The organism is Brachybacterium sp. B718/18, from assembly GCF_055454375.1.
Window position 1 is genome coordinate 1 of the sequence record NZ_JBVDDO010000013.1, and the last position, 57671, is coordinate 57671.

Below are 57671 nucleotides of genomic sequence, written 5' to 3' on the forward strand. Positions count from 1 at the left end.
AGCGCAGCAATGCGTGGAGCTGACTGGTACTAATGGCCGATGACTTATTCAACACTTCTTTTGCTGTGAGTGTTCGCGTCCACTGTGTGGTTCTGGGGAAGCAATCCCTGCCACTGCTGCCCTGTGTGGGTGGTGGTGTGTGGGCTGGTTGTGTCTCATAGTGTTACGGCGGTCATAGCGTCGAGGAAACGCCCGGTTCCATTCCGAACCCGGAAGCTAAGCTCGATTGCGCCGATGGTACTGCACTCGGGAGGGTGTGGGAGAGTAGGTCGCCGCCGGACATCTTTGTGGGAGTGGGAGTGAGCTGGAGGCCCTTTCGGGGTTTCGCTCCTCCCACTCCCTTTTTTTATGCCCGAGCGCGGATTTCTTCGCGTGGTCGGGTTTCGGCGTCCTGGGGCGGAGCCGGCTGATTCGCATTGCTCCACCGCGCGATGTGTCCTCGGTGACCTCGAGACCTCCGCACTCGGCTGGAGCCCACGCGACGGTAGACTGGTACGTCGTAGCCGGGTCGCATCCACCATGCATCCGAGCCGTTCCGTCCGGCGGTCACGGCAGCGCTCCCGAGCAGGGAGCGGGCTTGTCCGCACACATCCACCCAGGAGCGTCATGCCGTCCACGCTGCCGGTCATCCCCGACATCGATGACCAGCTCGCCTCGGCCATCCTCGAGCAGCTCGAGGCGATCGAGGAGCGCCTGCGCGACTCCGTGGCCACCTCCGACGACATGGTGCGGTGGACTGCACGCCACCTGATGGATGCCGGCGGCAAACGAGTGCGCCCGATGCTGGTCCTCCTGGCCGCCTCGTTCGGCGACATCAGCCGCGACGAGGTCCTCGACTCGGCGGTCCTGGTCGAGCTGACCCACCTGGCGAGCCTGTACCACGACGACGTCATGGACTCCGCTGCCACACGTCGCGGCGCCGAGAGCGCTCATGCGCTGTGGGGCAACAACGTCGCGATCCTGACCGGGGACTTCCTCTTCGCCCGGGCGAGCGGTTTGAGCGCGCGCATCGGCCCGGAGGCGGTGCGCCTGCACTCCGAGACCTTCGAACGGCTGTGCCTCGGCCAGCTGCACGAGACCGTCGGCCCCCAGGAGGAGGACGATCCGTTCGCGCACTACATCTCCGTGCTCGCCGACAAGACGGCCTCCCTGCTCTCCCTCGCGGGACGACTGGGCTGTCTCCTGTCCGGAGCGCCCGCCGGCACGGACGAGATCATGGCCCGGTACGGGGAGAAGGTCGGGGTGGCCTTCCAGCTCGCGGACGACGTCCTGGACCTCACCAGCGACAGCGCGACGAGCGGGAAGACTCCCGGGATCGACCTGCGCGAAGGCGTGCCCACCATGCCGACCCTCCTGGTGCGTCGCCGCGCTGGGGAGACCGGCGATCCGGCCGCCCAGGTGATCGTCGACCGGCTGAGCGCGGACCTGTCGAGCGACGAGGATCTCGCGGAGCTCGTCGAGCTGCTGCGGCAGGACCCTGCCCTGGAGGAGACTCGTCGCCTCGCGGCGCGGACGGCGGACGAGGCGGTGGAGATCCTGCTCGAGCTCCCCGCCGGTCCCGCGCGTGACGCTCTCGTGGAGTTCACCCGCAGCCTCGTCGACCGCAGCCGCTGATCCGCTGCAGCGGAGCGTGTGACAGCTCCTGCGGATTCCCCGACCCGGAGCTCCGGGTGCCAGCCTGTGAATCGACGATGACCTGGCCCGGCTCGTCGACGTGACCACCCCCGCGTGGCGTCGACAGGTGTTCACGAGTACCCTGTGGACGTCGTGTGGCACGCAGAGTCGGCCTCCGGGACGCCTCGCAGGGGAGCAGTGGGGGTCACTGCTGGTCCACGACAGCATGTCGTTCATGTCACTGGGGGTACCTCTATGTCCGTCGCCGCGGGACCGCAGCGCAGACGTCGCCGCACCACTGTCGTCACCACTGCGGTGCTGGCGGTCGCCGCGCTCGTCCTGACGGGCTTCGCGATCAACTACCAGGGACTGACCTCCTCCCTGGTCGACGTCTCCAACGGCGGCGTCTGGGTGATGAGCGAGCAGGACGCCCGCATGGGCCGGCTCAACGTCGACGCCGGCGAGTTGGATGCCCGCCTTAACCAGAGCGGCGACGATCTGGATCTGCTGCAGTCGGGGAACATCGTCTTCGAGACCGGCGCTCGCGGTCTCACGCCCATCAACACCGCCTCCGTGCAGCGCGGCGGTCTCGTCGAGCTCCCGCTCGGCAGCACCGTGGCGCTCGGGGGCGACCGCGTGGCGATCACCGCGGCCGACGGGCGTGTCTGGATCCTCTCGCCCGAGGAGGCTGCCGCTTTCTCTCCCTCCGGCGCCGAGCCCGCGTACACCGCTGAGGGCTCCGTCCCGCTCGTCACCGTGAGCACGAAGGGCACCGTCTTCGTGCTCGACGGGACTACGCTGCTGCGCTTCGAGCGCACCACCGACACCCGCGACGCCAAGGCGGCGAAGCCGATCGAGGTGGGCAACCTCTCCGGCTCGCAGGAGCTGCTCGAGCTGACCGCCGTCGGCGAGCAGCCGGTGATCCTCGACCGGGAGAACCGACTCCTCCGCGTCGGCACGAAGGTCGCGCGCTACAGCCTCGCCGACTACGGCGTCACCAACTACGAGCCCGAGGCGATCAGGCTGCAGCAGCCGAGTGCGGCCTCGGACCACTTCGTGCTCGCGACCGAGGACTCCCTGTTCACGATCCCCTTCGACGGCGGCGAGGCCCGGGTCGAGCCCGCCGGCGGCACCGGCACCCCCGTCCAGCCTGCCCAGGCGCAGGGCTGTGCCTACGGGGCGTGGAACGGGTCGAACCGTTACGTCCGGGCCTGCGAGGGTCTCGAGGCGGCGGCGGACACCATCCCCGGCGTCGACAGCGAGGCGGACCTCTCCCTCCGGGTCAACAACGAGCTGGTGATCCTCAACGACCAGCGCTTCGGCCTGTCCTGGGAGATCATGGATGCGATGGCGATCGTGGACAACTGGGAGATCACCCAGGAGATCCAGACCTCCTCCTCCGAGCAGAAGGAGAAGGAGACCCTCAGCACCACCATCACGAACATCGCCGCCGAGCGGGACGAGGAGAACCGCGCCCCCACGGCGAACAATGACGAGTTCGGGGTGCGGCCGGGCAAGAACGTGGTCCTCCCGGTGGCCCGCAACGACACCGACCCGGACGGCGACATCCTCACCGCCCGGGTTGAGGGAGCACAGCCGGGCATCGGGACCGTGACCCCGATCCGCGGGGGGACGCAGCTGCAGATCGCGGTCAATGAGGACGCGACGGGCTCTGCGAGCTTCACCTATCTGGTGGACGACGGCCGCGGCGGGACCGACACTGCGACGGTCACCCTCGACGTCCGCGAGGACACCGAGAACAGTGCACCGCAGCCCGTCACGGAAGGCATCACCAAGGTGCAGGTGCGATCCGGCCAGGACGTCAGTGTCAACGTCCTCCCCTACTGGGAGGACCCCGACGGGGACGCCTTCTACCTCACCAACGCGACGACCCAGCCCGAGGACGTCGTCACCTTCCAGCCCGATGGGCTCATCACCTTCAACGATGCGGGCCTGGTGACCGGTACCAAGCAGGTCCAGCTCACCTTCCGCGACGAGAAGGGGATGGTCGGCGAGGCGCACATCGACGTCGAGGCGGTCACCGACACCGATCTCGCCCCGATCACCACGGGCGACCACATGAGCGTCGTCGCCGGTCGCACCACGACCATCAAGCCGCTCGTCAACGACCTCAACCCCAACGGCGGCGAGCTCGAGCTGACCAACGTCTCGGAGACCGACGGGCTCGAGGTCGACGCCGCCCTCGAGGCGGGCACGGTGAACGTCACCGGCTCGGCCCCTGGCACCTACTACCTCGAGTACACGGTCGCCGGCGCCGGATCGAGCACCGCCTCGCTCGGCATCATCCGCGTAGACGTGGTCGAACCGTCCAGCGAGGACCTCGCTCCCGTCGCCGTGGACGACACGGGAACCGTGACCACGGGCGCGGACACGCTCGTCGACCCGCTCGAGAACGACGTCGACCCCACGGGCGGAGTGCTCGTGGTCAACTCGATCTCGGTGCCGGAGGACAGCGGGCTCAAGGCCACGATCATCGGCCACCACCTGGTGAAGGTCGAGGCCGAGCCCGGTGCCGTCGTCGCCGAGGAGCCGCAGCCGATCACCTACGAGGTCGCGAATTCCGCGGGCAGCACGACCGGCACGCTCCGTGTCATGGTCGCCAAGACCGACACCCAGTTCGCGAACCCGATCGCCGTCGCGGACCGGTCCGTGGTCCGCGCCGGGGACATGGTGAACATCGACGTGCTCGCCAACGACGTCTCCCCGACGTCCTCGGAGCTGCATCTGGGCCGGCTGCTGGACGTCGAGTCCGCCAATGCGAAGGGCAATGTCGAACCGCACCAGGACCGCGTCCGCTACAGCGCCGACGCCGATGCCTCCGGCGAGGTCGTGCTGACCTACCAGGTGGTCGACGAGACCGGCCGCACGGGATCCGCCCGCACCACGATCGACATCATCCCCGCGGATGCCCCGAACACGCCGCCGCGGCCGGAGAACCTCACCGCGCGCACGGTCGCCGGCACCCCCGTGCGGATCCCGATCGCCACCACCGGTATCGACCCCGACGGTGACTCGGTCCTGCTCACCGGCATCACCAGCCCGATGCCGCAGCTGGGCGAGATCACCGAGGCCAACGGCGAGTGGATCGAGTACACCCCGGATGCCGACGCCTCCGGCACGGACCGCTTCCGGTACCAGGTGATGGATCGCTTCGGCGCGATCGGCACCGCGGAGGTGCTCGTCGGCGTCGCCCAGCCGAATGAGCTGAACCAGCCGCCGTACGCCGTGGACGACACCGTGGAGGTGCGTCCCGAGCGCGAGGTGCAGATACCCGTGCTCGACAACGACACGGACCCCGAGGGGGCACCGCTGTCGGTGGTCCGCGAGGATGTCGAGGCGATGACGGACATCGAGCTGATCCCCGCCGACGAGGAGCGCAACGAGGGCGCCGTCAGCGTCGTCACCCCGGCCGAGCCCGGCACCCACACCGTGCTCTACAGCGCGAGCGACGGGCAGCTGAGCAGCTCGGCGACGATCACCGTGAAGGTCGATCCCAACGCCCCGCTGCGCGCCCCCACCGCTCGCGACGACTTCGTCGAGGCGGCCGATGTGCTCGACCCCGAGACGGAGTTCGTCGATGTCGACGTGCTCGCGAACGACTCCGACCCCGACGGGTCCGCGGGCGACCTCGAGGTCCGTCTGGAGGGGGCGGGGGAGTCCGCGACCCTCCGCGAGGACGGGATCGTCCGGATCACCCCGACCGAGGAGCAGCAGCGGCTGCGCTACGTCATCACCGACGTCGACGGTCTCGAGTCGGCCGGCTACATCTGGGTTCCCGGCACGGCGAAGCAGGCGCCCGTGTGGGTGGGGGAGCCCGTCGAGGTGCAGGCCGGTGCGACGGCCCCGATCGACCTGGGCGATCCCGCGAACGTCCGCGTCCGTCCCGGCGGGCAGCCCGCGACTATCACCGACCCCTCCCTCGTGGTCGCGGAGCACGGTGACGGCTCGCAGCTGGTCACGGGAGACCGCACCCTCGAGTACCGATCGGCCGAGGGTTACTCGGGCAACGACACGATCACCGTCGAGGTGACCGATGGCGAGCTGGGCGATCCGACGGCCGCGACGGCGACCCTGGCCATCCCGGTCCGCGTGATCGCCGAGGAGACCAACCTCCCGCCGACCTTCCAGGGGACGCTCCTCGAGGTCGAGCTCGGCGGTCCGGCGTCCACGGTCGACGTCGCCCCGGGAGCCTCCGATCCGGAGGGCGATGAGCTCACCTATTCCCTCGGGGAGCCGGAGGGCTCGACGGCGGAGGTGACCGTGTCGATGGAGGGATCGGTCGTCACCGCGAAGGCCACGTCGAAGGCGCCCAAGGGCACCACCGTCGAGGTCCCCGTCACCGTCACCGACGGCACCAACGATCCGGTGTCCGCGACGGTGCAGGTCGTCGTCGGCGGATCGAAGCAGCCGCTGCTCGCCGCGGTCGATGACACGGTGGACATCGACGCGGGTCGCACGGACACGATCGACGTGCTCCGCAACGACTCCAACCCGTTCCCCGGCGGGGAGCGCACCGTCACCGAGGCGACACTGGTCAACGGCACCGGCGAGGTGGTGCTCGACGGGAACCAGGTGACGATCACGCCCGACGCGGATTTCCACGGGGTGCTCACCGCCCAGTACAAGGTGCTCGACGACACCGAGGACCCCGATCGGATGGCGACCGGCACGATCACGGTGAACGTGCGCGGCCGGCCCGAGCCGCCCTCGGCGCCACGCATCGGCGACGTCAGCGACCAGCAGGTCGAGCTGAACTTCACCGCAGGCGCCGACAACAGCGCCCCGATCACCGGCTACCGGGTCACCTCGGCGAGCGGACCGTCCGTCTCCCAGGACTGCGCCTCGACCTCCTGCACCATCACCGGACTGCAGAACGACGTCGAGTACTCCTTCCAGGTCATCGCGATCAACGACGTGGGGGAGTCCGACGCCTCCACGGCGTCCGCGGTCGCCCGCCCGGATGTCCGGCCCGAGAAGCCCACCCCGCCCCGCGCGACCCGCGGGGACATGGAGCTCGGCGTGGCCTGGACGGCTCCGGAGAACCGCGGCTCCGCCATCCAGCGCTACGAGCTGCAGATGCAGAACACCGCGACCGGCGACCTGCAGACCCGGGAGGTCGAGGCGGGGTCGACCCAGATCACGTGGGGCGAGCTCACCAACGGCACCGACTACCGGTTCCGGGTCCGTGCGCACAACCTGGCCGAGGAGCCCTCGGACTGGTCCGACTGGTCGCGTGCGGAGCATCCGGCAGGCCGTCCTGCCGCACCCTCCGGCACCCCGACCGCCGAGCGGATCAACGACCCCAAGGGCGGCGGCATCACCGTCACCTGGCCCGAGATGACCACGGCCGAGGCGAACGGCGAGCCGATCACCCAGTACGTCGTCACCGCGTCGTCCGGCTCCTCGCAGACCGTCGACGCGAGCTCCACGAAGGCGACCTTCTACGGGCTGGACGCGAACTCCGACCACTCCTTCACGTACCTCGGCGTGAACTCGGTGGGCAACGGCGTCGGCTCCTCGAAGACCTCCAATGCGGTCACCCCCTGGGCCGTCCCGTCGGCCCCGGGCGGTGTGCGTGCCTCGATGCCTGACGAGGGCACCGGCTCCGGACCGGACCGACGGATCGACGTCGCGTGGGACGCGGCGGCCGGTAACGGCACCTCGGTCGAGGAGTACGTGGTCACCTGGAGCGGCGGCTCGAAGACCGTCCCCGCCTCGAGCACCTCGGTGCGCCTGACGGGTGCCGACGGGATCAAGAACGGCACCGCCTACTCCTTCAAGGTCCAGGCGAAGAACCGCTTCCAGGGCGGCGAGAGCAAGCTCTCGGCCGGCTCCAACTCGGTGACCCCCTACACGACGCCGGCCAAGCCGACCGTCAACGCGTCCCCGGGGAGCTGCGATGGCAGCTCGTGCAGCGTCACCTTCTCGTACTCGAAGAACGGCAGCGGCGGCATCGACCCGGTCACCCTTAGCTGCAGTATCGACGGCGGGGCCTTCGGAGACTGCAAGAAGTCCGTCTCCGGATCGAGCGGCCAGAAGCACACCATCACCGTGCGCGCGACGAACGGCGCGGGCCTCACCTCCGAGGCGAGCGCCTCCGCGACGGCACCGCAGGCCAAGCCCACCCCCACGCTCAGCAACGCGCGGACCGTCGGCGATGCGAGCAACCAGCCGAACTGCACTACGGGGTACGGCTGCTACTTCATCGACTTCACCGTCTCCGGGCTCGAGCCCAACACCACCTACACCTACTGCGTGAAGGGCGGCGGCCAGGTGGGCGGTAACTGCTGGTACCCGACGACCGACGGCAGCACCGCGACCACCGGCACCTTCACGACCGACAGCCAGGGCCGGTGGCAGCTCGCCGGCGGCGGCCGCCAGCCCTTCTGGGGCAACTCCGGCGTGCCGGTCTGGCTGTGGGTCTCGAAGGATGGCCAGTCCGCGGACTCCAACAAGGTCTATCCCGTCTGACCCCGACCCTCCTCGCCGAAGGCGTCCTCCTCCCTCCCCACGAAAGCTGAGCACCACCCGATGAGCATGACCCCCGAACAGGCCCGCTGGTTCGCCGAGACCTTCGACAAGCTCGTCCAGAGCGTCGGGCAGGCGGTGCTCGGCAAGAACGAGGTGGTCCGCCTGGTGCTGACCGCGATGATGGCCCCCGGCCACGTGCTCCTCGAGGACGCCCCCGGCACCGGCAAGACCTCCCTGGCCCGCTCCATCGCGGCGACCGTTCAGGGCACCAGCACCCGTATCCAGTTCACCCCGGACCTGCTCCCCTCGGACGTCACCGGCGTGACCATCTACGACCAGAACACGAAGTCCTTCGAGTTCCACAAGGGCCCGGTCTTCGCGAACATCGTCCTGGCCGACGAGATCAACCGCGCCTCGCCGAAGACCCAGTCGGCGATGCTCGAGGTGATGGAGGAGGGCCGGGTGACCGTCGACGGCGTCACCCACGAGGTCGGCAACCCGTTCATGGTCATCGCGACCCAGAACCCGATCGAGCAGGCCGGCACCTACCGGCTCCCCGAGGCGCAGCTGGACCGCTTCCTCATGAAGACCTCGCTCGGCTACCCGGACCACGCCTCGAGCGTGCAGATCCTGCAGGGCTCCGCGCTGCGCGACCGCTCCCAGCAGCTGACCCCGCGCATCTCCCTGCAGGCCGTCAACGACATGACCCAGCTCGCCTCGACCGTCCACGTCGATCCGGCGGTGCTCGAGTACGTCTCGCGGCTCATGGAGGAGACCCGTCTCGCGCCCGAGGTGCGCGTCGGCGTCTCGATCCGCGGTGCGCTCGCGCTGATGCGTGCCGTGAAGGTGTGGGCCGCGGTCAACGGTCGCCACTACGTCATCCCCGACGACGTCAAGCACCTCGTCGGCCCCGTGTGGCTGCACCGCTTCGTGCTCGACCCCGAGGCGGAGTTCGCCGGCACCACCGCTCAGACCGTCATGACCAAGATCCTCAGCGAGGTGGCGCCTCCCCAGGCGCGCCAGCAGTCCGCATGAGCCAGAGCACCGTCCCCAGCGACACCGCCGACGCGAAGAGCGCCAAGGCGGAGGCGAAGCGACGCCGCCGCACGGCGAAGGCCGAGGAGCGGGCCGCCGCCCGTCGGCAGCGCCGTCGGGAGAAGTCGGCCGCCCGCACCGGGGCCCCGGTGGAGGCCACCGCTCCCGGGGCGGAGCAGCCCGCGCCGACGGGCCTGCGGGCGCTCCGTGACCGGATCGGCGAGCTCTGGAGCACGCGGGTGCATCCGGTGCTCGACGTCATCTCGCCCGTCGGCTGGGCGGTCCTGGGGGCGGCGGCCTTCTGCTGGATCGCGGGACTGTGGCTGCACGTCACCGAGCTGAACGTGATCGCGCTCGTGCTCACGGTGCCGCTGGTGATCGCGGCGCTGTTCGTGCTCGGCCGGGCGAACTACCGGGTGGTGCTGGACCTGCAGACCCACCGCGTGGTCGTCGGGACCCGGGCCGTGGGCCGGGTGGAGGTCGCGAACCCGTCGACGCGCGACATCCTGCCCTCCCGCATCGAGCTGGCCGTCGGATCCGCGACCGCCCAGTTCATGGTGCCGCGCCTGGCGCCGGAGGCGACCCACGAGGAGCTCTTCACCGTTCCCACCAAGCGCCGTGCCGTGCTCGTCGTGGGTCCGGTGCGCTCCGTGCGCGACGACCCGCTCTCGCTCATGCGCCGCCAGGTCACCTGGGCGGAGGAGCAGGAACTGTACGTCCACCCCCGGACCGTGCGCCTCGACGAGGCCGCGAGCGGGTTCCTGCGCGATCTCGAGGGCACTCCCTCCTCGGACCTCTCCAGCTCCGACATCGCCTTCCACGCCCTGCGCGACTACTCGCCGGGCGATGACCGCCGGCATGTGCACTGGCGGACCACCGCTCGCACCGGCAAGCTCATGGTCCGCCAGTTCGAGGAGACTCGCCGCTCCCACGTCGTGGTCGCCCTGGACAACCTCGCGGAGCACTACGCGAGCGAGGACGAGTTCGAGCTGGCGGTCTCCGCCGCCGCTTCGATCTCGGCGCAGACCATGCGGGAGGAGAAGGAGCTGACCCCCTTCACCTTCGACGAGCGCCAGCGCACCGGCACCCCGCGCCAGCTGATGGACGACTACACGGTGATCGAGCAGCTCTCCGAGCAGATCGGTTTCCACGAGCTCGGGCAGAAGGCGGCGGATCTCGCCCCGAACGCCTCGGCGGTGATGATGATCGTCGGCTCCCACACCACGGCGCGTGAGCTGAACGCCGCCGCCAACCAGCTTCCGATCGGAGTGATGGCCGTGGCGATCCGCTGCGTGGACGACGCGGAGGTGCGACGCTCCGCGATCGGCTCCCTCGACGTGGTCACCCTGGGCGACCTCGAGACCCTCGCCCGCGCCCTGAGGTCGGTGGGTCGATGACCGCCGCGACCTCCCGCCGCCGCGCCGCCGCCGCGCCGCCGCCCTCCGTCGGCCGCCGGGCGACGGACCTCGGCGTGCTCGGTCTGCTGTTCGTCCTCGCCCTGGTCGGCTTCCAGACCGCCTACGGCGGCGTGCAGTTCGCGATCACGGGCGTCATGGCCCTCGTGCTCGGCATGCTCATCGCCCTGCTCACCGCGCATCTGCGCTGGGGGCCTCTGCGCACCCTGCCGATCCTGCTGGGCGTCTACTTCCTGTTCGGCCCGATGCTCGCCGCGCCGACGCGGGCGCTGTGGGGGATCCTGCCGACGCCGGGCTCCCTGTGGGAGCTGCTCAAGGCGCCGGTGACGACCTGGAAGTCCGCCCTGACGGTCGCGCCGCCGGTCGGCAGCGCCCAGGGCGTGCTGGTGGTGGTGTGGCTCAGCGTTCTGCTGCTGTCCCTGGCCTCGGCGACCATCGTCTTGCGCACCCGGCGCTACGTGCTCGCGTGGCTGTTCCCGCTCCTGCTGCTGATGGTGACGGTCGTCTTCGGCACGACCGACGCCGTCCAGCCCGTCATCCGCGGCGTTCTCTTCGCGGTGGTGTCGGTGGCCTGGCTGACCTGGCGCTTCGAGAGCGCGCGCCTGGACAACGCGCAGTCCACGATCATCTCCGACTCGGTGCGGCCCGGCTCCTGGAAGAACCCGGTGCTGCGCCGGCGCATCATCGGCGGCGGCGTGATCATGGCGATCGCCGTCGGGGCGGCCTTCGGGGCGAGCTCGCTGCTGGACCCGCCGGAGGGCGCCGGACGGTTCGCCCTGCGCGATCGGATCTCCCCGCCCTTCGACCCGGATCTGTTCGTCTCGCCGCTGTCCGAGTTCCGCGGGTACCGCAAGGACCAGCGCGATGCGGTGCTGTTCACGGTGACGGGGGTCGAGGCGGGCGATTACGTGCGCCTGGCCACCATGGACCAGTACGACCTCCACGTGTACAACGTCGCCGGGAACCGCGACCGCACGAGCACCTCCGGGGCGTTCATGAGGACGGCCTCCGGGGTGAACCTCCACGAGCCCGGCGAGCAGCAGCGCACCGCGAGCGTCACCATCGGCGATTACCGCGGCGTGTGGTTGCCGACGCTGGGGGAGCGGACCGATCGCATCGACCTCTCCTCGCTCCCGCAGGAGCGGGCGGGCGTCACCGCCGAGAACCTGTTCCTCAACGAGAAGTCGCAGACCGCCGTGAATGCTGCGGGAGTCGCCGAGGGGGACATCTACGAGTTCCTCTACGAGCCGTACACCGAGCCCGCCGCCGAGCAGCTCGAGAGCGCGAGCTTCGCCAACATCGCCATGCCCGAGAACTCGCGGGTCGACCAGATCGCCGTCGTCGCGGAGGAATGGGCGGGCGACTCGGACTCCGACTACAAGCGCTTCGCCAATCTCTCCCGCGCCCTGAAGTACGAGGCGTTCTACTCCAACGGACTCGCGGAGGACACCGCCTCGCTCTCGGGCCACGGGGTGAGTCGCCTGCTGGCGATGCTCGATCCGATCGGATTCGACAAGGAGCAGCCCGACGCCCAGCCGACCGGCAAGATCGGCGACGAGGAGCAGTACGCCGCGCTCCTGGCCGTCATGGCCCGCTCGCTCGACATGCCCGCGCGCGTGGTGATGGGCTTCGAGGTGCCCGAGGGCCAGGAGGGCACGGTCTCGATCACCGGGGACAACGTCACCGCCTGGGTCGAGGTGGCCTTCGACGGCGTCGGTTGGGTGCGCTTCGATCCCGCGCCCGACGAGGACCAGGATCCGACGCAGCCCGAGCCCAAGGAGGTGGAGAAGCCGCTTCCGCAGGTGGCGCAGCCTCCGCCGCCGCCGGCCGAGCCGCCGAGCCCGCCGCCGGGTGCGATGAGCGAGGAGACCGACCCGCCCGAGCCTCCGGAGGACCCGACCCGCTCGTGGGTCGTGTACCTCGGGATCGGGGCGATCCCGGTCGTGCTCGCCCTGTTGGCCGCGCTCGCGATCGTGGTCGCGAAGTCCGTGCGCCGCGGCCGACGGCGCACCCGCGGCGATCTCGCGACCCGCGTCGACGGCGGGTGGCAGGAGATCCTCGACCAGCTCACCGATCTGGGACGCGCCCCCGACCGGCTGAGCACGCGCGCAGAGATCGCCGCTCGCCTCGAGGGCGAGGTCCCCGAGATGGGGGCGACGCTCCTGGCGAGCCGGGCCGATCGAGCCGTGTTCGGACCCGACGACCTTCCCGCGCACGCCGCCGACGAGTACTGGACGCAAGTGCAGGAAGCTCGGCGCGGCCTCGCCGCGTCGGTGCCCTGGCACCGCCGGCTGCGTGGGGCGCTCTCGCTGCGCTCCTTCCGCCGCCGAGCAGCGGAGCGGCGCGCCCAGCGCCGCCTCGACCGGGCGAACCGTCGGGCACGCGCCAAGGCCGACCGACGCGCCGCATCCCTGCGGCAGCGCCGCTCCTCTCGGCGCGGCACCTCCCCGCGCACCGCGACGCGATCCACGAAGGGAACCCCCTGATGACCACCACGCGCTACTGCAGCACCTGCGGGACGCTTTTGCCCGAGAACGCGGCCGTCTGCGGGGAATGCGGAGCCCGCTACCAGGCCTCTCCCTACGAGCGCCGGGCGACCGACGCCCCGGGCGCCTGGTCGGCCGCGCCGCGCGCCCGTGCCCGTGACCTCGGCCCGCGGGCGGCCGAGAGCGAAGAGGACGGCGGCATCGAACTGATCTCGCGGGAGGATCTCGCCCCCAAGGAGCCGGGCGCGACGACGCTCCGCCCGCCGGGCCAGTACGATCGAGCAATGGTCACGCAGCCACCGCAGAACCCGACCACCGGATCCGCCTCCTTCGGCTCGCCCAGCTGGCCCGGATCGGCCGCTCCCGCCCCCTCTCAGGGCGTTCCCGTCTCCCAGGGGCCGGGCTTCGAGCCGCCGTTGGACGGCTGCGCGCCGAGCACCCCGGTGAAGCGCCTGCTCGCAGCGGTGATCGACGGTGTCGTCGCCGGTCTCGTGACCGTGCCGATGACGATCGGCGTCATCCTCCTGCTCACCCAGGAGTCGGCCTCGCTGCTCGCCCAGATCCTGATGGGCGTGGGCGCCGCGCTGCCGGTCGCCTATGCGCTGGTGATGGTGTGGCTGACGGGATCCAAGGGCTTCACCATCGGCAAGCTCGTCATGGGGCTGAGGATCGTGCGGGAGAGCACGGGCGGTCCGCTCGGCTTCGTGCGCGCCCTCGGGCGCTGGGTCGTGTACGGCGTGATCTCACTGGTCATGGCCCTGTCGATCTTCCTCGACCCGCGGAAGCTGCTGCGCGGTTTCCATGATCGGGTCGTCGGCTCGGTGGTGGTGGACGTCAAGTCCGGCCGCAACCCGCTGACCGCGCGCGCGGACGACTTCGAGCGCGCCCCGGCGGAGCAGTACCTCGGGGCACCGTCCGTCGCCGTCTCCGCTCACCAGAACCTGCTCTCCGAGCCGGGCTCCGCCTGGCAGGGCGGCGACCAGTCCCAGCAGGCAGGCTCGGCGGGCGGTGCCCCGCAGTCCGGTGGCTGGGACCCCCAGCCCGCGCCGTCCCCGTATGCGCCTCCGTCGGCCTCGTCGGCGACGGATGCCCCCGCACAGGACGGCTGGGGCTCCCCGGCGCCGGCGGCCCCGGTGCAGGACTCCGGCTCCTGGGCTCCGCCGCCCGTCGAGCCCGTCGCGCAGTCGGGCTGGGAGCAGGCACCGGCACCGCAGCAGTCGGGCTGGGGTGCTGCGCCCGAGCCCGCGCCGGCGTCGCAGCCCGCTCCCGAGCAGCAGTGGGGTCCGCCCGCTCCGGCCGAGGCCGCCGCGCAGACCTGGGACGCCCCCTCGCAGCCCTCGGTCCCGCAGCCCCCGGCCGAGCCGGCTCCCGCTGGGGAGCCGCAGTCCGCCCCGGGCGCCCAGCCGTGGGATCGTCCGGCCGCACCGGCACAGCCCGCAGCGCCCGCCGTGCCTGCTTCGGGTGGTGCCTGGGGAGCGCCCGCGCCGTCGGCCCCCGCGCAGCAGCCCGCAGCGCCCGCACAGGATGCGCCGCAGGAGCTGACCGGGAGCGCCTGGGACGGCGGCGCCGACGAGGTCGACGAGGCGACGCGCATGTCCCAGCCCGAGGACGACTCGCTGGGTGACCTCGAGGCGACCCGCATCTCGCCGGTGAAGCTGCCGCCGAAGCGCACTCTCCGACTGGTCACCGACGCCGGGACCGAGCGCGTCGTGGAGCGCGCCGTGGTCATCGGCCGCAACCCCACGGCTCCGGCCGGGGAGCTGCTTTTCGTGCTCCAGGACGACACCCGGTCGGTCTCCAAGACCCACCTGCTCCTCGACGGGACCGGCGACGAGACCCTGGTGACCGATCTCGGGTCCACCAACGGATCGGCGATCGTCCGTGAGGACGGTTCCCGGGAGGCCCTCGTCCCGCACAGCCCGACCGTGCTTCCCACCGGAGCGCAGGTCGCCCTCGGGGACCGGACCCTGTCCGTGGAGCGGGAGCAGTGATCGACCGCTCCCTGTCGGACCCCGATTCCACCGGCACCGTTCGCGTCGTCTCCGCCTCGGCGACCCATGTCGGCCACGTCCGCGCGACCAATGAGGACAGCCTCCTCGAGACGACCCCGATCTATCTCGTCGCGGACGGGATGGGCGGCCACAACGCCGGCGAGGTCGCGAGCGCGATCGCCGTCGAGGAGTTCGAGAAGCTCACGATCCAGCAGAACGTGTCCGTGGAGCAGCTCGGCGAGGCGCTCCGCAGCGCGGCCGACAGGATCGGCGAGCTGACGGGCGAGGCGACCGTCGGCGCGGGCACCACGGTCGCCGTGGTCGCCACGATGGTGCTGGACGGCATCGGCTACTGGGTCGTGATGAATCTGGGCGACTCGCGCGTGTACCGGCTGTCGGGGGAGATCTTCGAGCAGGTCAGCGTCGACCATTCGGTCGTCCAGGAGCTGATTGACCGCGGAGACCTGACGCCCGATGAGGCCCGCGTCCACCCGTACCGGCACATGGTCACCCGCGCCCTCGGCGCCGGGCCCGACTCCGATCCCGACTACTGGCTGATCCCGGCCGAGGTCGGCGATCGCATGCTGATCTGCTCGGACGGTCTGACCGGCGAGGTGTCCGATCAGGCGATCGAGCGCCTGCTGCGTGGCCCGAACGATGCGCGCACGATCTGCCAGGACCTCGTCCAGCTCGCCCTCGACGGCGGTGGCCACGACAACGTCACCGTGGTGATCGTCGAGGCGGTCGAGGTGCTCGGCCTCGACCTGGCCAGCGAGGACACCGCCGGGGGCGTCGCGAGCGGCGACTCCGCGAACGATGAGGTGGACGAGGACACGCTGCCGCGCGGGCTGCCGCCGGTCGGGAGCGGACGGTCATGAGCGAGGAGGCGGCTGCGTCCGGCCCCGCCCCTCTCCTCGGGATCGGCACCTTCACCCAGCAGGGGCCGGCGACCCTGGTCGTCCGGGAAGCCGGCTGGGTGGTGCTCGTCCCGGGACTGCGCAAGGAGGTCGCAGAGGCGGCCTGGACGATCCTCGGTGAGGGGCCGACGGGGGAGGAGTTCCTGGACCGTCTGGTCGCCGAGGCGGGCCTCGAGATCGCCGACAAGATCCCCGCCATCCTCTTCGCGCTGGTCGACGGCACGACCGTGACCTACGGGATCAAGGGGAAAACGCCGCTGCAGGTGTACACCCCGAGCGGCTCCGAGCAGATCTCCGGGACGGAGGACGAGCCGTTCCTGCTGCGCACCATCAAGGAGGTTCGCCGCACGTCCTTCGGTGACCTGCCGGCGGAGGAGCCCGTCGGTTCGCCCCGCGTCGTCGCCGGCATCGTGCGCGTGCGCGGCTTCGTGCACGTGACTGTCGACCCTGCGACCCTCGAGGAGGCGGATCGCGCCGCGCTCGCCGAGCAGGTGGAGGCGGACACCCGCCACATCGAGGACGACGCGGCGAAGAAGCGCCGGGCGGAGAAGCCCGCCCCGACGCCTTCGAGCGAGATCAAGAAGCCGACGCTCGCCACGCGCAAGCCGGGGGAGATGCCGCCGAGCCTGCAGCGCGGGGCGCGCTCGTCCTCGTCCGCGCGCCGCGCCGAGCCCGCTCCGGAACCCTCGGGCCCGAACATGTTCGACGACCTCTTCGGCGGCGCGAAGCCTGCCGCTGCGGCAGCACCGGTCCCGACGGCGGAGAACCCTGCGGCGTCGGCCGCCCCGGCAGCCCCCGCCCCGGCGGCCCCTGCACCGGCTGATGACACGCCGTCGCCAACGGCTGCGGCCTCCACCACGTCCCCGGCACCCGAGCCGGTGGTCGACGCGGCGACACCCATCGTCTCCGCGGCATCGGCCGACGACGTCCCTCCTGCCGCCGCTCCGTCAGCAGGGTCGTCACCCGGCGCACCGCGGCGCCGCCTCGTGCGCACCTCGCTGTTCGACCGCGCCCGGCCCGCCGCGGAGACCCCCCGGGCCGAGGCACCCCACCCGCCTGCAGCCCCGGCTCCCGCCCCCGCCCCGGAGCCCGCTCCCGCGCCGGCTGCTGCCGCCCCCGCCCCGGAGCCCGCTCCCGCGCCGGCTGCTGCCGCTCCCGCAGCGCCCGCCGTGCCCCCCGCGGCGCCGCGCCCCGAATCGGTCCCCACCCCGGAGCCGCCCGACGAGGACGAGAGCAGCTCGCCGGTCACCCTGGTCGCACCGATCGACGACGAGGACGACCAGGCGGCCGCACCGATGCCCAGGCCCCGCCCGGCCGCTCCCGCACCGGCGATCGCCGCCCCCGCTGCGCCGGCATCCCTCGCCCCGACGGCCGCCCCCGACGTCGAGAACACCGGGGCGTACGACGACCTGTTCGGCAAGACCGTCTTCCGCCGCGTCGAGGACGCCGCCGTGCGCCGCGCGGAGGAGGACGAGCACGACGAGGACGCGCCCGCCTCCGCGGAGGAATCACAGGTCGCGGAGGTCACCCAGGCCGAGGCCCCGCCGGTCGAGGCGGCGTCGAGCCCCGTCGCGCCGGCGGCCCCCGAGCCCGAGAGCGTCGGGGATTTCATCGACTGGGTCCCCGGCGTCGGCCGCACCGCCCCCGAGATCGCCCAGGCCGCCGCTCGTCGAGCGGCCGCGCCTCCGCGGGTCGACCCCGCCTATCCGCAGGTCCACCTCGCCGAGCGGCCCCCCGCTCCGCGCAGCGGCCCCGCGCCGGCTCCGTCCCCGTCCTATGCCCCGGGACCCTCGCCGTACTACACGCCCCGCGACCCGCAGGCGCAGGGGATCCACCCGGGAGCGCCCGGCCCCGGTCCCCAGCAACCGGGTCCGCGGCAGCAGCCGGCCCCGCAGCACCCCGGGTACGGCCAGCCCGCCCCGCAGGGTTACCACGGCCAGCAGCTCGGGTACCCCGGCCGCCCCGAGGCGCCGCAGGGCTATCCGGCGGCCCCGGTGAACCCCGTCGTGGCCGGGCAGCAGGTCGGCTATCCGGCTCCGGACGGCACTCCGGCACCCTACGGCAGCCCTGCCGGCCCCCCTGCACAGCGCGGACTCCCTCCACAGCACGGCAGCCCCGCACCGTACGGCGCTCCCGCACAGCACGGCACGCCTGCACAGCACAGCGCCCCGGCCCCGCACGGTGCTCCTCCCGGGGGCGGCCTGCCCGGCGGGCACGGGGCTCCGCGCCAGGCCGGGGCACCGCACCCGGCAGCCCCCGGCGCCGGCCCCGCGCGTCCGACCCAGCCCGCCGGCCCCTCCCTCGCCGCCGCGGCCCCCGGGCCCGGCGGTCCGGGAGGAGCCCCGCAGCAGGGCGTGCTGCTGCCCGCGCTGCTCTGCCCGAACGGGCATCCGAATCCGCCGGATCTGTCCACCTGCCGGCTGTGCCGGGGACCGCTCCAGGGCCCCACGCAGACCGTCGCCCGCCCGCCGCTCGGCGTCGTCGACATCTCCACCGGGGAACGCTTCGTCCTCGACCGCACCGCGATCATCGGGCGTCGGCCCCGCGCCTCGCGCGTCAGCGCCCAGGAGATGCCGCAGCTGATCACGGTGCCGAGCCCGCAGCAGGACATCTCCCGCTCCCACCTCGAGCTGCGGCTCGAGGGATGGCACGTCGTGGCCCTCGACCTCGGCACCACCAACGGCACCACCCTGCATCGCGAGGGCACCGACCCGCTGCGGCTGCGTCCTCGGGAGGGCGTGGTCCTCCGCGACGGCGACCACCTGGACCTCGGCGACGACGTCCACCTGCGCATGAGGGAGAGGCCATGAGCACCAGACCGCCCTCGGCCCCGCCCCGGCTGCCGGGCTACGAGTACGAGAAGCCGCTCGGCTCCGGCGGCTTCGCCGACGTCTTCCTGTACCGCCAGTTCCGGCCCCAGCGCCGCGTGGCGATCAAGGTGCTCCTCTCGAACGTCCTCGACGAGAGCGTGCGCCGCCAGTTCGACGCCGAGGCCAACGTCATGGCCCAGATGTCGACCCACCCGTCGATCGTGACGATCCACCAGGCGGAGGTCTCCGACGACCATCGGCCCTACATCGTCATGGAGTACTGCCCGCGCCCCAACTACGGTCAGCGCTTCCGCAAGGAGCGGATCTCCGTCGCCGAGGCGCTGCGCGTGGGCGTGCAGATCGCGGGCGCCGTCGAGACCGCGCATCGCGCCGGGATCCTGCATCGCGACATCAAGCCTGCGAACATCCTGGTCACGGACTACAACCGGCCCGCGCTCACTGACTTCGGCATCTCCATCGCGACGGGTCAGGGACAGGACGTCGAGGACTCCCAGGGCATGTCGATCCCGTGGTCGCCCCCCGAGTTCTTCGCCGATCCGCCCCGGGCCGACGTGCGCAGCGACGTGTTCTCCCTCGCCGCGACGGTCTACTCCCTGCTGGCCTCCCAGACGCCCTTCGAGCGTCGCGGCCAGCGCAACGGCGCCTCGGACCTGATCCACCGCATCTCCTCCGAGCCACTCCCGCCCCTGACCCGCCCCGACATCCCGCCCGAGCTCAACCGGGTGCTGTCCGTCGCGATGGCGAAGGACCCCGCGGGGCGCTACGACACGGCCCTGGCGCTCGGGCGCGCCTTGCAGCAGGTCGAGCTCGCGCTCTCGCTGCCGGTCACGCAGATGGACGTGCTCGATGACCGCGGCACCGGCTCGGCGACCTCCGGGGAGGACGACGAGCTCGACGCGCACACCCGCATCCGGAAGGTCGCGACCGTCGACCCCGACTCGGTGAGCCCCTCGCGTCGGCCGATGGACCGTTTCGCGGGCGTCGCCCCCGCGATCGGCAGCCCGGCTTCTTCGTCGTCGGCCTCGACGCACTCCGCTGCGGAGGCGGAGGAGTCCACGATGCTGCGGCCAGCCGGAGCCCGGCTGAACCCGCCGCGCGAGGCGACCCCCTACGCCTCTCCCGCCGAGACCGAGCAGGAGAGGCCCTCGGCACCGGTCTGGCCCTTCGTGACCTTGGCCGCGGTCCTCGTGATCGTCCTCGGCGTGGGCACCACCCTCGGCGTCCGCTATCTCACCCATGAGCCCGAGGACGAGCTCGCTACCACGGACATCAACGTCGCCCAGACCACCAGGGAGCCCCCGGGGATGCCGGGCGACGTCTCGATCGCCCTCGTCGCCCCGGAGGAACCGGGCGGGGTCACCGCCCGGGCGCGCGTGCAGTGGTCGGCCCCGGCGAACTTGACCGAGGAGGACTACTTCCAGGTGAGGTGGAAGGACATGGAGTCCAACTACGAGCGCTTCGCCACACCGAACCCGGTCTACGGCCGCACCTCGACCGTCGTGGAGGTGCCTCCGGGTCTGACCGCACCGTGCCTCGAGGTGCAGACGGTCAACGACGCCGGCGGCGCGAGCGGCTGGGTCGAAGTCTGCCTGGACGAGGGCTGAGGGAATGAGGAACGTGATGAGCGAACGCAGCACAGAAGGGAAGGGATGACGATGGCGTCGACGATCTCCGTCGAGTTCTGCGGCGAGTGGTACCGGGTCGCCGAGGGGGAGGAGCTGACCATCGGCCGCGAGGCCGACCTCAACGTCGATGACGACAACCCCTTCCTGCACCGCCGCTTCCTGACGATCGTGCAGGTCGAGTCGATGTGGTGGCTGGTGAACATCGGGTCGCGGCTGTCCGCGACGATCACCGACGGCACCGGCAGCATGCAGGCCTGGCTCGCGCCGGGAGCGCGGATCCCGCTCGTCTTCGACGAGACCAAGGTGGTGTTCACCGCCGGGCCGACGACCTACGACCTCTCCGTCCACGCCGAGTCGCCCGAGTTCGAGCGGGTCACCCATCCCGACGACCCAGTGGGGGAGACCACCGTCGGGTCCGTGCAGCTCACCGCGAGCCAGAAGCTGCTCATCCTCGCCCTCGCCGAGCCGATGCTGGTCCGTGAGGGCTCCGGCATGAGCTCCGTCCCGACCTCGGCGCAGGCCGCTCAGCGTCTCGGGTGGCCGCTGACCAAGTTCAACCGCAAGCTGGACAACGTCTGCGACAAGCTGGACCGCCTCGGGGTGCGCGGACTGCGCGGCGGCCCCGGGAAGCTCGCGAGCAACCGACGGGCCCGCCTCGTCGAGCACGCGGTCTTCTCGCGTCTGGTCTCGAGCGAGGACCTGCCGCTGCTGGACCAGTCCCAGGACGAGGACGACGAGTAGGACCGAGCCGATCCCCGCCGCGGGGATCCGGACGGGCGGGCGAGGGGCCCGCCAGGGGGAGGAGACCAGATGCGCATCAAGCTCACGCTGCGCAGGCCCGAGGACCGGCTGACGGACCTCGAGGTCACGGCCGACGCGACGGCGACCGTGGCCGATGTGGCGAACGCGCTGTACCTCGCGGACCCGCTGCGCAGCGAGGTCGAGCCCCCCGAGGGTCTGACCCTGCAGGTGCAGGACGCGGGCGCCGGACCCGGGGCGAACGGGGTGCGCTCCCTGGATCGCGAGATCGACCTGATCCAGGCGGGGCTGCGCTCGGGCAGCGTGGTCTCCATCGCCCGCTCCTCCACCGAGTACGCCACGCGCTCGGAGTCCCGCGGCGCGGCGGTCGCCCTGATGCGGGTGCTCTCCGGCCCGGAGGCGGGCCGCGAGTTCCCGCTGCCCAGCGGCTCCAGCGTCATCGGACGCGAGGGCGACCTCGACATCCGCATCGCCGACCCGATGCTCTCCAAGCGGCACGCCCGCATCAACGTCGGCGACACCATCGAGATCGTCGACCTGCACTCCAGCAACGGCGTGGTGATCGGCGGCGAGCAGGTCCAGCGCGCCGTCATCGGTCCCGCGGACACCGTCCTCATCGGCCAGACCACCTTCTCGGTGATCGCCCTGCACCGCCTGGGCGGGACCGCGCCCAGCTCGCCCGTCGTCGAGTTCAACCGCTCCCCGCGCGTCGTGCCCCGCTTCCCCTACCGGCCGCTCAAGGCGCCCACCCCGCCCAAGGAACCGGGCCCGCAGTTCTTCCCGATCTTCATGTTGTTCGCCCCGGTGCTCATGGGCGGCTTCATGTTCTCGCTGACGCGCAGCCCCTTCTCCCTCATGTTCGTGTTCATGATGCCGCTCATGGCCACGGCCGGTTACCTCAACCGCAAGTGGCAGGCGAAAAAGCAGCTCGAACGGCAGATCGAGAACTTCGAGGAGGGGCTCGCCTCGCTCAAGCGCCGCGTGACCGCCGCCCAGGACCTCGAACGCGCGGTCCGCCTCGTCGAGGCGCCGTCGGCCGCGGACACCGTCGACGCCGCCTTCCGCCTGGGCCGCCTGCTGTGGACCCACCGTCCCGAGCACAACGCCTTCGGCACGCTCCGCCTCGGGCTCGGCATCGCCGAGTCCCGGGTGGGCATCGACATGCCGTCGGAGAACGACGCCATCCCGAAGTACTGGGACATGCTCGACGACATGCACGAGGAGTACAAGATGATCGCGGGGGTCCCGATCGTCTCGGAGCTCCGCTACGCCGGGAATCTCGGCGTCGCCGGCGGCGGTGCGGAGGCCGACGGGGTGGCCCGCGGGATCGTCACCCAGCTCTTCGCCCTGCACTCGCCGGCCGAGATGGCGATCGCGGCGATCACCTCCCGCTCCAGCCGGGAGATGTGGCAGTGGCTGAAGTGGCTCCCGCACACCTCGAGCCCCCATTCGCCGCTCCCCGGCGACCACCTCGCGGACGCCCCCGGCCGCGGCACCTCCCTGCTCTCCCGCATCGAGGAGCTCATCGAGCAGCGCACCGGGGACGCCCCGGCCACTCTGCGCACCCCGATGACCAGCGACGTCACCTCGGAGCCGCCGATCCCGCCGGAGCCGGTCACGCCGAGCCTGGTGGTGATCATCGAGGACGACGCCCCCGTCGACCGTGCCCGCCTGGTGCGCATCGCCGAGCGCGGCCCCGATGCCGGGGTGCACGTCATCTGGTGCGCCCCGAACGTCGCGGCGCTCCCCGCGGCCTGCCGCACCTATGTCTCGGTGGAGGAGGCGATCGAGGGGGCGAGCGCCGGCCACGTGCGGCTGGGCGAGCGTTTCTACCCCGTTACCGTGGAGACCGTCTCCGTCGAGGTGGCCGCGGGCGTCGCCCGTCACCTCTCGCCGGTGGTCGATGCGGGCGTGCCGATCGACGACGACTCCGACCTGCCCCGCGCCATCTCGTACCTCAAGCTCGGTGGCAAGGCGCTCGCCGAGGAGCCGGACCACATCATCGAGCGGTGGAAGGAGAACAACTCCCTCACCCCGCGCGACGGGTCCGAGCCGCAACGCCGCAAGCACGATGCGAACCTGCGCGGCCTCATCGGCCACAACGGCCAGGACGCCTTCCACCTCGACCTGCGCACGAACGGCCCGCACGCCCTCGTGGGCGGCACCACCGGCGCCGGCAAGTCCGAGTTCCTCCAGGCCTGGGTGATGGGCATGGCCACCGCCCACAGCCCCGACCGGGTCACCTTCCTGTTCGTGGACTACAAGGGCGGTGCCGCCTTCGCCGACGCGATCGAGCTGCCCCACGCCGTGGGTCTGGTCACCGACCTGTCCCAGCACCTGGTGCGTCGCGCCCTCACCTCGCTGCGGGCGGAGCTGCACTACCGCGAGCACCTGCTGAACCGGAAGAAGGCGAAGGATCTCGTCTCGCTCGAGCGCACCGGGGATCCCGAGGCGCCGCCGAGCCTGATCATCATCGTCGACGAGTTCGCGGCCCTGGCGAAGGAGATCCCCGAGTTCGTGGACGGCGTCGTGGACGTCGCCGCGCGCGGCCGCTCCCTCGGCCTGCACCTCATCCTGGCGACGCAACGTCCGGCAGGCGTCATCAAGGACAACCTGCGGGCCAACACCAACCTCCGCATCGCCCTGCGCATGGCGGACGAGGCCGACTCCAAGGACATCCTGGGCGACAAGATGGCCGCCCACTTCGACCCGGGCATCCCGGGGCGCGGCGCCGCGAAGACCGGTCCGGGTCGTATCGCCACCTTCCAGACCGGCTACGCCGGCGGCTGGACCACCGATGAGCCCGAGCGGGCGCGGATCGACATCGTCGAGAAGGACTTCGGCACCGGCGAGCAGTGGGACATCCCGAGCCCGCCCGCCAAGGAGGTCAAGGATCCGGGCCCGAACGACATCACCCGCATGGTGACCACGATCCGGGCCGCGGCCGATAAGGCCGGCGTGCCCGCGCCGCGCAAGCCGTGGCTCTCCGAGCTCGCCGACGCCTACGACCTGTCCCGGCTGCCCACCCGACGCACCGACGAGGAGCTGCTCCTCGGCGTCATGGACATGCCCGAGGACCAGGCACAGCCGACGATCTCTTACTACCCGGACCGCGACGGCAACATGGCCATCTACGGCACCGGCGGATCCGGCAAGTCGACGACCCTGCGGACCCTCGCGATCTCCGCCGCCTCCACGGTGCGCGGCGGCCCCGTGCACGTGTACGGCCTCGACTTCGGCGCCTCGGGTCTGACCATGCTCGAGGAGCTGCCGCACGTCGGCTCGATCGTGCCGGGCGACGACGAGGAGCGGGTCATCCGCCTGCTCCGCACGCTGCGCGAGATGATCGACGAGCGCGCCCGCGACTTCGCCCGGGTGCGGGCCGGCTCGGTCGCGGAGTACCGCGAGCTCGCGAACGCTCCCGACACCCCGCGCGTGCTGCTGCTGGTGGACGGCATGGCCGCGTTCCGCGAGGCCTACGACTTCTCCAACCTCTCGAAGTGGTTCACCACCTTCGTGCAGATCGCCACCGACGGACGTCAGGTGGGCGTGCACGTGATCGTGACCGGCGACCGCCCCAACGCCATCCCCACCTCGCTCGGCTCCTCGATCCAGCGGCGGCTGATCCACCGCATGGCGAGCGTGGACGACTATTCGGGCTTCGGCGAGCCCAAGGACGTCCTCGACGGGGCCTCGCCCCCCGGCCGGGCGATCCTCGAGGGGCACGAGGTGCAGATCGCCGTGCACGGCGGCGACTCGAATGTGGCGATCCAGTCGCGGGAGGTGGCCAAGCTCGCCAAGGCGATGCGCCGCGCCGGCGTGCCGGAGGCGCCGGGGATCCGGCGTCTTCCCGAGCGGGTGGAGTTCTCGGAGCTGCGCCCGGTCGTCGGGGGCCAGCCGGTGCTCGGCCTGGCCGACGAGACACTCTCCGAGATCACCTTCGAGCCGCGTGGTGCGTTCATGGTCACCGGCCCGATGGGCTCGGGCCGCACCACCGCGATGCTGACCATCGCGACCGGTCTGAAGGCGCTCGAGAACCCGATGCGCCTGGTCCGCTTCTCCTCGCGACGCACACCGCTCACCGGTCTGCCGATCTGGGACGTGGAGGGCTCGGATCCGGAGACGGTGCGGGAGCTGGCCGCCCAGCTGCGGCAGACCATCGAGTCGGGAGCGGTCGAGGAGGGCCGGCTGGCGCTGTTCATCGACGGCATCGCCGACTTCACCGGCTCCGGCATCGAGAACGACCTCGACAAGCTGATCCGGGCGTCCACCCGGGAGGGCCAGTTCGTGGTGGGCGAGAATGAGTCCGCGTCGTGGTCGCAGGCGTACGTCCTCGCCCAGCCGTTCAAGGCCGGACGTCGCGGTCTGCTCCTGCAGCCCGGCGAGATGGACGGCGACACTCTGCTCGGAACGTCATTGGGGAGGATCCGTCGCGCGGACTTCCCGACCGGCCGCGGCTTCCTCGTCTACAGCGGTCGAGCGATGAAGCTGCAGGTCGCGCAGATCACCCGCTGATCCGGGGCGCTCGCCGGAGCGGCGCTCGCCTCTCCCGGCGACGTCGCGGCGCGCCCGCGGGACGGCGTCCGTCCCCATGGGGACTCCTCCCCATGGTGACGCAGGCCCCCGCGACCTAGAGTGAGGCCATCGAACACCACGGCACGAGCCGGTGCACCTGCGCAGGGGCGCGGATGCCACGAACTGGGAAGGGGAACCCCGCAGTGAACGCCACCAAGGGAATGAACGTCGAAGAGGTCCGCCGGATGGCGACCCAGCTGCGCGAGGCGGCCGAGGAGATCACCCGCATCGAGCAGGAGCTCACCTCCGGACTCGAGGGCGTGGACTGGACGGGGCCGGACGCCGATCGCTTCCGCGGGCAGTGGTCGGGGGAGATGGTGCCCGCGCTGCAGCAGATCATGACCGCCGTCGACGAGCTCGGGGACACCGCGGATCGCAACGCCGCGGAGCAGGAGTCGACCTCGTCGAACTGAGCCTTCGGCACCGCTCGAGGCAGTCAGCGGGGCCCGGGCGGTGACGCCGTCCGGGCCCCGTTCCCTGCTGGTAGGTTGAGTGCCGTCACCGGTGGGAGGAACGGAGCACATCCATGGCCAAGAGCATCACCTATCCGAGCGCGGACTTCCCGGGACCTCCGCGGATCACCCTCGAGGTCCCGGACGACTGGGCGACGCTGACCGTCCCCGGCGTCCAGCTCGCCGTCGCGCAGCCCCGGGTGGAAGGGCGCTTCCGCGCGAACGTCGTCGTCACCGTCCAGCGCTTCGGCCCGGACTTCACCCTCGAGGCCGCCCGGTCCGGTCTCGAGCAGCGCAAGGCGGCGCTGCCGGAGCTGGAGGAGCTCGGCACGGGCGAGCTCGAGGTGTCGGGGGACACCTGGATCGCGAGCGAGTACGGCTACACGCAGCCCGGCCGGCCGACGGTCGTGCAGGCCGCGCGCTACGCCGTCCTGGACCGCGGGGGAGTGGCGACCGATGTACTCGAGATCGTCGGCAGCTGCGGGGCGGAGAGCGCCGAGGACGAGATCGAGACGATCCGCGCCATCCAGGACTCGGTGGGCGTGGACCTCAGCTGAGGGGATCGAGGACAGCGCACCCGGAGAGGCCCCCGACCGCCACGGCGGTCCGGGGCTCTCTGCCGTGCGCAGGGCGACGGGCGTCGAGGTAATCCGATGGGAATCACGGTCTCGCCGACGGGTGCGTCGGGGGCACGGCGATCGTGATGCCGGAGGTGGTGCCGGCGGACATGCCGACGGTCATGTCGGAGCTGCTGCCGACAGGCTGCTCCCGCGGGCCGACGACGGGGCCCGGCAGGGGGATCTGCTCTCCTCGTACCGTCAGCTGATCTCGGGAGAGGGTCTGTGACCTGCAGCGATACCTCTCGGTCGGGGTGGGGAGGGGAATGGGGAGTTGTCCCCATTCCCTCCCGGTGGAGGTCCGCTCTAGGGTAGAGCCATCACCTGGAGCACAGGGACCGAGCAAGCGACCGGGGGTCGCAGGGAACCTGCCGAGGGTGGCGACAGAATCCAGAATCGACGTTTGGGGAAGATCATGAAGAAGGGTATGAACCCGGAGGCCGTCGAGGCCATCGCCGGCGACATCGACGAGCTGATCGAGAGCATGAACTCGATCTACGAGGGCCGTCTCGGCTACGTGACCGATCTCGACTGGACCGGTGAGGACCGTGACAAGTACCTCTCAGAATTCGAGAGCACCGTCGGAACCGCGAACCAGGCCGTCGTGCAGCGGCTGACGGACTTCGCCGAGCGCCTCCGCACCAACGCCCAGGCACAGCGCGAGACCTCGGGCAACTGACGCCCGACCGCGACCACCACCACGACAGAACACAAGGGGAGACATCATGGCTTTCAAGGGAATGAACCCGGACGAGGGTCGCGAGACCGCTGGCCTCGTCACCGAAGCGGCGAGCACCGTCAACGACAACACCGACATCCGCACCTCCAAGATCATGAGCGTGGAGTGGGTCGGTCCGGACTACGACAGCTTCACCTCGGACTGGAACTCCTTCCTCTCCGGTCAGCTGTCGCAGCTCTCGGAGGCGTACCGCACCAAGGGTGACGAGCTCACCAAGCACGCCGACGAGCAGGACGACACCTCGAACGCCGGCTGAGTCCTCTCCGGCGCCCGCCGCCCATCCAGCGCCCCGCCCCCGATCCGTCGGGGGCGGGGCGCTGTGCGTCGTGGGCCGGGATGGGGCGGGGGAGGGAGAGTGCAGCCGCGAGGCGCGGAATGGGTGACGGTTCCTTGGGGAGGAACCGTTCATCCACAGCCCGTGGTGTTGCAGATATCGCTGTGGCCAGCACCGACGCTGCCACAACGGGCATCGGGGGAGGTTGGGGAGTAGTCCCCATCGCGGAAGTCCGCCGGCGCTCCTAGGCTGAGTCCATCACCTCGAGGAGGGATCGAGGAGGCGGCCGCGGGTCGCGGAGATCCCCTCGGGCAGGTGCGACCGGAACGACCACGAGTATCGGAGGGCACGATGAAGAAGGGCATGGACCCCACCGCGGTTCAGAAGATGGGGCAGCAGACCGAGGAGGCCGGGCAGACCGTCCAGGAGCTCTTCTCCCGGGCGAGCTCGCGGGTGAGCGAGCTCGACTGGACCGGCGAGGACCGCGACGCTTTCGTCCAGGAGTTCGAGAGCACGATCGGTCAGCTGGTGCAGGCCGTCGTCCAGCAGACGAGCGAGTTCGCCAGCCGCGCCGCCGAGAACGCGGCGCAGCAGATCGACGCGTCCTCCTGATCCCACGGGCCCGGGCGACGGGCCCGCTCCCAGCACGAACTTTTCGACATCCGGCCCCATAGGGGCAGAAGGGGTAGGTCATGGCTTTCAAGGGAATGAACCCGGACGAGGGACGCGAGGTCGCGCAGTCCCTCGTGGAGACGGGCGAGACCATGCTCGAGGCGATCGAGGCCGTCACCAGCATCGTGAACTCGGTCGAGTGGATCGGCCCGGACTACGACGCGTACCAGGAGGAGTGGAACTCCTTCGTGGGCGGTCAGGTGAACAACCTGCTCGAGGGGCTCAAGGCCAAGGGCGACGAGCTCACCCAGCACGCCGACCAGCAGGACGACACCTCGAACGCCGGTTGATCAGCCGGTCCGACCCGAGAGGGTCCCACCCCCGTGCGGGGTGGGACCCTCTCGTCGTGCATCGGTCGTGTGCGGCGCTCAGCGGTAGTTGATGAACTGGAGCGCCACGTCGAGGTCCTTGCCCTTGAGCAGCGCGATGATCCCCTGCAGGTCATCGCGGCTCTTGGAGGAGACCCGCAGCTCATCGCCCTGGATCTGGGCCTTCACGCCCTTGGGGCCCTCGTCGCGGATGATCTTGGAGATCTTCTTGGCGTCCTCGGTGCTGATGCCCTCCTTGAGGTCCGCCACGAGGCGCATCTCCTTGCCGGACTGCTTCGGCTCGCCGACCTCGAGGGCCTTGAGGGAGATGCCTCGCCGGATCAGCTTGGACTGGAGCACGTCGAGCACGGCCAGCACCCGCTCCTCGGCGTTCGCGGTCATGACGATCTGGTCGCCGCTGAGGGACACCGACGCCCCCGTGTTCCGGAAGTCGTAGCGCTGCCCGACCTCCTTCACGGCCTGGTTGACCGCGTTGTCGACCTCCTGGCGGTCGAGCTTGCTCACGATGTCGAACGACGAGTCAGCCATGACGGGGCTCCTTCACTGGGGCGGTGGGTGGATGCTGCTGGCACTCTTGCACACCGGCCGCGGGTGCGCAGCGCCGACGCGAGCCGGCATGGTCCGGAGCTCGTCCCGGCGCGCCGTGTTCCTGCAGGTCGGACCGGCTGTGACCATGGTCATGCGGTCCAGGGGCTCTCTCGGTTCGCACCCCCGCTCGGACCCCGCTATGCTGTTCCGAGTCCGCTTCCGGCGGCCCGCGAACCTGGTCCTCCAGGCGCGAGGGGCGACGGGAGAGGTCATCCCGGCAGGTTACCCGAGTGGCCAAAGGGGGCTGACTGTAAATCAGCTGGCTATGCCTACGGGGGTTCGAATCCCTCACCTGCCACCGCGGAGGATCCTTGTGATCCGACGCACGGGGAGCGCCCCACGAATTGCCTCGCGGCAAGGAGATTGGGTAGTGTTCACCGGGTTGCCCTGATAGCTCAGTCGGCAGAGCATCTCCATGGTAAGGAGAAGGTCAAGGGTTCGATTCCCTTTCAGGGCTCTGATGGTTGCGGCGGCCCGATCTCGAGAGAGATGCGGGCCGCTCGACCGTCACGCCGGGGTAGCTCAGACGGTTAGAGCGCACGACTCATAATCGTGAGGTCGCGGGTTCGATCCCCGCCCTCGGTACCACGCCGGTCTCGACCGGAGTGCAGGATCCACATCCCCCGAGTACGGGGACCCACGAGGCGCGCCGCCGGGTGCGCCACCCGGACGAAAGAGGCGAACCGTGGCGAGCAAGAGCTCTGACGTGCGTCCCAAGATCACCATGGCCTGTGTTGATTGCAAGGCGCGCAACTACATCACCAAGAAGAACCGTCGCAACACCCCGGATCGGCTCGAGCTCTCGAAGTTCTGCCCGACCTGCGGCAAGCAGACGGCGCACCGCGAGACCCGCTGAGTCCTCGCGAGCTCACCAAAGGCCATTCGGGCTCGTCCCGGGTGGCCTTTCGTGCATCCCGGTCCGCGTGCGCAGCGCGTCGAGCGCGCCGCAGCTCCCGTGACGCGGACGGACCTGAGATCATCGCGGGGTCCGCACCGTCGGCCCCGCGCCGCGCCCCCTTCCCGGAGATGACATGACCACCGCTCCCGATCCGTCCTTCGCGGGCCGCACGTACCCGGCCGGCCCCGCGCATACCGTCTCGGCAGCGAAGATCGCCGAGTTCGCCCGCGCGACCGGCGCGAGCTCGCCGCTGCACACCGATGTCGAGGCCGCCCGCGCCGCCGGCCACGCCGACCTCGTCGCCCCGCCGACCTTCCTCGTCTCCCTCGCCCAGGAGACCGAGGCCCAGTACATCGAGGACCCGGCGGCGGGCATCGACTTCACCCGCGTCGTGCACGGCGAGGAGTCCTTCACTCTGCAGCGCCCCATCGTCGCCGGGGACCAGCTGGTCCCCACGCTCACCGTCGAGTCGGTGCGCGCCGCCGGCGGTCACGCGATGGTCACCACCCGCGTCGATCTCGCCGACGAGGCGGGCGCCGAGGTCGCCAGTGTGCGCAGCATGCTCGTCGTCCGCGGCGACTGACAGTCCGCCGGCCTCTCCGCCACCGCCCACTCCGCCCGTCTGTCCCGACCAGGAGCAGCCATGACCGCCCCCGCCCTCCGCCTCGCCGACCTCGCCGTCGGCCAGGAGCTCTCCCGCACCTCCCACGAGATCACGCGCGATGCCCTCGTCCGCTACGCCGGGGCCTCCGGCGACTTCAACCCGATCCACTACAACGATGCCGTCGCCGCCGAGGCCGGGCTCCCTGGCGTGATCGCCCACGGCATGCTCACGATGGGCACCGCGATCACCGGCCTGCTCGACGTCCTCGGCGATCCGACTCTCGTGCGCTCCTACTCGACCCGCTTCACCAGCCCGATCCCCGTCCCCGCGACCGGCTCCGCCCTCCTCGAGGTCGTCGCCGTCGTCGGCGCGATCGACGAGGCGGCCGGGACCGCCCGGATCGACCTGACCGCGCAGGTCGACGGCACCAAAGTGCTCGGCCGCGCCCGGGCGACCGTGGCCCTGCCCGCCGGCGGACCGGCCGCGGCATGAGGCTCTCCGCGCTGACCACGCTGCGGATCGGCGGAGAGATCCGGCATCTCGTCGAGGCCCGCACCGCCGACGAGGTCATCGCCGCGGTCTCCGCCGCCGACGAGGCGGGCGAACCGCTGCTGGTGCTCGGCGGAGGGTCCAACCTCGTCGCCTCCGACGAGCCCTTCGCGGGCACCGTCGTGCTCCTGCGCGACCCCGAAGAACCGCCGCTGCTCGACGCGACCTGCGAGGTCGGCGCCTCCGGGGAACCCGACGGCATCCCCGTGGATCCCGCGGATCTCACCCCGCTCGATCCCACCTGCGGCGGGGCCATCGCCGAGCACTTCGCGGGGGTCAGCTGGGACCGCGCGGTCCGCTACGCCGTCGCTCGCGAGATGGTGGGCCTCGAGGCGCTCTCCGGCATCCCCGGCACCGTCGGGGCGACCCCGATCCAGAACGTCGGCGCCTACGGGCAGGAGGTCGCCGAGACCATCTCCCGCGTGCGCACCTGGGACCGTCACGAGAGTCGGGTTCGCACCTTCTTCGCCGCCGACTGCGACTTCAGCTACCGCGACAGCGTCTTCAAGCGCGCCCGCTACGAGGGGCCCGTTGCCTCGGCGACCGGCCGCTACGTGGTGCTCTCGGTGACCTTCCAGCACACCCTCGGCCGTCTCTCCGCGCCCATCCGCTACGCGCAGCTCGCCGAGGCCCTCGGCGTCGCCGTCGGGCAGCGGGCGCCGATGACCGAGGTGCGCGAGGCGGTGCTCGCGCTCCGCGCCGGCAAGGGCATGGTGCTGGACCCCACCGATCACGACACCTGGAGCGCGGGCTCCTTCTTCACCAACCCGGTGCTCCCCGCGGCCGTCGCCGAGCGTCTCCCCGACGGTGCTCCGCGGTATCCCGCGGGGGAGGGGCTGGTGAAGACCTCCGCGGCCTGGTTGATCAGCCATGCGGGCGTGGAGCGCGGCCACAGTCTCTCGCCGCGCGCCGCCGTCTCCACCAAGCACTCCCTGGCGCTGACCAACCGCGGCGGCGCCTCGAGCGAGGAGATCGTGGCCCTTGCCCACGACGTGCAGGCCCGGGTGCAGGAGAGCTTCGGCATCGCGCTCGAGCCCGAGCCGGTCCGCCTCGGCGTCGACCTCTGAGGGGGCCGGGTGTCATCTCCCGGAACACGACAGGGCGCCCCGGGCGGCTCGGCCTAGGATGGGACCGGCGCCCGACGCCGTCCCACCGTCCCCGCAGGAGGCCCCGTGAACGTCCTCGATCAGTCCCTCTCCGAGCTCGACCCGGAGATCGCCGGCGTCCTCGAGCGCGAGCTCGCCCGTCAGCAGCGCACCCTGGAGATGATCGCCAGCGAGAACTTCGTCCCGCGCGCGGTGCTGCAGGCGCAGGGATCGGTGCTGACGAACAAGTACGCCGAGGGCTACCCGGGTCGCCGCTACTACGGCGGCTGCGAGGAGGTCGACGTCGCCGAGCAGATCGCGATCGACCGCGCCAAGGCACTGTTCGGCGCGGAGCACGCGAACGTCCAGCCGCACTCGGGAGCGACCGCCAACGCGGCCGTGATGCACGCCCTCGCCCGCCCCGGCGACAAGCTGATGGGCCTCTCCCTCGCCCACGGCGGCCATCTCACCCACGGCATGAAGATCAACTTCTCCGGACGTCTCTACGACATCGTCGCCTACGAGACCGAGCCCGGCACCGGCCTGATCGACATGGACAAGGTCCGCGAGCTCGCCGTCGCCGAGCAGCCCAAGGTCATCGTCGCCGGCTGGTCCGCCTACACCCGTCAGCTCGACTTCCCCCGCTTCCGCGAGATCGCCGACGAGGTCGGCGCCGCCCTGTGGGTCGACATGGCGCACTTCGCCGGTCTCGTCGCCGCGGGCCTCCACCCGAGCCCCGTCCCCTACGCGGACGTCGTCTCCACCACGATCCACAAGACCATCGGCGGCCCCCGCTCCGGCATGATCCTGTGCACGGAGCAGTGGGCCAAGAAGATCGACTCCGCCGTGTTCCCCGGCCAGCAGGGCGGCCCGCTCATGCACGTGATCGCCGCGAAGGCCGTCGCGCTCAAGGTCGCCGCCTCAGAGGGCTTCAAGGACCGCCAGGTCCGCACCCTCGAGGGCGCCCGCCTCATCGCCGAGCGCCTCCAGGCCGAGGACGCGAAGGCCGCGGGCGTGAAGGTCATCTCGGGCGGCACCGACGTGCACCTGGTCCTGGTCGACCTCGTGGACAGCGAGCTCGACGGCCAGCAGGCCGAGGACCGCCTCCACGAGGTCGGCATCACCGTGAACCGCAACGCCGTCCCCAACGACCCGCGCCCCCCGCGCATCACCTCGGGCCTGCGCATCGGCACCCCGGCGCTCGCCACCCGCGGCTTCGGTGCCGAGGAGTTCGCCGAGGTCGCCGATGTCATCGCCCTCGCCCTCACCGGCGGCGCGGACCTCGAGAGCCTCCGCGCCCGCACCGCGGCGCTCGCGGACAAGAAGCCGCTGTACCCCGAGCTGCAGCAGTACTGATCGACCGTCGCGGGGCCCGGCGCTCGTTCCCGACCGTTCCCAGCGCTCCCCGGAAGGAGCCCCATGACCGCCCAGATCCTCGACGGCAAGGCCACCGCGAAGGCCATCAAGGCGGAGCTCGCCGAGCGCGTCGCCGCCCTCGTCGCCGCCGGTCACCCGCAGCCCGGCCTCGCCACCGTCCTCGTCGGCGAGGACCCGGGCAGCGCGGCCTATGTGCGCGGCAAGCACCGTGACAGCGCCCAGATCGGCCTGAACTCGATCCAGCGCCACCTGCCCGCGGAGACCACGCAGGAGGAGCTCGAGGCCGTCATCGACGAGCTCAACGCGGATCCCGCCTGCACCGGCTACATCGTCCAGCTGCCGCTGCCGAAGCACCTCGACACCGATGCGATCCTCGAACGGATCGACCCGGCCAAGGACGCCGACGGCCTGCACCCGATGAACCTCGGCCGTCTCGTGCTGAACGCCTACGGCCCGATCGCGACGCCGCTGCCCTGCACGCCGCGCGCCGTCGTCGAGCTGCTGCTCCGCCACGAACTGGACCTCAAGGGCAAGGACGTCGTGGTGATCGGTCGAGGCGTGACCGTGGGCCGCTCCATCGGCGCGCTGCTGACCCGCCGCGAGATCAACGCGACCGTGACGCTCACCCACACCGGCACCGCCGACCTCTCCGACCACCTCAAGCGGGCGGACGTCATCGTCGCCGCGGCGGGTGTCGCCCACCTGGTACGGCCCGAGGACGTCAAGCCCGGCGCGATCGTGCTCGACGTCGGCGTCTCCCGCCAGGAGGACCCGGACGGCGGGAAGGCCACCCTGGTGGGCGATGTCGACCCGGCCGTCGCCGAGGTCGCCTCGTGGATCTCCCCGAACCCGGGCGGCGTCGGCCCCATGACCCGCGCGCTGCTGGTTCAGAACGTGGTGGAGATGGCGGAGCTCGCCGCCGGACTCGACCGCATCGCCTGAGCGGGGCCTCCCGGGGCGTCGGCCGGCGCTGACATACTGGCGACCATGACTCTCACCCTCGCCACCGTCAACGTCAACGGCCTGCGCGCCGCCGCCCGCAAGGGGATGGCCGACTGGCTCGCCGCCACCGCCGCGGACGTGATCACCCTGCAGGAGGTGCGGGCGCCCGACGAGCTGCTCGCTGATCTGATGGGGGAGGGGTGGTCCATCGTCGGCGAGGCCTCCGAGCTCAAGGGCCGTGCCGGTGTCGCGATCGCCGCCCGCACCTCCCTCGAGCGCATCGACCTCGAGGGGGTGCGCCGCGGTCTGCCGGGCCTCACCGAGCCCACCCACACCGGCCGCTGGCTCGAAGCGGACCTCCAGGACCCGCTCGGCGACGGGACGGACCTGACGGTCATCTCCTGCTACATGCACTCGGGCAGCGTCGACAAGCCGCAGACCATGACCGACAAGTACGAGTTCCTCGACGTGATGTTGCAGCGGCTCGAGGAGCTGCGCGCCGACGGCCGCCACGTGGTGCTCACCGGCGACCTCAACATCGCCCACGCCAACAACGACATCAAGAACTGGAAGGGCAACCTGAAGTCCGCCGGGTTCCTGCCCGAGGAGCGGGCCTACCTCGACCGGCTCCTCGTCGAGGGGGACTGGGTCGACGTGCAGCGCCGCCTCGCCGGGGACGTCCCCGGCCCGTACACCTGGTGGTCCCAGCGCGGCCAGGCCTTCGACAACGACTCCGGCTGGCGCATCGACTACCAGCTCACCACCCCGGCGCTCGGCGATCGAGTCACCGCGGTCCAGGTCGACCGCGCCCCCAGCTACGACACCCGCTGGTCCGATCACGCACCTCTCGTGGCCGAATACGCCTGAGCCGGGGCACCGGCGGGGTCGCGATCGGAGGCCGTGGGCCCCGCCCTTCTTGTGCGCCCGCTCTTCTCGGACCGGCGGGGCGGGGCCTAGCCTGTGCCCTTGGAGACCCGCACCCTGTCCCTGCCCGACGCCGAGATGGTCCACGATGTGCACGGCCCGCTTCCTCCGGCCGACGGTGGGGAGGTGCTGCTGCTCATCGGCCAGCCCATGACCGCCGACGGCTTCACCGATCTCATCGCGGAGCTGGGCGACCGCACCGTCGTCGCCTACGACCCGCGCGGGCTCGGCCGCAGCACCCGCAGTGACGGCAGCGCGCTGAACGATCCGCGGCGGCGGGCCGAGGACCTGCACGCCCTGACCGCGGAACTCGGCGGTCCCGTCGAGCCCGATCCACCCGCGCGCTCGCCGCCCGGCTCGGCCTCGAGCCGGTTACTTTCCCCGGGGACCACGGCGGCTTCGCCATCGGCAACCCCGCCGAGCCCGGTGATCCCGCCGCCTTCGCGGCCCGCCTCCGCGAGGTGCTCGCCACCGGCCGGGACTGAGCGCGACCGACACGACGAGGCCCCTCCGCCAGGGCGGAGGGGCCTCGTCGGCTCGCGGGGGAGCCTGATCGTTCAGGCGCTCAGATGCGACCGCGGATCACGGCCTGCTTCACCTCGGCGATGGCCTGGGTCACCTGGATGCCGCGAGGGCACGCCTCCGAGCAGTTGAAGGTCGTGCGGCAGCGCCACACGCCGTCCTTCGAGTTGAGGATCTCCAGGCGCTGCTCGCCGGCGTCGTCGCGCGAGTCGAAGATGAAGCGGTGCGCGTTGACGATCGCGGCGGGGCCGAAGTACTGCCCGTTGGTCCAGAACACGGGGCACGAGGAGGTGCACGCCGCGCACAGGATGCACTTGGTGGTGTCGTCGAAGCGCTCGCGCTCCTCGGCGGACTGCAGCCGCTCGCGGCTGGGCTCCTGCCCCTTCGCCACGAGGAACGGCATGATCTCCTTGTAGGAGTCGAAGAACGGCTCCATGTCGACGATCAGGTCCTTCTCGACGGGCAGGCCCTTGATCGGCTCGACCGTGATCGGCTTGGTGACGTCGAGGTCCTTGAGCAGGGTCTTGCAGGCGAGGCGGTTGCGGCCGTTGATCCGCATCGCGTCCGAGCCGCACACGCCGTGGGCGCAGGAGCGGCGGAAGGACACCGAGCCGTCCTGGTGCCACTTGATGTCGTGGAGGGCGTCGAGCACACGGTCGGTGCCGTGGGCGGTGACCGTGAACTCCTCCCAGCGCGCCTCGGAGTCGGTGTCCGGATCGAAGCGCGCGATGCGCAGGGTCACCTGGAACGAGGGGATCGCCCCGGCCTCGGCCTGGGGCTTCTCAGCGACGGCAGTCATCAGAACGTGCGCTCCTTCGGCTCGTAGCGGGTGATCACGACGGGCTTGGTGCCCAGACGGATCGAGGTGCCCTCCTCGCCCTCCTCACCCGGCAGGGTGCGGTAGGCCATGGTGTGCTCGAGGAAGTTGACGTCGTCGCGGGTCGCGTAGTCCTCGCGGAAGTGCCCGCCGCGGGACTCGCGACGGTTCAGCGCACCGAGCGCCACGATCTCCGCGAGGTCCAGCAGGAAGCCGAGCTCGACGGCCTCCATCAGATCGAGGTTGTACCGGCGGCCCTTGTCCTGGATCGCGACGGAGGCGTAGCGCTCCTTGAGCGTCCTGATGTCGGCGAGGGCCTGGCGGCAGGTCTCGTCGGTGCGGAACACCTGCACGTTGAGGTCCATGGACTCCTGCAGGTCCGCCCGGATGTTCGCGATGCGGTCCTCGGTCGCCGGGCGGTCCCGGAGACGCTGCAGCAGCTCGACTGTCGGGACCTCGGCCTGCTCGGGCAGTTCCGCCAGCTCGACGGTCGCGGCGTGCTCCGCGGCGGCGATGCCCGCGCGGCGACCGAACACGTTGATGTCCAGCAGCGAGTTGGTGCCCAGGCGGTTGCCGCCGTGCACGGAGACGCAGGCGGTCTCGCCGGCCGCGTAGAGGCCGGGGATCACGTCGGTCGCGTTGGCGAGCACCTCGCCCTGGATGTTGGTGGGGATGCCGCCCATGCCGTAGTGCGCGGTCGGGTAGACCGGGACCGGCTCGGTGTACGGCTCGACGCCCAGGTAGGTGCGCGCGAACTCGGTGATGTCGGGGAGCTTCGCGTCGATGTGCGCGGGCTCGAGGTGGGTGAGGTCCAGGAGGACGTACTCCTTCTTGGGGCCGCAGCCGCGTCCCTCGCGCACCTCGTTGGCCATCGCGCGCGCCACGACGTCGCGCGGGGCGAGGTCCTTGAGCGTCGGCGCGTAGCGTTCCATGAAGCGCTCCATGTCGCTGTTGCGCAGGATCGCGCCCTCGCCGCGCGCCGCCTCCGAGAGGAGGATGCCGAGGCCTGCAAGGCCGGTCGGGTGGAACTGGAAGAACTCCATGTCCTCGAGCGGGATGCCGCGGCGGAAGGCCATCGCGGGGCCGTCACCGGTGAGCGTGTGGGCGTTCGAGGTGGTCTTGAAGATCTTGCCGAAGCCGCCGGAGGCGAACACCACGGACTTCGCGCGGAACACGTGGATCTCGCCGGTGGCCAGCTCGTAGGTGACCACGCCCGCGGCGCGGACGCCCTCGTCGGACCGGGGGTCGCCGGTCATCAGCACGTCGAGCACGTAGTACTCGTTGAAGAACTCCACCTGCTGCTTCACGCAGTTCTGGTAGAGGGTCTGCAGGATCATGTGGCCGGTGCGGTCCGCGGCGTAGCAGGCGCGGCGCACGGGCGCCTCGCCGTGCTCACGGGTGTGACCGCCGAAGCGCCGCTGGTCGATGCGGCCCTCGGGGGTGCGGTTGAAGGGCAGGCCCATCTTCTCCAGGTCGAGCACCGCGTCGATGGCCTCCTTGGCCATGACCTCGGCGGCGTCCTGGTCCACGAGGTAGTCGCCGCCCTTGACGGTGTCGTAGGTGTGCCACTCCCAGTTGTCCTCCTCGACGTTGGCGAGGGCGGCGCACATGCCGCCCTGGGCCGCGCCGGTGTGGGACCGGGTGGGGTACAGCTTGGTGACGACCGCGGTGCGGGCGCGCTTGGAGGACTCCAGGGCGGCGCGCATGCCGGCGCCGCCGGCGCCGACGATCACCACGTCATAGGTGTGGGTCTGCATGTCGAGGGACAGCTCCGTTCCGAGTCGGGTGGAGGGGGACTACAAGGCGGGGGGCGGGCCGGTGGGGGTTCAGCGGGCGGGGATCAGGCCTCGCACACTGCCGGCAGCAGGCTCGGCTCCGCGCCCGCCGGGCACGGGTCGAAGGTGAAGATCACGAGCGTGCCGAGGACGATCGTCACCACGACGGCGAGGAGCAGCAGGCCCTTGAGGACCAGCCGCGCCCGGTCGCCGCGGGCGTAGTCGTTGATGATCGTGCGCACGCCGTTGCCGCCATGGATCAGACCCAGCCAGAGCATCAGCAGATCCCAGACCTGCCAGAACGGGTTCGCCCACTTGCCGGCGACGAAGGCGAAGTCGATGCCCTTGACGCCGAGGCCCAGCCACAGGTTCACGAAGAGGTGGCCGAACACGAGGATCACCAGCAGCAAGCCGGAGGCGCGCATGAACAGCCACGAGAGCATCTCGAAGTTGATGCCGCGCTGGCCGGTGCGCCGATACCGGGTGGTGGGGTCGGGCAGCGGAGGGAGGGAGGTGTCGGTGGTCGTCATCGCTCAGGCTCCGAACATGTGCATGAGATGGCGGGGGAGGAAGCCGGCCATGAGCACGACCCACAGCACGACGACGCCCCAGAAGAGGCCGCGCTGGTGCTTCGTGCCCTTCGACCAGAAGTCGACCAGGATGATGCGCAGGCCGTTGAGCGCGTGGAAGACGACCGCGCCGACGAGGCCGATCTCGCCGAGGCCGAAGACGACCGTCTTGTAGTGGCCGATCACCTCGTTGTAGGCCTCGGGGGAGACGCGCACCAGGGCGGTGTCCAGCACGTGCACCAGGAGGAACAGGAAGATGAGCATCCCGGAGATGCGGTGAGCGACCCAGGACCACATGCCCTCGCGACCGCGATAGAGCGTCCCGGTTTGGGCTGATGCCACGGAGTTCCTCCAGAAGCGACGGGGGGAGGCCGGGCGCGGTACGTCACGGCGACTGTTTCACGACGCTGCGACAGATCATCGCCCCCGACGGGGACCCGGCCAGCGTAGCACCATGACGTGCAGGTTCTGTGCCGGAAGGGGTGCCCCGGGGTGAGTCGCCGAGTGACCCCCGCAGGGAGGCCCGAGCGGCGTCCGGGGCCGCGGATATGCTGGTCCGCATGCCTTCGGCCCCTTTCGTCCCGGTGATCCCCGCGGGCGGTTCCGGCACCAGACTGTGGCCGCTCTCACGGCGAGCCCGCCCCAAGTTCCTGCTGGACCTCACCGGCAGGGGCTCCTCCCTGCTGCAGCAGACCCTCGATCGCCTCGCCCCGCTCGCCGATCACCCGCCGGTCGTCGTGACCGGGACGGCCCATGCCGCCGAAGTGCGCGCCCAGCTCGACGCCGCGGGGCACGCGAGCACCCGGATCCTCGCCGAGCCCTCGCCCCGCAACTCCATGCCCGCGATAGCGCTCGCCGCCGCGGTGATCGAGCGGGAGCATCCCGACGCAGTGCTCGGCTCCTTCGCCGCCGACCACCTGATCGAGAATCAGGAGGCCTTCACCGCGGCCGTCGCGATCGCGCGCAAGGCCGCGGAGCTGGGGTTCCTGGTGACCCTCGGGATCTCGCCGACGGGGCCCGAGACCGGATTCGGCTACATCCAGGAGGCGGACCCCGGCGCCGAGGGCACCGCCGCCCGGGCGCTGCAGGATCTCGGCGCCCGCCCTGTCGCCCGCTTCGTCGAGAAGCCCGACCGGGAGACGGCCGAGGGTTTCCTCGCCGAAGGCCGCTTCTCCTGGAACGCGGGGATGTTCGTGGTGCGCGCCCGGGTGATGCTCGACGAGCTCGCCGTCCGGATGCCCCCGCTCGCCGCCGGGGTGCGGGAGCTCGCCGCGATGCTCGGCACCCCCGGGGAGAGGGCGGCTCTCGACCGCCTCTGGCCGACGCTCACCGCGATCGCCATCGACCATGCGCTCGCCGAGCCGCTCGCCGCCGCGGGCCGGGTCGCCGTCGTGCCGGGCGCCTTCGGCTGGGACGACGTGGGCGACTTCGCCGTGCTCGCCCGGCAGCTGCGGTCGACCGGCAGGTCGGCGGCGGGGACGGGGACCGTGGCCCGAGAGGGCGCGGACGACTCCGATGTCCAGGTTCTGGGCGGGGCACGGGTGGATGCCATCTCCTCCCGGGCGACGGTGTACGGTGCCACGGATCGTCACGTCGCCCTGGTCGGGCTCGACGGGATCAGCATCGTCGACACCGACGACGTCCTGCTGGTGCTCGCCGACGAGCACGCGCAGGATCTCGCCCGCCTCGTGGCGGGTCTCGACGGGGCCGACGCGGAGCGGTTGCGCTGAGGCGTCCCCGGGAGCCGGCGCCGGGGACCTGCACCGACCCTCGTGCCGGAGCCGGCGCGGACCGGCCGGCCGCGGAGCCGTGGTGACGGAGCAGGACGACCAGAGTGACCAGTCGGATCAGGGCGCACAGCCGGGAGGGTGCAGCGGTGGAGCAGACGCAGCAGCAGCGGACGGACGTGGCGGGAACGCCCCGGATCCTCGGTCCCGGCGGCCTGATCGCCCGCACCGTCGCCGAGCGCTCCGACCTGATGCGGGCGGTCCGCCGCCACCTGCACCGCCATCCCGAGCTGTCCCATGCGGAGCACCGGACCACCGACTACGTCGTCGAGCACCTCGAAGGCCTCGGTCTCTCACCCGTGCGCATGGCCGGCACCGGCGCGATCTGCGACATCCCCGGCAGCGATCCCACGCTCCCGCTGATCGCGCTGCGCGCCGACATGGACGCGCTCGGCATCCCCGAGCTGACCACCGTCTCGTACCGCTCCGTCGTCGAGGGCGTCTCCCACGCCTGCGGGCACGACGTGCACATGAGCGCGGTGCTCGGCGCCGCCGGCGCCCTGGTGCGCGTCGCGGAGGAGGGTGCGCTGCGCCGCGGCGTGCGCCTGGTCTTCCAGCCCTCCGAGGAGCGCCACCCCTGCGGGGCGCTGGACCTCATCGGCCAGGGCGTGCTCGACGGCGTCGACTCGATCCTCGCCCTGCACTGCGATCCGGGCGTGGACGTGGGCCACATCGGGCTGAAGACCGGTCCCATCACCTCGGCCACCGATCCCGTGGCGATCCAGGTGCGCGGCGCGGGCGGGCACACCTCCCGGCCGCACCTCACCCAGGACCTGGTCTACGCCCTCGGCTCGATCGCGACCCAGCTCCCCGCCGCGCTCAGCCGCCGCATGGACCCCCGCTCCGGGGTGAACCTCACCTGGGGCAGCATCCACGCCGGCTCCGCCTTCAACGCGATCCCCTCCAGCGGCAGCCTCGAGGGCACGCTGCGCTGCCTCGACCACGACGCCTGGGACCAGGCCGAGGAGCTCCTCGAGGAGGTGCTCGCCGACCTGGTGCGCCCCTGGGGCGTCGAGGCCCGCGTGACCCACGACCGCGGCGTGCCGCCCGTCTCGAACTCCGCCTCCTCGGTCGCGGTGCTCTCGGCGGCCGTCACCGGGGTGCTCGGGGCGGACCGCCTCGACCCCACCGCGCAGTCCCTCGGCGGCGAGGACTTCGCCTGGTACCTCGAGAAGGTGCCCGGCGCCCTCGCCCGGCTCGGCACCCGCACCCCGGGCGGCCGCACCTTCGACCTGCACATGGGCGATCTGATGATCGACGAGCGGGCGATCGACTACGGCGCGGCGGTGCTCGCGAGCGCCTGCGTGCACAGGGACCCCGTCGGCCCCTGATCCTCGGCCAATCCCCGACTGGTCCCCGACCGATCCCCCCACTGAGCGCCGGGAACCCGGCCCGCCGGCCCCGCCCGGTTCACCCGGGCGCCACCTCCGCGTCGATTTCATAACGGTTCTCGCACGGGGCCTCGACCCGGCCTCGCCGCGAGCTCCTGGCGGCTAGGGTCCGAGTCGTCTGCGACAGCGCTGTCGCCGCACGCGATCCCACTCGGCCCACCCGGCCTCGCCCACCGTTCCGGAGGAATCCCATGAAGACCACCTCTCGCGCGTTCGCCCTCGCGGGCATCGCGGCCCTCGCGCTCGCCTCCTGCGGCACCCCGCCCGAGGAGACCGCCGGCGGCGGCGGCAGCGACGCCGGCGGCGCCTCGACCGACTACAAGGCCTGCATGGTCTCCGACTCCGGCGGCTGGGATGACAAGTCCTTCAACGAGTCCAGCCACACCGGCCTGCTCAACGCCGAGGAGAAGCTCGGCATCGAGACGCAGGAGGCGGAGTCCACGACCGACTCCGACTTCGCGCCGAACATCAACAACATGGTGACCGAGGGCTGCGACCTGATCATCACCGTCGGCTTCCTCCTCGCCCCGGCGACCGGCGCCGCGGCGCAGGCCAACGAGGGCACCGACTTCGCGATCGTCGACTCCACCGCCCAGGACGCCGACGGCAACCCGATCGAGCTCGACAACGTCAAGCCGCTCGAGTTCGACACCGCCCAGGCCGCCTTCCTCGCCGGCTACCTCGCCGCCGGCATGACCGAGACCGGCAAGGTCGCGACCTACGGTGGCATGGACATCCCCACCGTCACCATCTTCATGGACGGCTACGTCGACGGCGTCGCGCACTACAACGAGACCCACGGCACCGAGGTCGAGGTGCTCGGGTGGAACAAGGAGACCCAGACCGGCTCCATCGTGGGCACCTTCGAGGACCAGTCCAAGGGCAAGGCCGTCTCCGACGAGTTCTACAGCGCCGGCGCCGACATCGTGATGCCCGTCGCCGGCCCGGTCGGCGCGGGCACCCTCGCCTCCGCCAAGGAGGGCGATGACCGCATGGTGATCTGGGTCGACGCCGACGGCTTCGAGACCAACGCCGCTGATCCCGACGCACAGGCCACAATCCTCACCTCCGTCATGAAGGAGATGACCGTCGCGGTCGAGGACGTCATCACCGGTGCGGCCGGCGGCGAGTTCGACGCCACCCCGTACGTCGGCACCCTCGAGAACGGCGGCGTCGGCCTGGCGCCCTTCCACGATTTCGAGGATGATGTCCCGGCCGAGCTGGTGACCGAGCTCGAGACGCTCAAGCAGGAGATCATCGACGGTACCGTCGTGGTCGAGTCCGAGGCGTCCCCCGCGGGGGCCTGACCCTCGCAGCCGCCCGCGGTCCCCGTCCCGGATCGGGACGGGGACCGCGTTCCCTGTCAGAGACCCTCCGCTCCGAGATCCGGGGCGCAGCCGACGGAAGCGAGAGCCGTGAAGCTCGAACTGCGCGGGATCACGAAGACCTTCGGGTCCTTCGTGGCCAACGACTCCATCGACCTCGTCGTCGAACCGGGGGAGATCCACTCCCTGCTGGGCGAGAACGGCGCCGGCAAGTCGACGCTCATGAACGTGCTCTACGGGCTCTACCGCCCCGACGGCGGCCAGATCCTCCTGGACGACGCCCCCGTCGCCTTCGCCGATCCGGGCGAGGCGATGGCCGCCGGCATCGGCATGGTGCACCAGCACTTCATGCTCGTGCCCGTGTTCACCGTCGCCGAGAACCTGGTGCTCGGCCACGAGCCCACCCGCGGCGGGCTGCTCGACCTCCCCGCGGCCCGGCGCATGGTCCGCGAGATCTCCGCCCGCTTCGGCTTCGACCTGGACCCCGATGCGCTCGTCGAGGACCTCCCCGTCGGCGCGCAGCAGCGGGTCGAGATCATCAAGGCGCTCAGCCGCCACGCCGAGATCCTCGTGCTCGACGAGCCCACCGCCGTGCTCACCCCGCACGAGACGGACGAGCTGATGACGATCATGCGCCAACTGCGCGACGAGGGCACCTCGATCGTCTTCATCACCCACAAGCTCCGCGAGGTCAAAGCCGTCTCCGACCGGATCACCGTGATCCGCCGCGGCAAGGTCGTCGGCGAGGCGGATCCCTCGGCCGACCAGGCCGACCTCGCCTCCCTCATGGTCGGCCGGCAGGTCTCCCTCGCGCAGGACAAGGCCCCGGCGGCTCCCGGAGAGATCGCGCTCGAGGTGCAGGACCTCCGCGTCACCGACGAGACCGGCACCCGCACCCTCGACGGGGTGAGCTTCGCGGTGCGCCACGGCGAGGTGCTCGGCATCGCGGGCGTGCAGGGCAACGGCCAGACGGAGCTCACCGAGGCGCTGCTGGGACTGCAGGACACGGTGCACGGCTCGGCACGCCTCGAGGGCGTCGAGCTGGTGGGCCGCTCCACCAAGCAGATCCTCGACTCCGGCGTCGGCTTCGTCCCCGAGGACCGCACCCACGACGCCCTCGTCGCCGACTTCTCGGTCGCCGAGAACCTGGTGCTCGACCAGCACGACCGCGCCCCCTTCGGCACGTCCGTGGCGATGTCCCTCAAGGCCATCGCGGAGAACGCGAAGCGGCTCATCCCCGAGTTCGACATCCGCACGGGGTCGGCGGCCTCCGCGGCCTCCACCCTGTCCGGCGGCAACCAGCAGAAGATCGTCATGGCCCGGGCGCTCAACCGCGAGCTCTCCCTCCTGATCGCCTCCCAGCCCACCCGCGGCGTGGATGTCGGCTCGATCGAGTTCCTTCACCGCCGCATCCTCGACGAGCGCGACAAGGGCACGCCCGTCGTGATCGTCTCGACCGAGCTCGACGAGGTCACCCAGCTCGCGGATCGCATCGCCGTGATGTACCGCGGGAGGATCCTCGGGATCGTGCCCGGCGACGAGGACCGCGACGTGCTGGGCCTGATGATGGCCGGATACACCGCGGAGGCGGCCCGGGAGGCCGTGGCCGCGGGGGCCCGCACCGCCGACAGCCGCCTGGCCGACGAACTCGCCGACGAAGGAGACCTCGCATGACCACGCCCTCCGTGAGCGGCACCGCACCCGGCGTGGGCGGCAGCGTCGCCGACGCCCCACCGCCTCCCGCCGAGGACGCCGAGAGCGCCCTCGCCCGGACGCTGCAGAGCCTCGCCCGCAGCGATCTGCTGGTGGTGGTGATGGCCTTCGTCTTCGCCTTCCTGATCGGCTCGGTGCTGATCGTCATCGCCGACGAGGACGTCCGCGCGACCTTCGGCTACTTCTTCGCCCGCCCCGGGGACGCCGTGGTCGCGGTCTGGCAGTCCGTCACCCAGGCGTACGGCGCCATGTTCCGCGGCGCCGTCTTCGATGCACCCGGCGCGGCGCGGGCGGCGGAGTCCGTGCGTGAGGCCGGTGGCTCCGGCTCCTACGTGCTGCTGCCCGCGCTCACCGCCGGGCTGCGCCCCCTCACCGAGACCCTCACCATCGCGACGCCGCTGATCATCGCCGCGGCCGGGATGGCGGTCAGCTTCCGCGCCGGTCTGTTCAACATCGGCGGCACCGGCCAGCTGATCGTCGGCGCGATGGCCGCGGGGTACATCGGCTTCGCCCTCGACCTGCCCGTGGTCGTGCACCTGCTGCTCGCCCTGCTCGTCGGGGTGATCGCCGGCGGGCTGTGGGGCGGGATCGCCGGCTTCCTCAAGGCGCGCTTCGGCGCCAACGAGGTCATCAGCACCATCATGCTGAACTGGATCGCGACCTACCTGCTGGCCTTTGCCCTGAAGACCGCAGCCTTCACCGGTGCGAACCAGTCCCAGCCGACCTCCCCGTCGGTGGGGGAGAACGCCCAGCTCCCGCTGCTGCTCGGCACCGGCTTCCGTCTGCACGCGGGGCTGTTCCTCGCGGCCGGCGCCGTGGTGCTGCTGTGGTGGCTGATGAGCCGTTCGACGATCGGCTTCCACTTCCGCGCGGTCGGCTCGAACCCGCGTGCCGCTCGGTTCGCGGGCATCTCGCCCTCCCGCACCGCCTTCCTCACCCTCGCCGTCGCCGGCGGGCTCGTCGGCCTCGCGGGCGCCGTGCACGTGCTCGGCACCGAGCGGCGGCTCACCGAGGGTGTCGCCGGCAACATCGGCTTCGACGCGATCACGGTCGCCCTGCTGGGCCGCTCCGGCCCCGTCGGGATCGCCCTGGCGGGCCTGCTCTTCGCGGGCCTGTCCACCGGCGGCCGCTTCATGGAGACGAACCAGGGCGTCCCCCTGGACCTGGTCTCCGTGATCCAGGTGCTCGTGGTGCTCTTCATCGCGGCTCCGCCGCTCGTGCGCACCCTGATCGGTCTGCGGCACGTGGACCACCCCGGGGCGTCGGCCCGCGTGCGCCGTGCCCGTCGCGCCCGCCGCCGTCGTCGCGAGCGGCTCCGCCCCCGTCGGCGGGCACCGTGCCGAGCACCCTGTCGACCCCGGCGTCGCCTCCGACGGCGACTCCGCCTCCGATGGCGACGGTCCGCCCGGCGACCCCGCCCCTTCCGGCGGAGGCGGCGACGCGCCGTCCGCCGGACCCGCCCCCGCGCCCGAGCGCGGCGCGGACCCCACCGATGCGCAGGAGGACGCGTGATGAGCACCGCACCCGTGATCGTCGCCGACGACTCCGTCGTCGAGAAGCCGCAGGACGAGACCCGCTCCTCCAGCTGGTGGCACCTGCCCGCGAGCCTGACCGTGCTGGGGCTGATCGCGCTGATCCTCTTCGGGCTGCGCGGTCTCCCCGGCACCGAGTCGACCTTCGCCCTGGCCCGCGAGACGGACCTGAACCCGCTGGGTCTCGTGCCCGAGCGCATCACCGTCCCCTCCCAGCTCGCCGCGATCCTCCTCGCCGTCCTGGCGCTCGCCGCCTCCGCCGGCCTGTGGGCGCTCCAGGCGCTGCGCGCCCGGCCGCCGCGGACGCTGCGCCTCGCCCTTATCGCCATGTTCGCCGTGGCCTGGGTGCTGGCGTTCATGACCTGGGTGATCTCGGAGCGGGCGCTCGACGTGACGACGTTGCTGCAGAGCACGATCGTGCTGGCGGTCCCGCTCGCCTTCGGTGCCCTCTCCGGCGTGCTCTCCGAGCGGGCCGGCGTCGTCAACATCGCCATCGAGGGGCAGCTGCTCTTCGGGGCCTTCGGGGCGACCCTCGTCGGCTCCCTCACCGGCAACGTGTGGGCCGGTCTGATCGCCGCCCCGCTCGTAGCCCTGATGATGGGTGCGCTGCTCGCACTCTTCGCCGTCGGCTATCACGTCCAGCAGATCATCGTGGGCGTGGTCCTCAACGTCCTCGCCCTCGGCGTGACCTCGTTCTTCTTCGGCACCGTGATGCGCGACAACCCGGGGACCTTCAACGCCGCGCTGCGCCTGCCCGTGCTGCGCATCCCGCTGCTCGCGGACATCCCCGTGATCGGTCGCGTTCTCTTCGAGCAGAACATCCTGGTCTACCTGATGTGGGTCATCGTCGCGCTGCTCACCGTGGCCCTCTTCCGCACCCGCTGGGGCCTGCGGGTCCGCGCCGTCGGCGAGCACCCCAAGGCCGCGGACACCGTGGGCATCCCCGTGAACCTCACCCGCTGGAAGAACGTCCTGCTGGGCGCCGCGGTCGCCGGCCTCGGCGGGGCGACCCTCACCATCGGCACGGGCGTCGCCTTCGGCGAGGACATGAGCGCGGGCAAGGGCTACATCGCCCTCGCCGCCATGATCCTCGGCCGGTACCACCCCGTCGGTGCGCTCCTCGCGGCCCTCACCTTCGCGTTCGCCGACTCGCTGCAGCTGCGTCTGGGCACGATGACCGCCGCCGAGGGCGGGGTCTCGATCCCCGGCGACTTCCTGCTCATGCTTCCGTATGTGGTCGCGCTGTTCGCGGTCGCGGGCGTGGTGGGCCGCGTGCGGGTCCCCGCCGCCGACGGCGAGCCGTACATCAAGCAGTGAGCCCGATGAGCGCCGCAGGTGAGAACATCGGGGACATGACCAGCACGCACCCCCCGGCAGACGACGAGTTCGCGACCCTGCTCGAGGCCGCCCGGGAGATCGCCGAGCGCGCCTACACCCCGTACTCCCGCTACCGGGTGGGCGCGGCCGCGGTCACCGAGGACGGCCGGCTCGTGCGCGGCTGCAACGTCGAGAACGCCGGGTACGGCGTCACCCTCTGCGCCGAGTGCGGACTGATCAGCGAGCTGATCGCCGGCGGCGGGGGGAAGCTAGCGCGCTTCGTCTGCGTCGGCGGCGACGAGCACCTCGCCCGGGAGGAGCGCCAGGTCGTGATGCCCTGCGGTCGCTGCCGCCAGCTGCTCTCCGAGCATGCGGGCACGGGTCTCGTGATCCTCACCCCCGAGGGCCGACGGAGCATGGACGAGGTGCTCCCGCACCCCTTCGGCCCCGCCGACCTCGCCCCCTGACCCTCCCGAGGAGGAGCCCATGACCCCCACCACGCCCGCCCCCGCCGTCGAGCCCTTCGACGCCGTCGACGTGATCCGCACCAAGCGCGACCGGCAGCGGCTCAGCCCCGAGCAGATCGACTGGGTGATCGACGCGTATACCCGCGGCGTAGTCGCCGAGGAGCAGATGGCCGCCCTCGCGATGGCCGTGTTCCTGAACGGGATGGAGCGGGAGGAGATCGCCCGCTGGACCGCCGCGATGATCGCGAGCGGCGAGCGCATGGACTTCTCCGCCCTCGCCAAGCCCACCACCGACAAGCACTCCACCGGCGGGGTGGGGGACAAGATCACCCTGCCGCTCGCCCCGCTGGTCGCCTCGTTCGGGGTCGCGGTGCCGCAGCTGTCCGGGCGCGGGCTCGGACACACCGGCGGCACCCTCGACAAGCTCGAGGCGATCCCCGGCTGGCGCGCCTCCCTCAGCAACGACGAGATGATGCGCCAGCTCGCGGAGGTCGGCGCCGTGATCTGCGCGGCGGGCTCGGGCCTCGCCCCGGCGGACAAGAAGCTCTACGCGCTGCGGGACGTCACCGGGACCGTCGAGGCGATCCCGCTGATCGCCAGCTCGATCATGTCCAAGAAGATCGCCGAGGGCACCGCCGCCCTGACGCTCGACGTGAAGACCGGCGCCGGCGCCTTCATGCGCGACGAGGCCGACGCCCGCGAGCTCGCCCGCACCATGGTCGACCTCGGCACCGACGCGGGCGTGCGCACCGTCGCCCTGCTCACCGACATGTCCGCGCCGCTCGGCCGCACCGCCGGCAACGGCCTCGAGGTGCGCGAGTCCCTCGAGGTGCTCGCCGGCGGCGGCCCGGCCGACGTCGTCGAGCTGACCGTGGCGCTGGCCCGCGAGATGCTCGAGGCCGCCGGGGTCCGGGACGCCGACGTGGAGCGAGCGCTCCAGGACGGCCGGGCCATGGACTCCTGGCGCGCGATGATCGCCGCCCAGGGCGGGGACGTGGACGCCCCGCTGCCCGAGGCGCGGCACGTCGAGGAGCTGCGTGCCACCGAGGACGGCGTGGTCACGAGTCTGGACGCGATGGGTGTGGGCGTCGCCGCGTGGCGTCTCGGCGCCGGCCGCTCCCGCCCCGGCGAGGCGGTGCAGGCCGCTGCCGGCGTCGAGATCGAGAAGCATCTCGGGGAGGAGGTGCGGGCCGGTGACGTGCTGGCCCGTCTGCACACCGACACCCCGGAGCGGGTGCGCCGGGCGCTCGAGGCGATCGAGGGTTCCTGGACCCTCGCCGCCCCCGGCACCGCGCTCCCGGCGCGGCGGATCGTGCTGGACCGCATCGCCTGACCTCGGGCGCGCGCGGTGCTCCTCAGCCGCGGGCGGTGCGGGCGCCGCTGTCGAGAAGAGCCGGGACGATGTGCTCGGTCATGAGCGGTGCGAGGCGGACGCCCGCCTCCGACTCCGCCAGCGGGAACCAGCGGTGGTCGGCGAGCTCGGCCCGCACGGTGAGCGGCTCCGGCAGCGCCTGCCGGCACACGAAGACCGTCGAACGCACGCGCGTTCCCGGCTCGTTCGCCGCGACCGCCTCGAAGTCGCCGAGCAGCTCCAGCCCGGCAGGGTCCAGGACGACCCCGAGCTCCTCGCCGACCTCGCGCACGGCCGCCTCGAGCGCACCCTCGGCCGGCTCGAGCTTGCCGCCCACCTGCATGTAGGAGCCGGTGCCGCGTTTGCGCACCGCGAGGATCTCCTCGCCCCGGGCGCCCTCGCGGAGGAAGGCGACGGCGGTGATGCGCAGCAGCGTCCCGGCGTCGCCGGCTTGGCGCTGGCAGCGTTCCGCGGCGGTGAGGGCGGCGAGAAGGCGCAGCAACTGCGTTCCCCGGCGCAGCCCCACCGGGCGCATGCCCGCGGCGCGCCAGCCGGCGATGTCCGCGTGCTGCTCGCGGGCCAGGGCGACGCCGCGCCGCAGCAGCGTCAGCGGCGGCTTGCGCCCCTCACGGAGGTCCCGGGTGAGGCGCAGCGCGAAGACCACCGGGGTGGGGCGATGCAGGACGATCGCATCGGCCAGCAGCCCCATCGCGCGCAGGGGGCGGACCAGCTCGGCCGCGAAGATGCCCTCGGCGATGATCAGCTCGGCGTCGACCGCCGCGAGGGATGTCGTGCCGGTACGGCGCGAGAGGGGGATCGAGTACTCGGGAACGTCCGCCACGCCGTCATGGGCGAGGGCCGTGAGCGCCTCGAGCGCCGCTCCCGCGTTCCAGGAGGCGGGATCGTCCCAGTCCACGATGCCGAAGCGGCGGGGGAGTCCGGGATCGTCGTGGTCGCGGTAGAAGTCGTCGAGCGGCACCGTGGGCAGTCCCGCCCGGCGCGCCATGACCCCCTTGCCGCTGCCCGAGGGGCCGGCGACGAGGACGATGCGGCGCGGCGGACGGGGCGGGGCGGAGGGGCCGGTCATGGGCCAGAAGTCTACGGGCCCGCCGGCGGTGTCGACGGGCCCGCGGGGTGGGGGACGCCTCGGCTCAGGCGAAGGTCAGCACGACCTTGCTCGAGCCGCGTCCGGCAGCGGCCGTGAAAGCGGCCTCGGCGTCCTCGAGGGCGAACTCGTCGCTGATCACCTGCTCGGCGACCTCGCTGCGGGCGAGCAGCTCGACGGCGTCCTCGATCTCGGTCACGAAGCGGTAGGTGCCGCGGTAGTCGAGCTCCTTGGAGACGATCGGGCCGAGGGCCACGCTGACCGGGGTGGGCGGCAGGTTCCCGACCTGCACCACGGTCGCGGCACGGGCGATGTGCCGCAGGATCCCGTCGAGGGAGGCGGGCGCGCCGGAGGCCTCGAAGGCCACGGAGATCGCGGGATCCATCCCGTCGGTGGTGTCGCCGGCCCTGTCCGCGCCGAGGGCGAGGGCCCGCTCCCGGGCGGTCTCGGAGAGGTCGACGGCGGTGATGTGCGCGGCGCCGGCGTCGCGGGCGGCGAGGATCACGAGCAGGCCGACGGGCCCGCAGCCTGAGACGAGCACGTGCTTCCCGGCCACGTCCCCCGCGCGGCGGACGGCGTGCATCGCGACGCCGAGCGGCTCGGCGAGCACGGCGCGACGGATGCTCAGCCCGGCCGGGAGCGGAACGATCTGGTCCGCGTCGACCACGAGCGACTGGGCGAAGCCGCCGTCGGTGTGGGGGTCCTGGGCGGCCGAGCCGAAGTAGGTGAGATCGGGGTGGAGGTTCTCGCGCCCCTCGAGACCGGCCGGGAGCGGCGAGTGGGTGCGGGCCGGGTGGACGGTGACGCCCTGACCGACCTCGAGCCCCGTGACGCCCGCACCGAGCTCGGTGATCCGGCCCGAGATCTCATGGCCGAGCACGAAGGGGCGCTGCATGACCGCGGTGCCGGAGACGCCGCTCCGCCAGTAGGCGAGGTCGGAGCCGCAGATGCCGCCGAACTCGACCGAGAGCCGCACCTGGCCGGGGCCGGGGGCGCTCTCCTCGCGGTCGACCAGGCGGAGCTCGCCGGGGGAACGGATCTCGAGGGCTCGCATGGGGTGTCCTTTCAGCGGGTGGCGGAGGTGCGGAGGGCGTCGTCGAAGGCTTCGACGGCGGCCATGTGCTCGGCCATGGCGGCGCTCGCCGCCTCGGCGTCGCCGGCGAGGATCGCGGTGACGATGCGGCCGTGCTCGGCGTGCTCGGCGCCGACCAGGCCGCGCGCCTCACGGGTCACGCGCAGCTCCCGCATGGCGCGGAAGAGCGGGGTGGAGACCGCCTCGAGCACGCCCTGCAGGGCGGGGCTCGCGGCGAGCTCGGCGATCAGGGTGTGCAGGCGCAGGTCGAGGCGCGGATACTCCGCGGAGTCGCCGAGGGCACCCTCCATCTGCGCGAGCAGCGTCCGCAGCGCATCGAGCTCGCCCGCGTCGACGCCTCCCGCGGCGACGCGACGGGCCGCCAGCACGGCGGCGCGCACCTCGAGGGGGGCGCGCACGTCCATGAGGGCGGCGAAGCCCTCCCCGGGTGCGGTGCGGAGGGTGCGCGCGATCGAGAAGCGCACCAGCGAGCCGTCCGGGGGCCGCACCCGGGCGGCGCGGCCGTTGGAGATCTCCACGATGCCGAGGGCGTCGAGCGCGCTGAGCGCCTCGCGCACCACGGCCCGGGAGACCGCGAAGCGCTCGGCGAGGGCGCCGACGGAGGGGAGCGGGTCCCCGGTCCCGAGGCCCTCTTCGTCGATCAGGTCGAGGACGGCCTGGCGGGCACGGCCCACGAGGGTCTCGCGGCCGAGCGCCGCGGGGTCCGGATCGGCGGGGGCGGTGAGATAGCGCAGGGCGGAGTGGCCGAGGTCGGACCCACGGGAGGCGCTCCCCGGTTCGGGCACGGCGGCGGGACCTGCCGGCGCGGCGGGACGATCCGCCGGCGCGGCGGAGTGATCAGAGGGCATTGACCAATCCGATCACACCCACCGCGATGATCGCCGCCGCGGAGATCCACAGCATCACCTCGGTGGGCCGCCCGTCGCGGATCCGCGGATCGGTCTGGGTGCGGGCGAGGTACACGGTCGCGATGGCCGCCCCGATGAGGTACACGGCGTTGAGGATGCCGGCGATGATCACCAGCAGCAGCGGCGAGGAGGCGATCGTGCCGAGCAGGCCCCAGCCGATCGGCAGCACGATCATGATGATCCGCTGCCAGCGATCGCGCGCGATCTGGTCCTTCCAGTCGTAGGCGCCGAAGACGGCGAGGGTCTGGCCGGTGATCCGGCCGAGGCTCGGCACGTTGGCGAGGATCGTCTTGAACAGGGCCAGGCCCGCGCCGATCAGGAAGAGCACACCGCCCCAGGTGCCGACCGCGGAGTCGAAGATCGAGGAGATCGTCACCATCACGTCGGTGCCCTCGGGGACGAGGCCCTGCGGATGCAGCACGGCGGCGCCGAGTATGTAGAAGGCGGCGGTCGAGGCGGTGTAGATGATCCAGGAGACCCAGGCGTCGACCTTCATCACGGAGATCCAGCCCTTGGCGCGGGAGACCCAGGAGTCGGTGCCGTCGTTCGGCCCCGCCCAGGCGGCGTAGCCCTTCTCGACGACCCAGTAGGTGTAGGCGGTGGTCTCGCCGGCGCCGACGCCGGTCATGCCGAACATCGCGATGGCCACGCCGATCGCGCCGGCCGCGACCTGGAAGCGCATGCCGCCCGCGATGTCGCCGGCGGTCCAGGCGAACTCGGTGGCCTGCAGCAGGAACACCATGACGATCGCGAAGACGGTCACGGCCATGACCAGAACGGTCGAGATCCGCTCGACCACGGCGTAGCGGTTCAGCGAGTGGATGGCGATCGCCATGATCACCAGCGCCGCGACCCAGACGCCGATGGACAGCAGCGAGTAGGGCTCGCCGCCGATCGGCAGCAGGGTCGAGAAGGCGAAGGCCGAGGCGCTGATCACGCCCGCCTGGCCGATGAAGAACTGCAGGAACATCAGCAGCTGCAGCCAGGAGATCCAGCCGCGGCGTCCGATCCGCGGGGGCACGTCGTCGTAGCCGTCGACGGCGGTGCGGCCGGTGGAGATCGACCAGCGAGCCAGCTCGATCTGCACCCACACCTTGAGGAAGGTGGAGACGAGCACGAGCCACAGCAGCATGAAACCGACCGTCGCGCCAAGCGCGGTGGCGGTCAGCAGCTCGCCGGAGCCGACCACGGCGGCGGAGGTGATCATGCCGGGGCCGAGGAAGCGGAGTCGGCCGCGCAGGGTGGTCGGCGGCTCGGCGATCTGCGTTCCGTCGACCACGTACGGGTCCACGCCCTGGGCGAGGACGGTGGCGGAGGGGGTGCCCGACGGGGTGCCGCCGGGGGAGGCGGGAGCCGGGTGCGGGGACGTCGTCATCGACGCGTTCTCCTTGTCGCGGGGGAGCGCGAGCGAGGGCCGCATCGCGCCGGATGCCCCAGAACCTATCAGATAGGTAGAGAGGTTCGGGAGCGGTGTGCGTCACCTGCGGCGCGTGGCAGGATTCCTCCATGACCGCTCTCGAGAACGCCCAGCTGGCACAGCTCATCGACCACACCTTGCTCAAGCCTGAGGCGACCCGCGCCGACGTCGACGCGCTAGCCCGCGAGGCCGAGCAGCTCGGCACCTACTCGATCTGCGTCTCGCCCTCGATGCTCCCGGTCGAGACCACCGTGAAGGTCGCGACCGTATGCGGTTTCCCGTCCGGACAGCACGCCCCCGCGATCAAGGCCGCCGAGGCCGCGGACTCCGCCGCGAAGGGCGCCGACGAGATCGACATGGTCCTGAACGTCGGCCTCGCCCGGGCCGGCGCGTTCGACGCCGTCGAGGCCGAGATCCGCGCCGTGCGCGAGGCGGCGCCCGCGCCGGTCGTGCTCAAGGTGATCATCGAGTCCGCCGCCCTGACCGACGAGCAGATCGTCGGCGTGTCCCGGGCCGCCGAGGCCGCTGGCGCCGACTTCGTGAAGACCTCCACCGGATTCCACCCCGCGGGCGGCGCGAGCGAGCACGCGGTGCGGCTCATGCGCGAGACCGTCGGCGACCGCCTGGGCGTCAAGGCCTCCGGCGGGATCCGCACCCGCGAGGCGGCCGAGGCGATGGTTGCCGCGGGCGCGAGCCGGCTCGGCCTGTCGTCCTCGAAGGCCATCCTCGAGGGCGGCACCGGCACCGGGTACTGAGCAGGGCGCGGGCCGGTCGGAGGGGGGGGACGTCGGCCGGTTCGCGAGCAGGGACCGAGCGCCGAGGGGGCGCCCGGGCAGGGGACCACGAGGGGGATCGTGATGACCGAGCGCAGCCGACCGACCGACGGGGACGGACGAGGGAGGCGGCGGCTCCTCGCCGTGGCCCTCACCGGAGTCCTCGTGCTCGCCCAGCTCCTGCTGGGCGCCGTGAACCCCGCCGGGGCCTGCGCCTGCGGGGCCTTCATCGATCCTGCGGACCAGCGCACCGGCGCGAACGTGCTCCGCGAGACGGCGATCCTGTCCCTCGAGGACGGCGTCGAGACGATCGTCATGGGCCTCGCCCTGGACGGCACCCGCACCGGCTCGACGCTCCTGCTGCCCACTCCCGCCGTGCCCGAGGTGAGCACCGCCTCCTCCGGCACCCTGCGCGAGATGCAGGCCGCTACCGCGCCGCGCGAGGACGTCGAGTACGACGTGTGGGGCGAGAACCCCTTCCTCGCCGGGGCGGGCAGCGGCGAGGGCGGCGCGCCTCCGGGAGGCAGCGGCGTCACCGTGCACGAGCAGGCGCGCGTCGGCGACTACCAGGTCGCGGTGCTCGAGGGCGGGGCCGACGGGGTGCGCACCTGGCTCGCGGAGAACGGCTACGAGCTCGCCCCGGCTGTCTCCGCGCTGTTGGATCCCTATGCCGAGGAGGGATGGGTCTTCACCGCCGTCCGCTATGCGGCCGATGCCGAGCTCGCCGGCGAGGTGGAGCCGCTTCGCATCGACTTCCCGAGCGATGAGCTGATCTACCCGATGCGCCTCTCCCAGGCGGCGACGCAGCGCCAGGACCTCTCACTGTTCGTCCTCTCCGACGAGCCGATGGGGCGCACCGACGCCTCCGCCGCCGGGCAGCGCGTCGAGCGGCCGTGGATCGCGGACCCCGCCTGGGAGGGATGGGTGTGGAGCGACGAGACGCTGCGGGAGCTGACCGGTGCGGCGGACGCGGAGGTGAGCGACGGCCGGGAGGATCCGACCCGGCATCGGATCGTCACCGAGTTCGCGATCTCCGGCGATCCCGAGTCCTTCACGGAGGACTTCGTCTTCGCCCCCGATCCACAGGCCGACTACTTCGTGCCCACCTACACCGTCACCGAGACCGTCACCATCGCGGGGATCCCCGTCGGCTGGCTGCTGGTGGCCGCCGGCGTCGTCACCGCGCTCGCCCTCGGCGTCGCGGCCGCGTCCCTGGCCTCAGCCCGCCGGGCGCGGCGGCGCGCACGAGGCTGAGCGTCGTCGCGCCCGCCCCGGAGTCCGGGACGGACGCGAGACCTGGTCAGGCGCCGGTGAGTGCCCGGCGCATGTCCTGCCGGATCTGCTCGAGATGCTCGGCGGCGCGGCGGCGCACCGCGCCGAGCGCGGCGCCATCGGCCCCCGCGGGGACCTCCTCGTGCACCTCGAGATAGGCCTTCAGCTTCGGTTCCGTGCCGGAGGGGCGGACGATCACGCGCGCGTCGTCGGCCGTGGCGAGCAGCACCCCGTCGGTCGGCGGCAGACCGGTGCGCTCGAGGGAGCCGTCCGCGAGGTCCTGCACCGAGGCGACGTCGGAGCCCGCGAGGATCGACGGCGGCGCGGACCGCAACCGCGCCATCATCACGTTCCGCTCGGACAGCTCGGTGACCCGCAGGGACAGCTGCGCGGTCGCGAACAGGCCGTGCTCGCGGGCGAGTTCGTCGAGGCGGCCGATCAGCGTGGTGCCCTCGGCGCGGGCGAGCGCCGCCATCTCGGCGACCATCAGCGCCGCGGAGAGTCCGTCCTTGTCGCGCACCACCTCCGGCAGCACGCAGTAGCCGATCGCCTCCTCGTAGCCGAAGACGATCCCCGGGGCGCGGGCGATCCACTTGAAACCGGTGAGCGTGGTTGCGGCCTCGAGCCCGGAGGCCGCGGCGATCCGTCCCAGCCAGCGGCTCGAGACGACCGAGCTCGCGATCGTCCCCGCGTACCCGTGGCGGCGGATCAGGTGGTCGCCGAGCAGCACGCCGAGCTCGTCGCCCG

General features: G+C 71.9%; 43 protein-coding genes, 3 tRNA genes, 1 rRNA gene and 1 pseudogene (1 of these 48 running past the window's edge). 38 read left to right on the forward strand and 10 right to left on the reverse strand.

The features are described 5' to 3' along the window. Window positions 1–164: 164 nt before the first annotated feature. The 18 genes from rrf (at window position 165) to ACZCAH_RS14525 (ending at window position 28784) form a co-directional block, all read left to right on the forward strand. Window positions 165–281, forward strand: a 5S ribosomal RNA gene (gene rrf, locus ACZCAH_RS14440). Window positions 282–606: 325 nt separating this feature from the next. Then, entirely contained in the window at window positions 607–1614 is a 1008-nt protein-coding gene (locus tag ACZCAH_RS14445; protein WP_464341752.1) for a polyprenyl synthetase family protein, read from the forward strand. Between the two features lie 255 nt (window positions 1615–1869). Then, window positions 1870–8106, forward strand: coding sequence for an Ig-like domain-containing protein (locus ACZCAH_RS14450; protein ID WP_464341753.1), 6237 nt, complete (start codon window positions 1870–1872; stop codon window positions 8104–8106). A 60-nt stretch (window positions 8107–8166) separates the two neighbouring features. Further along, the gene (locus tag ACZCAH_RS14455; RefSeq protein WP_329745069.1) at window positions 8167–9141 is read left to right on the forward strand and encodes an AAA family ATPase; all 975 of its coding nucleotides are present in this window, start codon (window positions 8167–8169) and stop codon (window positions 9139–9141) included. Continuing rightward, complete coding sequence (locus ACZCAH_RS14460; RefSeq protein WP_464341754.1) at window positions 9138–10538, forward strand: DUF58 domain-containing protein; 1401 nt, start codon at window positions 9138–9140, stop codon at window positions 10536–10538. Before ACZCAH_RS14455 ends, ACZCAH_RS14460 begins: the two co-directional genes overlap by 4 nt. Further along, window positions 10535–13042, forward strand: a complete 2508-nt coding sequence (locus tag ACZCAH_RS14465) for a transglutaminase-like domain-containing protein (RefSeq protein ID WP_464341755.1) — start codon at window positions 10535–10537, stop codon at window positions 13040–13042. Before ACZCAH_RS14460 ends, ACZCAH_RS14465 begins: the two co-directional genes overlap by 4 nt. After that, window positions 13042–15033, forward strand: a complete 1992-nt coding sequence (locus ACZCAH_RS14470; protein WP_464341756.1) for an RDD family protein — start codon at window positions 13042–13044, stop codon at window positions 15031–15033. The genes ACZCAH_RS14465 and ACZCAH_RS14470 overlap by 1 nt, the downstream gene beginning before the upstream one ends. Then, complete coding sequence (locus ACZCAH_RS14475) at window positions 15030–15911, forward strand: PP2C family protein-serine/threonine phosphatase (protein ID WP_464341757.1); 882 nt, start codon at window positions 15030–15032, stop codon at window positions 15909–15911. Before ACZCAH_RS14470 ends, ACZCAH_RS14475 begins: the two co-directional genes overlap by 4 nt. Next, window positions 15908–18760: an FHA domain-containing protein gene (locus ACZCAH_RS14480; protein WP_464341758.1), complete on the forward strand. Its 2853-nt coding sequence runs from the start codon at window positions 15908–15910 to the stop codon at window positions 18758–18760. Before ACZCAH_RS14475 ends, ACZCAH_RS14480 begins: the two co-directional genes overlap by 4 nt. After that, window positions 18757–20385, forward strand: coding sequence for a serine/threonine-protein kinase (locus ACZCAH_RS14485; protein ID WP_464341759.1), 1629 nt, complete (start codon window positions 18757–18759; stop codon window positions 20383–20385). The genes ACZCAH_RS14480 and ACZCAH_RS14485 overlap by 4 nt, the downstream gene beginning before the upstream one ends. Before the next feature lie 51 nt (window positions 20386–20436). Then, window positions 20437–21147, forward strand: coding sequence for an FHA domain-containing protein (locus tag ACZCAH_RS14490; protein WP_329745076.1), 711 nt, complete (start codon window positions 20437–20439; stop codon window positions 21145–21147). A gap of 69 nt (window positions 21148–21216) precedes the next feature. Then, on the forward strand, window positions 21217–25680 hold the full coding sequence (locus ACZCAH_RS14495; RefSeq protein ID WP_464341760.1) for an FtsK/SpoIIIE domain-containing protein: 4464 nt from the start codon (window positions 21217–21219) through the stop codon (window positions 25678–25680). A gap of 203 nt (window positions 25681–25883) precedes the next feature. After that, complete coding sequence (locus tag ACZCAH_RS14500; RefSeq protein WP_464341761.1) at window positions 25884–26153, forward strand: WXG100 family type VII secretion target; 270 nt, start codon at window positions 25884–25886, stop codon at window positions 26151–26153. A gap of 113 nt (window positions 26154–26266) precedes the next feature. Next, complete coding sequence (locus ACZCAH_RS14505; RefSeq protein WP_464341762.1) at window positions 26267–26749, forward strand: hypothetical protein; 483 nt, start codon at window positions 26267–26269, stop codon at window positions 26747–26749. A gap of 475 nt (window positions 26750–27224) precedes the next feature. Continuing rightward, on the forward strand, window positions 27225–27488 hold the full coding sequence (locus ACZCAH_RS14510; protein ID WP_464341763.1) for a WXG100 family type VII secretion target: 264 nt from the start codon (window positions 27225–27227) through the stop codon (window positions 27486–27488). A gap of 46 nt (window positions 27489–27534) precedes the next feature. After that, entirely contained in the window at window positions 27535–27804 is a 270-nt protein-coding gene (locus ACZCAH_RS14515; protein ID WP_464341764.1) for a hypothetical protein, read from the forward strand. 369 nt (window positions 27805–28173) lie between these two features. After that, entirely contained in the window at window positions 28174–28434 is a 261-nt protein-coding gene (locus tag ACZCAH_RS14520; protein WP_464341765.1) for a hypothetical protein, read from the forward strand. Between the two features lie 80 nt (window positions 28435–28514). Next, entirely contained in the window at window positions 28515–28784 is a 270-nt protein-coding gene (locus ACZCAH_RS14525) for a WXG100 family type VII secretion target (RefSeq protein ID WP_464341766.1), read from the forward strand. A 78-nt stretch (window positions 28785–28862) separates the two neighbouring features. Here the strand turns inward: ACZCAH_RS14525 and ACZCAH_RS14530 are convergent, their stop codons facing one another. Beyond that, entirely contained in the window at window positions 28863–29351 is a 489-nt protein-coding gene (locus ACZCAH_RS14530; protein ID WP_464341767.1) for a YajQ family cyclic di-GMP-binding protein, read from the reverse strand. A 276-nt stretch (window positions 29352–29627) separates the two neighbouring features. Between ACZCAH_RS14530 and ACZCAH_RS14535 the strand changes: the two genes are divergently transcribed. From ACZCAH_RS14535 to ACZCAH_RS14580, 10 genes are all read left to right on the forward strand, one after another. After that, a tRNA-Tyr gene (locus ACZCAH_RS14535) sits at window positions 29628–29709 on the forward strand. An 86-nt stretch (window positions 29710–29795) separates the two neighbouring features. Next, window positions 29796–29868, forward strand: a tRNA-Thr gene (locus ACZCAH_RS14540). A 54-nt stretch (window positions 29869–29922) separates the two neighbouring features. Then, window positions 29923–29999 (forward strand) — tRNA-Met (locus ACZCAH_RS14545). Between the two features lie 97 nt (window positions 30000–30096). Then, complete coding sequence (rpmG, locus tag ACZCAH_RS14550) at window positions 30097–30267, forward strand: 50S ribosomal protein L33 (protein WP_029360274.1); 171 nt, start codon at window positions 30097–30099, stop codon at window positions 30265–30267. A gap of 175 nt (window positions 30268–30442) precedes the next feature. Further along, the gene (locus ACZCAH_RS14555) at window positions 30443–30892 is read left to right on the forward strand and encodes an FAS1-like dehydratase domain-containing protein (protein WP_464341768.1); all 450 of its coding nucleotides are present in this window, start codon (window positions 30443–30445) and stop codon (window positions 30890–30892) included. A 60-nt stretch (window positions 30893–30952) separates the two neighbouring features. Next, complete coding sequence (locus tag ACZCAH_RS14560; protein ID WP_329745091.1) at window positions 30953–31405, forward strand: MaoC/PaaZ C-terminal domain-containing protein; 453 nt, start codon at window positions 30953–30955, stop codon at window positions 31403–31405. Continuing rightward, the gene (locus ACZCAH_RS14565) at window positions 31402–32529 is read left to right on the forward strand and encodes a UDP-N-acetylmuramate dehydrogenase (RefSeq protein WP_464341769.1); all 1128 of its coding nucleotides are present in this window, start codon (window positions 31402–31404) and stop codon (window positions 32527–32529) included. Before ACZCAH_RS14560 ends, ACZCAH_RS14565 begins: the two co-directional genes overlap by 4 nt. Window positions 32530–32634: 105 nt before the next feature. Next, window positions 32635–33903, forward strand: coding sequence for a serine hydroxymethyltransferase (gene glyA / locus ACZCAH_RS14570; protein WP_464341770.1), 1269 nt, complete (start codon window positions 32635–32637; stop codon window positions 33901–33903). 63 nt (window positions 33904–33966) lie between these two features. Then, a complete protein-coding gene (locus ACZCAH_RS14575) occupies window positions 33967–34866 on the forward strand; it encodes a bifunctional methylenetetrahydrofolate dehydrogenase/methenyltetrahydrofolate cyclohydrolase (protein ID WP_464341771.1) in 900 nt (299 codons plus the stop codon). Between the two features lie 45 nt (window positions 34867–34911). Next, entirely contained in the window at window positions 34912–35733 is an 822-nt protein-coding gene (locus tag ACZCAH_RS14580) for an exodeoxyribonuclease III (protein WP_464341772.1), read from the forward strand. Between the two features lie 622 nt (window positions 35734–36355). Here the strand turns inward: ACZCAH_RS14580 and ACZCAH_RS14585 are convergent. From ACZCAH_RS14585 to sdhC, 4 genes are all read right to left on the reverse strand, one after another. Further along, entirely contained in the window at window positions 36356–37111 is a 756-nt protein-coding gene (locus tag ACZCAH_RS14585) for a succinate dehydrogenase iron-sulfur subunit (protein WP_464341773.1), read from the reverse strand. Continuing rightward, window positions 37111–38886: a succinate dehydrogenase flavoprotein subunit gene (gene sdhA, locus ACZCAH_RS14590; protein ID WP_464341774.1), complete on the reverse strand. Its 1776-nt coding sequence runs from the start codon at window positions 38884–38886 to the stop codon at window positions 37111–37113. Before sdhA ends, ACZCAH_RS14585 begins: the two co-directional genes overlap by 1 nt. An 83-nt stretch (window positions 38887–38969) precedes the next feature. Beyond that, complete coding sequence (locus ACZCAH_RS14595; protein ID WP_464341775.1) at window positions 38970–39434, reverse strand: succinate dehydrogenase hydrophobic membrane anchor subunit; 465 nt, start codon at window positions 39432–39434, stop codon at window positions 38970–38972. Window positions 39435–39437: 3 nt separating this feature from the next. After that, window positions 39438–39815, reverse strand: a complete 378-nt coding sequence (gene sdhC / locus ACZCAH_RS14600; RefSeq protein ID WP_329745100.1) for a succinate dehydrogenase, cytochrome b556 subunit — start codon at window positions 39813–39815, stop codon at window positions 39438–39440. 218 nt (window positions 39816–40033) lie between these two features. Here sdhC and ACZCAH_RS14605 point away from each other — a divergent pair, with 218 nt between their 5' ends. The 8 genes and pseudogenes from ACZCAH_RS14605 (at window position 40034) to ACZCAH_RS14640 (ending at window position 50338) form a co-directional block, all read left to right on the forward strand. Further along, complete coding sequence (locus ACZCAH_RS14605; RefSeq protein ID WP_464341776.1) at window positions 40034–41203, forward strand: mannose-1-phosphate guanylyltransferase; 1170 nt, start codon at window positions 40034–40036, stop codon at window positions 41201–41203. 146 nt (window positions 41204–41349) lie between these two features. Then, window positions 41350–42591 carry a M20 family metallopeptidase gene (locus ACZCAH_RS14610; protein WP_464341777.1) on the forward strand — a complete coding sequence of 414 codons (1242 nt, stop codon included), beginning with the start codon at window positions 41350–41352 and terminating at the stop codon, window positions 42589–42591. Window positions 42592–42842: 251 nt separating this feature from the next. Beyond that, window positions 42843–43958 carry a BMP family lipoprotein gene (locus ACZCAH_RS14615; protein ID WP_464341778.1) on the forward strand — a complete coding sequence of 372 codons (1116 nt, stop codon included), beginning with the start codon at window positions 42843–42845 and terminating at the stop codon, window positions 43956–43958. A 108-nt stretch (window positions 43959–44066) separates the two neighbouring features. Then, window positions 44067–45650 (forward strand): ABC transporter ATP-binding protein, encoded by a 1584-nt coding sequence (locus tag ACZCAH_RS14620; RefSeq protein WP_464341779.1) that lies wholly within the window; start codon window positions 44067–44069, stop codon window positions 45648–45650. A 458-nt stretch (window positions 45651–46108) separates the two neighbouring features. After that, window positions 46109–46831, forward strand: a pseudogene (locus ACZCAH_RS14625) (ABC transporter permease); the annotation flags it as partial. Between the two features lie 369 nt (window positions 46832–47200). Continuing rightward, a complete protein-coding gene (locus tag ACZCAH_RS14630; RefSeq protein ID WP_464341799.1) occupies window positions 47201–48538 on the forward strand; it encodes an ABC transporter permease in 1338 nt (445 codons plus the stop codon). Between the two features lie 5 nt (window positions 48539–48543). Beyond that, window positions 48544–49005: a cytidine deaminase gene (locus ACZCAH_RS14635; RefSeq protein ID WP_464341780.1), complete on the forward strand. Its 462-nt coding sequence runs from the start codon at window positions 48544–48546 to the stop codon at window positions 49003–49005. A gap of 19 nt (window positions 49006–49024) precedes the next feature. After that, complete coding sequence (locus ACZCAH_RS14640; RefSeq protein ID WP_464341781.1) at window positions 49025–50338, forward strand: thymidine phosphorylase; 1314 nt, start codon at window positions 49025–49027, stop codon at window positions 50336–50338. 22 nt (window positions 50339–50360) lie between these two features. On the opposite strand, the gene ACZCAH_RS14645 is transcribed toward ACZCAH_RS14640, so the two are convergent. From ACZCAH_RS14645 to ACZCAH_RS14660, 4 genes are all read right to left on the reverse strand, one after another. Then, window positions 50361–51443: an NUDIX domain-containing protein gene (locus ACZCAH_RS14645; protein WP_464341782.1), complete on the reverse strand. Its 1083-nt coding sequence runs from the start codon at window positions 51441–51443 to the stop codon at window positions 50361–50363. A 64-nt stretch (window positions 51444–51507) separates the two neighbouring features. Further along, window positions 51508–52515, reverse strand: a complete 1008-nt coding sequence (locus tag ACZCAH_RS14650; RefSeq protein WP_464341783.1) for an L-idonate 5-dehydrogenase — start codon at window positions 52513–52515, stop codon at window positions 51508–51510. Between the two features lie 11 nt (window positions 52516–52526). Next, complete coding sequence (locus ACZCAH_RS14655; RefSeq protein WP_464341784.1) at window positions 52527–53402, reverse strand: FadR/GntR family transcriptional regulator; 876 nt, start codon at window positions 53400–53402, stop codon at window positions 52527–52529. After that, window positions 53392–54837: an Nramp family divalent metal transporter gene (locus ACZCAH_RS14660; protein WP_464341785.1), complete on the reverse strand. Its 1446-nt coding sequence runs from the start codon at window positions 54835–54837 to the stop codon at window positions 53392–53394. The genes ACZCAH_RS14655 and ACZCAH_RS14660 overlap by 11 nt, the downstream gene beginning before the upstream one ends. Window positions 54838–54968: 131 nt before the next feature. Between ACZCAH_RS14660 and deoC the strand changes: the two genes are divergently transcribed. Together deoC and ACZCAH_RS14670 are read left to right on the forward strand one after the other, a co-directional pair. After that, complete coding sequence (deoC, locus tag ACZCAH_RS14665; protein ID WP_464341786.1) at window positions 54969–55634, forward strand: deoxyribose-phosphate aldolase; 666 nt, start codon at window positions 54969–54971, stop codon at window positions 55632–55634. A gap of 102 nt (window positions 55635–55736) precedes the next feature. After that, on the forward strand, window positions 55737–56906 hold the full coding sequence (locus ACZCAH_RS14670; RefSeq protein WP_464341787.1) for a DUF2330 domain-containing protein: 1170 nt from the start codon (window positions 55737–55739) through the stop codon (window positions 56904–56906). A 46-nt stretch (window positions 56907–56952) separates the two neighbouring features. Here ACZCAH_RS14670 and ACZCAH_RS14675 read toward each other — a convergent pair whose 3' ends face one another. Continuing rightward, window positions 56953–57671 carry the end of a phospho-sugar mutase gene (locus ACZCAH_RS14675; RefSeq protein WP_464341800.1) on the reverse strand. The gene runs 1033 nt beyond the window's last position, so 719 of the gene's 1752 nt are visible here — the last part of the coding sequence; its start codon lies off the right edge, out of view; it ends in the stop codon at window positions 56953–56955.

Coding starts and splice junctions, on each gene's coding strand:
- ACZCAH_RS14445 (WP_464341752.1), top strand. CDS start 607: ATGCCGTCCACGCTGCCGGTCATCCCCGACATCGATGACCAGCTCGCC.
- ACZCAH_RS14450 (WP_464341753.1), top strand. CDS start 1,870: ATGTCCGTCGCCGCGGGACCGCAGCGCAGACGTCGCCGCACCACTGTC.
- ACZCAH_RS14455 (WP_329745069.1), top strand. CDS start 8,167: ATGAGCATGACCCCCGAACAGGCCCGCTGGTTCGCCGAGACCTTCGAC.
- ACZCAH_RS14460 (WP_464341754.1), top strand. CDS start 9,138: ATGAGCCAGAGCACCGTCCCCAGCGACACCGCCGACGCGAAGAGCGCC.
- ACZCAH_RS14465 (WP_464341755.1), top strand. CDS start 10,535: ATGACCGCCGCGACCTCCCGCCGCCGCGCCGCCGCCGCGCCGCCGCCC.
- ACZCAH_RS14470 (WP_464341756.1), top strand. CDS start 13,042: ATGACCACCACGCGCTACTGCAGCACCTGCGGGACGCTTTTGCCCGAG.
- ACZCAH_RS14480 (WP_464341758.1), top strand. CDS start 15,908: ATGAGCGAGGAGGCGGCTGCGTCCGGCCCCGCCCCTCTCCTCGGGATC.
- ACZCAH_RS14485 (WP_464341759.1), top strand. CDS start 18,757: ATGAGCACCAGACCGCCCTCGGCCCCGCCCCGGCTGCCGGGCTACGAG.
- ACZCAH_RS14490 (WP_329745076.1), top strand. CDS start 20,437: ATGGCGTCGACGATCTCCGTCGAGTTCTGCGGCGAGTGGTACCGGGTC.
- ACZCAH_RS14495 (WP_464341760.1), top strand. CDS start 21,217: ATGCGCATCAAGCTCACGCTGCGCAGGCCCGAGGACCGGCTGACGGAC.
- ACZCAH_RS14505 (WP_464341762.1), top strand. CDS start 26,267: ATGGCCAAGAGCATCACCTATCCGAGCGCGGACTTCCCGGGACCTCCG.
- ACZCAH_RS14510 (WP_464341763.1), top strand. CDS start 27,225: ATGAAGAAGGGTATGAACCCGGAGGCCGTCGAGGCCATCGCCGGCGAC.
- ACZCAH_RS14515 (WP_464341764.1), top strand. CDS start 27,535: ATGGCTTTCAAGGGAATGAACCCGGACGAGGGTCGCGAGACCGCTGGC.
- ACZCAH_RS14520 (WP_464341765.1), top strand. CDS start 28,174: ATGAAGAAGGGCATGGACCCCACCGCGGTTCAGAAGATGGGGCAGCAG.
- ACZCAH_RS14525 (WP_464341766.1), top strand. CDS start 28,515: ATGGCTTTCAAGGGAATGAACCCGGACGAGGGACGCGAGGTCGCGCAG.
- ACZCAH_RS14530 (WP_464341767.1), bottom strand. CDS start 29,351: ATGGCTGACTCGTCGTTCGACATCGTGAGCAAGCTCGACCGCCAGGAG.
- ACZCAH_RS14555 (WP_464341768.1), top strand. CDS start 30,443: ATGACCACCGCTCCCGATCCGTCCTTCGCGGGCCGCACGTACCCGGCC.
- ACZCAH_RS14560 (WP_329745091.1), top strand. CDS start 30,953: ATGACCGCCCCCGCCCTCCGCCTCGCCGACCTCGCCGTCGGCCAGGAG.
- ACZCAH_RS14565 (WP_464341769.1), top strand. CDS start 31,402: ATGAGGCTCTCCGCGCTGACCACGCTGCGGATCGGCGGAGAGATCCGG.
- ACZCAH_RS14575 (WP_464341771.1), top strand. CDS start 33,967: ATGACCGCCCAGATCCTCGACGGCAAGGCCACCGCGAAGGCCATCAAG.
- ACZCAH_RS14580 (WP_464341772.1), top strand. CDS start 34,912: ATGACTCTCACCCTCGCCACCGTCAACGTCAACGGCCTGCGCGCCGCC.
- ACZCAH_RS14585 (WP_464341773.1), bottom strand. CDS start 37,111: ATGACTGCCGTCGCTGAGAAGCCCCAGGCCGAGGCCGGGGCGATCCCC.
- sdhA (WP_464341774.1), bottom strand. CDS start 38,886: ATGCAGACCCACACCTATGACGTGGTGATCGTCGGCGCCGGCGGCGCC.
- ACZCAH_RS14595 (WP_464341775.1), bottom strand. CDS start 39,434: ATGACGACCACCGACACCTCCCTCCCTCCGCTGCCCGACCCCACCACC.
- ACZCAH_RS14605 (WP_464341776.1), top strand. CDS start 40,034: ATGCCTTCGGCCCCTTTCGTCCCGGTGATCCCCGCGGGCGGTTCCGGC.
- ACZCAH_RS14615 (WP_464341778.1), top strand. CDS start 42,843: ATGAAGACCACCTCTCGCGCGTTCGCCCTCGCGGGCATCGCGGCCCTC.
- ACZCAH_RS14630 (WP_464341799.1), top strand. CDS start 47,201: ATGAGCACCGCACCCGTGATCGTCGCCGACGACTCCGTCGTCGAGAAG.
- ACZCAH_RS14635 (WP_464341780.1), top strand. CDS start 48,544: ATGAGCGCCGCAGGTGAGAACATCGGGGACATGACCAGCACGCACCCC.
- ACZCAH_RS14640 (WP_464341781.1), top strand. CDS start 49,025: ATGACCCCCACCACGCCCGCCCCCGCCGTCGAGCCCTTCGACGCCGTC.
- ACZCAH_RS14645 (WP_464341782.1), bottom strand. CDS start 51,443: ATGACCGGCCCCTCCGCCCCGCCCCGTCCGCCGCGCCGCATCGTCCTC.
- ACZCAH_RS14650 (WP_464341783.1), bottom strand. CDS start 52,515: ATGCGAGCCCTCGAGATCCGTTCCCCCGGCGAGCTCCGCCTGGTCGAC.
- ACZCAH_RS14655 (WP_464341784.1), bottom strand. CDS start 53,402: ATGCCCTCTGATCACTCCGCCGCGCCGGCGGATCGTCCCGCCGCGCCG.
- ACZCAH_RS14660 (WP_464341785.1), bottom strand. CDS start 54,837: ATGACGACGTCCCCGCACCCGGCTCCCGCCTCCCCCGGCGGCACCCCG.
- deoC (WP_464341786.1), top strand. CDS start 54,969: ATGACCGCTCTCGAGAACGCCCAGCTGGCACAGCTCATCGACCACACC.
- ACZCAH_RS14670 (WP_464341787.1), top strand. CDS start 55,737: ATGACCGAGCGCAGCCGACCGACCGACGGGGACGGACGAGGGAGGCGG.